The sequence below is a fragment of the Alkanindiges illinoisensis DSM 15370 genome (assembly GCF_000619845.1).
GTDB lineage: Bacteria > Pseudomonadota > Gammaproteobacteria > Pseudomonadales > Moraxellaceae > Alkanindiges > Alkanindiges illinoisensis.
Map to the genome: position 1 here is coordinate 1 of NZ_JHUX01000010.1, position 57,671 is coordinate 57,671.

The window sequence follows — 57,671 nt, forward strand, 5'->3', positions numbered from 1 at the left end:
CGATGCAGGCCTGGACTACTACAACCATAACCTCGATACCTCACGCCAGCATTACAGCAATGTGATCACCACCCGCAGCTTTGATGACCGCCTGCAAACTTTAGAGCATGTGCGTAACAGTGGCATGAAAGTGTGTAGTGGTGGCATTTTAGGCTTAGGTGAGCAGCAAAGCGACCGCATCAGCTTATTGCATGAACTGGCCACCCAGCCCATCCATCCCCAGTCAGTACCCATCAATATGCTGGTGCCGATTGCAGGCACTCCCCTTGCAGATGCCCCCAAGGTGAGTGTGATCGAATGGGTCAGAACCATTGCCACTGCCCGTATCCTGATGCCCAAGAGTTATATTCGCCTGTCTGCAGGTCGTGAAGGCCTGACCGATGCTGAGCAGGCGCTTTGTTTTCAGGCGGGTGCCAATTCGTTTTTCTCTGGTGAGCAATTGCTGACCACGCCCAATGCAGGTGAAAGCCGTGATGCAGTTTTATTTGCACAACTGGGCATTACCAAGGAAAAAGCCAGGCTGGATGTTAAAGCGGCCGCTGTTGATGCGATGAGTGCCTGAATTTTTATCAGGATAAGCATGTTGCTAGTGCAATAAAAATCCACTAGGGACTGTTTGCTATTTAATCCTATCGTTTTATATAGTTATTTTCTGTCACTTCCACATCATCCTATATCTGCTCTCCTGGTTTATGATCACCCCAGCCAAGTATATTTTCCTAAGATAAATAAATGAAATCTCTTATAGGAAAATGAATTATGGAGTTAGAAATGCATTCGGAAATTTTCTTTAAAAACTCAGTAATATCTCATTTGGAATTTGTTAATAATAGAGATATTATTAAATTTGTAAGCACTGATAATGAGCATTCATCATTAGGAGAATTAATTTGTGAGAAAATAATTTCCTTTAATTATATCTATGATTTCGAAGAGGACTATTATTTATCTAGCATTTTTATATTTGGTGTTAAAATTATAAAGTTAAATAACTTCTTTGAAGTAATTTTTGATATGCTGGAAATATTTAACATCAAATGTAAAAATTGTAATATAGTAGAAGTAACCTAAATATTAAAATAAATAATACTTAAGCTAAAAATGAGCTATCTAAAATATTGGTCAGTAAATTAGGTAGCTTATTTTTCTTGTTAGATTCTAGTTGCACATGCGGATAATGGTCCGATCAATATGGTCGATATAACTGAGTATTATAATAAATTTATTAATTCTAAGGCTTCAAGTAGACAAGAAATAGCTTTAGCATTAAATTGAGAAAGAGTCAGATTTCTGGAAAATAAAGGCCCTGCTCCTGGTCAAGCTGGTGCTAATACGAAACATGATTATATGACCCCATTTAGGGAGGCTATAAAAAATGGAAGTAAATAAAAAAGATGCTTTACTGATACTAAATGGTTCAGAACCATACGTTATTCTGGATGATATTACTGATGCTAAAATTAAATCATTTAATTGCAAATTAGGATATTGTCCATGGATAGCACAACCAGAGTTACTGGTTAGAGCAAATCTTCTGATTGGATTAACGTATATAATACCTGATCAATATATGTTGCATGTTTTAAAATGGGTTGAAGAGTTAAAGAGTGCCCATGTAAAGGTAAGTAAGATTGTATCTAAGAAATACTATAAGATTGAAGACTATTCTAATCAATATATGTTTGAAGTTTACTGGATACTTCAAGAGCCAGATGCAAAGGAAGGGTTAGCATTGACAGAAGATTTTTGGCTGCTATCACAAAATAGCGATGAAGATTCTTTAAATAATGTATTTGCTATAGGATTGAGTAATCCACATGAAGTTGCACAGGATCATGATTTGGAATGGAAAACTGAACTTATTAAATCCTAATATGAATTTAACACCTATACCTTGTTCATTTTTTCGTGAAAAATCACTTTGTCATGGCGAGATGTGCTTTGGGGATATAAACATCAATTAGTTAGTTGGCAAACTTTTATAGCAATTGCTAATGATCGATTGATGTTGGGTTCACTTAATCCCATGGAAATAGATCTTTCTATAATTACCAAGGAAGATACCTTTCGAATCAATAAATTAGTTCATGTATTAGCCAATAGAGAGGAGATTGACCCTGAAGATAATAGCGAGCAAAAATGGCTATTCATATTACTTTCTTGGTTATATGAGAATAGAAGTAATATTGTTGATCCTTTAGCAAAAGTTTAATCTATTTATGCAGACTTTGATTATCCTTCTGAGATAGAGGAATTCATCAGTTATATGCCTTTAACTGATGGATGCAATCCTAATCAACACACTAAAGAAGAAAATAAAAATAGATTATTTTCAAAGTAGAAAGAATATCTTTTGCTGACAGAAGAATGTTTCAAAGGCAAAAATTAAGAAGTCTATTAAACGTTTGTATTCTGGCTTAGTAGGTAATTCGGAACGGTAGTTTCCGGATTACTTGCTGAAATAGTGATAACTCTTTTTCTGGTTTATTAGATCCTAAAAGGTAAACACAATATGTCATTAGTAAATGAATTTAAAATTGATTTTATAAGTAGCGTGGAGTTTGAGTGGCTTGCGGTAGAAGTTTTATTTCGCGGGCAAAGATTAATGCAATTAAATCGAGAAAAAGGTATTGAAAATATTGAGATAGAATTTTTAACAGATATCTATCTTTTACCAGGAACAGTAGAAATGAAGTTTTCACTAGAAGATTTTATTTATATAATACACGAAGCAAAACAAGCATTAATATTAGCTTATGAGCAAGCTGATTATTTAAAGTAACCGGATCATAGAGAGTTTGATTCATAGGAAGGAAGTAACTCAGTCTATTCAGCAAATGATCTGGTTAACAAAATAGATTCTGATGATAGGCTCTCAACTTTAATTGCTATAGGTATTGTATCAGCTATAGACAGCATTATTGATGGAGTGCCACCTCAGTTAAAGGGAGCAAGAACTGCTGGTGGGATTGCAAAGAGTATGGAAGAAGGGCTAGTTATGTAAATGCTAAATCTTTAGTTAGAACTCATGCTATTTCTGGAAAAAACTATATTGTTGATGGACATCATAGAGCTGCCGCTGCTCGTAGCCTAAATGAAGAGATTCCTATTCGGTATAATAATATCAGTGAGATTAATAATCCTGTATATAATTCTGCTGATAAAATACTAAACAGTACTAAAGAGACTAGTTCTACACTATACAGGTCAACTAAATATGGAAGAAATTAACTTACAGGATGATTTTACTGGTTTTATTAATTTATTTATTTCGAGCAGCAAATGGGCGATTACAGAATTCTATTCTGCTCTTGGAACTAACGATTTAAGAGAAGCTTACGATAGGTTAAATTTAAAGAGAGAAGATACCATAAATGGCATCTTCTACTCCTTTCATGGAAATGGTATTTTTTTAAAATTAAAATCTATGACTATTGATATTGATTTTTTACCAAATTATAGCTTAGGCGGTTTTGATGCATCGAGGTTATCAACCTTCTATGAAGAAAACTTTACTATATCCTCAGACTACGACTATCGTATCTTTGAAAAAAAATTAAAGGAGTTAGAACAAAATGGTGTTATTAAAAAGTTTAAGGGAAAGAATTTGTATGTTTTCACGTAAATATATTCAATAATTCGCTAGTATGAAGTATGTTCTGAGGATACTTCATACTATTTTAATGTTTATACCTATTTATTTTCTACGAAAAAATAATTTGTCATGGTGGGATTTACGTTAGGTATATAGAAATTAATTATTTGGCTAGCAAACTATTATAGTAATCGCTAACGATTACCTTCGCTCTTTTTTAAAATAAACTAATCTCTTTCAGACACAAAACTAGATTTTTGATTTTCCTATATTGCTCATCGGTATAAGTGCTATGTTTTTGGTTTGAGGATAGAAATAAAAAGGGAAGGTTATTGAGAGTTTAAACTAAAACCAACACGCCTCAATAGATGATATAGCGTCCCTGAACCCATCATGCCATTCCGTCCTGGAAAAATATAAGGACTGTCTGGATACGCCTCAAACTGTTCTTGGATAATAGCCATCATTTGTGTTGAAAGCGGAACAATATGAATGCGGTTTTTTTTCATATTACGCTGGCCAGCTTTGAGCTGCTTTTTTGATGCAACAGGGATAGTCCATGTTTGATCATCCCAATTGATATAACTCTTTAAGCCGCGTCTTACCTCAATTGTGCGTAGCATGGAGTACAACAAAGCCCGCGCAGCATTCTTCGTGCTTAAGGTGCTACCGCTATCAGTGATGTTCTTGAGAATATTTGACCGCTCTTGGGCTTCCATGGGCTTGGCATGTTCATGGGCAGGAAACTCAATATAGTCACGCAAAATATAGGTTGGGTTGATGCTTGCGCGTTTGGTAATAATGGCATAGGCAAATACTTCGCCAATATAACTTTTGACCAATCTGGCTGCATATTCACCAGTACCCACATTACCCCCCTTATTTTGCCGTATTCCGCTTCTGATACGCGCTATGACTTTATCAATAACTCCAATGACGTGCTGGGAATCAATTTCATTAGTAGGCAGTCTACCAATGCAAGGATAAACATCACGTTCAAAATAAGATTGTCGGCTGCTTAGCTAGTTAGCTGATTTGTTTTCTTTCCTTTTTTCGAGCATTTCTTTTGAAATTTCTTCAAAAGTTTCATTTTTATTTTTAATGGCTTCCAGCTTTACCGTTTCCTTATTGGCTTGGGGGTCTATCCCTTTGGCTAATAATTCCCGCTGTTTTAAGGTATCCTGCCGGGCAAAGGCCAGTGAAATTTCAGGATGGTTCCCGATGGTATACATCTTGGGAACATTAAGAAATCGATAACGGAATCGCCAGATTTTAGTACCCGTTGGACGAACTTCAAGGCATAGTCCATCATGGTCAGCAACGCGATAAAGTTTATCAGTTGGCTTGAGCTGTTTTACTTTGGTATCGGTGAGTAAGATTGTGAGTAACATGAAATCTTACTCACAATCTTACTCACAAAATGTCTGGTTGTCATCATACAAGTATGGATGTTATCGGACAATCAAGTGAATATATAGTGATTAATTTCAGTAATTTAAGGAATATATCGGATGTGTATGGATGAGATTAGAGATTTGCAAGTTAAAATTGCATTTCAGGATGATTTTATTGAGTCTTTAAACCAGATGGTGGCCAGCCAGCAGCACACCATTCTGGATTTGCAAAAACAGATGCAGTTGCTGTACCAGCGGGTGGAATCTTACCAGAATGGCGAAAATGGTGTCGCGCCATTTGACCCTTTACAGGAAATTCCACCGCATTACTAAGCAATGACGGTGGATAACCAGTATGGCGTCTTATTAATGTGGATTAAACGCTTAATCTTCAAACTGCCTAAAATTTGGTGCGCGTTTTTCCTTAAATGCTGCCACTGCTTCATGCAAGGCTGCAGAGTGCGCGCGCTCAATGAATAATTCTCCTTCGGCATTAATTTGTTGCAGCACCTGAGGCGTATGGCCGCGTAACAGTTGCTTGCTCATTTTCAGACTGGCAATCGGCAACTGGGTCAGGCGGCTCGCCTTGGCAAATGCATACTCGTAGACATCGGCATCTTCGACAATATGGTTAACCAGTCCCGCTGACAATGCACTTTGGGCATTAAAGGGTTCACCCAGTAATAGCATTTCTGCTGCTTTTAAATAACCAGCTCGCTGGGGCAGTAATAAGGTAGACGCGCCTTCTGGCACCAGCCCCAGGGTTAAAAATGGCAACTGGAAGCGTGCCTTGGCATCGGTATACACGAGGTCTGCATGCAGCAGCAGGGTTGAACCAATACCAATGGCAACACCTTTAATGGCAATTACTAGCGGCTTGCTAAAGTTAGCTGCGGCGCGCAAGACAACAAACGCGGGTGCTTCGGTATTTTTTGGCGGATTGTCAATAAAATCCTGCAAGTCATTACCGGCACAAAAATCCTGTTCACCCCGTAATAGCACCACACGCACTGCACTGGACTGGTCAGCTTCATGGAGGGATTTCGCCAGTGCCAAATAAAAGTCACCAAAAAATGCGTTCTTGCGCTCAGGGCGGTTAAGGATCAGTTCCAGAATGCCATTGTCATGCAACTGGGCATTCAGGTTGGCATGCGGGTTGGTCACGCAGTTCAGCATCGTTATGGTTCCTGATAAATGTACTGCCTGATCATAAAACTGGGTGGCATAAAGTACGAGTAAAAAATATGGTTGCTGCGTTGATTATTTTTGTGGAAATGACTGTCGCACTAATCATTTCCACACCAATCATTTTTGGGTAGCTATTTTATAACACTGAACTGCAAATTGATAAGCACCGGGGAAGGTGGCAAAAGTTGCCAAGCTATGATGCTGATGGTTATCCGTGATAAGCAGACAGGAAACTTGCCTTTATATCGTGGCTTAGGCACTCTACGCTAAATAGCCAATACCACGGTACTGGGAAATTGAAGTATCAAAAACCACAATATGAGAAATCAGGCATGAGGAATAAGACATTATGAGTGCAACAGCTTACTGGATTATTGGCTTTATTGTACTGTTTATTCTGGGATCTATTATGGGCCTGCGCGTGAGCCCGCGTGAGAAAGCACTGGGTGAAATGCGTGACCGTGCACGTAAAATGGGGCTGCATCCGCGCCTGATGCCTGCACCGGCATGGATTCATCATACTGCACCTTCGGGACGTGAAGGCGGCATGGTGGCGTTTTACAGTATTTTGCTGCCGGAAGCCCGCTTGCCCCTGATGCAGGCACTGGTTAACGGGCAAAAACTGCAAGTGAAAACCGGGAACACGCAATTTGATGGACAATCCCTCGATTTAAAGGGAATATACGCGCTAGAAATGCAAGCCAACTGTGCAGGCCTGTATTGGGATGAAGAAAGCGATTTGCATGGCGAACAGCTTGAAAAAATGAAGAATACCCTTATGTCCTTTGCACAGCAGGCTTAAATTCAGCAAGCTACCCTTAATTTTTGAGAAAACCGAAGCACTATGCCAACAGCGCCACGCTCTACCACAAAAACAACTGCCAGAAGCCGTAAGGCAGCCAGCAGTACTGCCCTGCCTGATGATGATCAGGACATCAGTACGGCTAAAAAGGCACGTGCACTGGTTATTGTAGAGTCACCTGCCAAAGCCAAAACCATTAATAAATATCTGGGCAAGGATTATATTGTCAAATCCAGCGTGGGCCATGTGCGTGACCTGCCGACCAGTGGTGGCGGAAAAACCACAACGGCAGCCAAGGGCCAGACCAAAACCAAGCTGACCGCTGCAGAAAAAGAAGCCAAAGCCCAGCAGGCACTGGTCAATCGCATGGGTGTTGACCCGGAACATGGCTGGAAGGCGCACTATGAAGTGTTGCCCGGCAAGGAAAATGTAGTTAGTGAGCTGAAAAAACTGGCATCGCAAGTCGATGAAGTATATCTGGCAACGGACTTGGATAGAGAAGGGGAAGCCATTGCCTGGCACTTGCAGCAGGTGATTGGTGGCAAACCCGAGCGCTATCGCCGCGTGGTGTTTAATGAAATTACCAAAAATGCCATTCAGGATGCCTTTAAAACGCCGGGTCGCCTTGATGTGGACAAGGTTAATGCACAGCAGGCACGCCGCTTTTTAGACCGTGTGGTGGGCTTTATGGTGTCGCCACTGCTCTGGGAAAAAATTGCCCGTGGCCTGTCGGCTGGCCGGGTGCAGTCGGTTGCGGTAAAGCTGGTGGTGGAGCGCGAGCGTGAAATCCGGGCATTTATTCCCGAAGAATACTGGCAGATTTTTGCCGATACGCTGAGCCAGAAAGCCAAGCAAAGCGACGAAATCCGTCTGGAAGCGGTTAAGCAAAACGGTAAAACCCTGAAACTGCAAAACAAGGCACAAACAGATGCCGTGCTGGCCGTACTCAAAGATGCAGCCTATAAAATTACGGCGCGGGAAGACAAGCCAACCAAAGTCAACCCTAGTGCGCCGTATATCACATCCACCCTGCAACAGGCTGCCAGCACCCGGCTTGGTTTTTCTGTCAAGAAAACCATGACACTGGCGCAGCGTCTGTATGAGGGTGGTTTTATCACCTACATGCGTACCGATTCAACGTTTTTAAGTACCGATGCGGTCAACATGGTGCGTCATCATATTGAGCATGAATACGGTGACAAGTACCTGCCTGCCAAGCCAAACCGCTATGGTAACAAGGCCGGTGCACAGGAAGCACACGAAGCCATTCGTCCATCCAATGTAGGGTTAAAGGGCGACCAGCTCACCACCATGGAGCGTGATGCACAGCGCCTATACGACTTGATCTGGCGTCAGTTTGTCTCCTGCCAGATGACGCCAGCAGAATATTTGTCGTCCACCATTATGGTAGAAGCCAATGGTGTCGAGCTGAAAGCGCGTGGCCGTACCTTGGTATTTGACGGGTTTACCCGTGTGCGTGGTGCCAATAAGCAGGATGATGACGTACTGCTGCCCAGCGTTAAAGTGGGTGAGGAGCTCAAGCTGGTCAAGCTTGATCCCAGCCAGCATTTTACCAAGCCACCAGCGCGTTTTACCGAAGCTTCACTGGTGAAAGAGCTTGAGAAAAAAGGTATTGGCCGGCCATCGACCTATGCTGCCATTATTTCCACCATTCAGGATCGTGGCTACGTCAAGCTTGAAAACAAGCGCCTATATGCTGAAAAAATGGGTGATATTGTCACCGACCGCTTAAATGAAAACTTTAGCAACCTGATGGATTATGCCTTTACTGCAGATCTGGAAGGGCAACTGGATAAAGTGGCAACCGGCGAGCGTGACTGGAAAAACCTGCTGGACAGTTTTTATAGTGATTTTACCGCCAAGCTTGCGCATGCCAAGGCACAAGAAGGCATGCGGCCTAACCAGCCCGTGGAAGTCCCTGATGTGCACTGCAAGGAATGCGATCGTGCCATGCAGATTCGTACTGGCTCTACCGGGGTATTTTTAGGCTGTTCCGGCTACAACCTGCCGCCGAAGGAGCGTTGTAAAGGCACGCTAAATTTGACCCCAGTGGAATCACTGGCCGCCATTACCGATGATGACAGTGCCGAAACTGCCGACCTGATGGCCAAAAAACGCTGCCCAAAATGTGATACTGCCATGGACAGCTATTTTATTGATGGTGGGCGCAAGCTGCATGTGTGTGGTAACAATCCGGATTGCGAAGGCTATCTGGTGGAAGAGGGCAGTTTTAAAATCAAGGGCTATGATGGCCCAACCATTCCTTGCGAAAAATGTAATGGTGAAATGCAGTTAAAAACCGGGCGTTTTGGGCCGTACTTTGCCTGCAATAGCTGTGACAACACCCGCAAGGTGCTGAAAAATGGTGAGGCTGCACCGCCGCGTGAAGATCCCATTCAAATGCCGCATTTGCGCTCCACCAAGCATGATGATTTCTTTATCCTGCGTGATGGCGCAGCAGGCCTATTTCTGGCAGCCAGCAAGTTTCCCAAGGTGCGTGAAACCCGTGCGCCAACCATTGCCGAATTGCGTAGTGTCAAAGACCAGCTTGCTGCCAAGTATCAGTACCTGCTTAAAGCCCCTGACACTGACCCAGATGGCAACCCGGCGATTGTGCGCTGGAGCCGTAAAAACAGTGCGCAGTATATTTCTTCGGAAAAAGACGGCAAGCAAACCAAATGGACCATGATTTTTAAAGATGGTAAATGGGTTGAAGGCTGATTTCTTAAATGGTTTAAGATCATTGTTTGGCTACTAAATTTTTAAATGCAAATAGGTATTTATGATCTTAGTAGCTAGTTTTTAATTCAAATTAATGGCTTACTGCACAACCATTGAATCTAATAGTCGGGTAATTTGTTGATGGTAAAATTTCCAGTTCTCGGCCATTTCTTCCGCATCATCTCGTGGATAAGCAATAATTAAGTGATTTTTATATAAAATTTTCATTTGATATCCTGCAAAACCTAGTGAAGAGTCAATTTTTACTGCCATGGCAGGCGGTGTATTAACAGGTGACCGCCAAAATATAGAATCACGTACTGCTAAGCAATGTGCTGGCGTAATATCGTAGCTAGGCTTATTTGCAAGGTCTTTTAACGGCCATTTACTGCTTTCTTGATAATTAGGGTCTAAAGCTTTTTTTTGCAAAGCTTGAACATCATAGCATGTCATTTTTACATACTGCTCAAGCCCCGATATGTCCTTGCCTCTAAATAGCTCTTCACCTTCCCCGCAACAGTCCCTTTCTCGGTTAAGCACATCACCCTTTCCATCTCTAAATATTTGTACGACATATTCATCTGCATAGATTTCTTTTTGTTTTCTTGTAATCTCTGGGTTGTCAGTTTTTTTAGGATAAACATAAGGAACAGGCTGACCATTAGACCGCCTGAGTTTGAGATAAATCGTGTCTATCTTACGATTTTCCATTGGCTTTAAAGCCCAAATCACAGTTTCAAACTCATTATTTTTATCCATTGCACCAGATAAATACGCTACAGGTATTTTCAACTTTAATGGCGCTATATCCTGTTGAGCGTTGCCTTGCCAATTGACCTGTAGATGGGTTTTAGTTAAATAATATTCAGGTGCATAGCTTTTATTAAAGCTGTCGATTTGTGCTTCTATACTAAATGGGTTAGAACATGCGGTTAATAGGAAAATAGACAATAACAGAGTAAAAGCCTTTAACCATGGATTACCTTTAAATTTTCTCTTAAAATTATATATATACATTTAATAATTCTCATCTTAGATAAAATAGTAATTAACTTTAATAAATATCTTTTTTAATAACTAATGATCTTAAGTGAAGTATAATAATCAATTATTTTATGACATTATTAATTCACCCAGCCAATCTCTCTTGCGGTCTTTGGCCCAATCACAGTTTGCGCCAGATTTTTAGGAATCACTGCCTTGCTTTCATTAATGACCAGTCGTCCGCCCATCAGCTCGGCTTTGGCTTGAGGAAATAACGGCTGCTGCTGCGGATTGCCATAGCCATCGGGAAAGGCGGGCATGTTATTGGCAAAATCATATTTATCGTTAGCGCCCAAGGTATGCAGCAGTTCATGGCTTAAAATCACCAGATTCTGCTGGCTATAGCTGGCTTCACCGAACAGGTTAACCCGGCCCACACGGCCTTTTTGCAATGCCGTGGAATGGCTTAAACTGCGATGCTGCTTTGGATCAAAATACAGTAAGTACAGCTGAATTTGTGGATGGATGCTAAAGTCCTGCTCATTTCGCCAGGCAAAATAGCGTAGCTTTAAACTCCACAGCATGATTTCAATAATGCCCCCATTGACTGGCGGGGCAGGCGGCAATTGACTAATGGGTTTACCCAGCACAATATTAATTGGGCGATACAAAGGAACGCCATAACGCCTGGCTTCGCTATTTAAAAACTCACTTGCTTCTACAAAGTCAGCTGCAGTTAGGTGTTGAATATACTGCTCAACCTGCGGATTATTTTCTACATTGACGGGATAGACCGCCACATAAAAGCTGTTTTTCCAGTTCAGGTCGGCTTTATCCTGTAGCGATTGAATAATCACCACGGCCAGAATAACCAATAAAATAAAGACCCGGATTTTTTCCACATAAGCTGTCCTGTGGCTAAGCTTCAATCAAGCGGTTTAACGCAGCCAGCCTTTGCGCTTGATATAAATAAGTGGCAACAATGCCGCTGCAACCGTCAGAATCATGGAGTAAATAAAGCCATATTTCCATGACAGTTCCGGCATCACTGAAAAATTCATGCCATAAAATGTGCCTACCAAGGTGGGTGGCAGGAACACCGCAGTGATAATGGTAAAAATCTTAACGATCTGGTTTTGTTTAATGTTCAGGATGTTGGTAACTGCATTTTGCAGGTAACGCACTTTTTCATGTTCAAAATAGGCATGTTCCTTGACCCCTGTCACATCTGCCGCCAGTTCATTCACCAGCTCTTCAAGCTCAGGATGGGTGAGGCTATCGACTTCGCCACTTAAGTAACGCACTGCCCGTGCCAGTGAGAGCTGTGCTTCCAGACAGCGTGAAATCAGTTCTTCTTTTTCATTCAGGCGGCGCATGATCTTCAGCAGATCTTTTACACCCAGTTCGCGGCCATCGGCACTGTAACCTTCTGAAATCTCAAAAATGTGTTCAGAAAGACATTCTAGCGCATCGGTAATATGGTCAAGGCTATTATCAGCCATGTCATTTGCTGCCCGAAGCAGCACTCTCAGCACGGCACGTGGATTTTGATGATTACGTGGTTTCTTACGCAAGCGTGCAATGACCTGATTAAAAGGTTGAAAATCCGCATGATGGCTTAAGGTCGCAACCCAGTGCTCGCCCAAAATAAAGTTTATCCGCCCAAACTGTGGGGTGCCGCCTTCGGTCAGCCTGAGCAGATCGGTACGCAAATACAGTAAATCATCCGTTTCCATCACGCTATTGCGCTGGACAGCCACCTCTATACCAAAATGTGAGCGTAAAATCGTGGCTTCATCTATAGTAGGCGCAGTAATCTCAAGCCAAATAATCTGGCCATCATCCTGTGCGTCAGGCAAGCCCTGAATCATTTTTAATTCTTGTGCAGTTTTGATCAGGCAGTTAATCATAAAAAAACTCGTTGCTTTGGCTTTTTACGCTATCAATAGATTGATTTATAGGATGTATCTAAAAAATTATGCAGCAAAGTTCCAGTAATGGACAAATACCATGATGCCAACAATCAAAAGATAAAGCACCAGTACGGCAAGCAGGACTTCATTTTCCATGCTGATTTTATGATTGTTTTTTTTCATGTTAAACACTGGACAGGCAGGTGAAGATGACAGACAATAGTAACCATAAAAAAATAACTTAAGCCAGACCAGTTGCCCGGCTTAAGCCATCATCATGCAGGCAAGTTTAGCGAATGGCATCGCCCCAGGCCGGCACAATGGTTTGCATCAGCGGTTTCAGCAATTTCATGGAGGTGGCAATAATCTGCCCATTGTTCAGGCTGTCTGTGCCGCCTTTGGCATCTACAACCACGCCGCCGGCTTCCTTGACAATCAGCTCACCAGCCGCCAGATCCCATGGCTTTAAGCCCAGTTCAAAGTAGCCATCAAAACGCCCGGCAGCCACGTAGGCCAGATCCAGCGCGGCAGAACCACCACGACGGATTTGCGCCCCGGCTTTGGTCACGGCCAGTAGGGTATTGAAGTGCTGTTCGGCATATGATACGACTTCACCATTGCGTATGGTGGCATATGGATAGCCCACCGCCAGAAAAGTGTCTTGTAAAGTGTCTTTGGGGGTCATACGAATACGGCGCTGGGTTCCACTGACATCACGCAACAGGGCACCCTGACCACGGCTAGCCGTAAACATTTCGTCTTTAACGGGGTCATAAATGACGCCATGCTGGGTCACACCTTTGTGCTGCACGGCAATCGACACACAAAAATGCGGATAACCCTGAATAAAGTTAACGGTGCCATCTAAAGGATCAATAATCCAGCACCAGTCAGCGTCATTGCCCTGACCTTCCTGAAGGCCAAATTCTTCACCCAGAAAGCTGTGCTTGGGATAGCTTTTTTTTAGGGTAGCAATAGTAAGTTCTTCAATATAGCGATCCAAACGGGTAACCGGACCATCAATACCCTTGCTTTGAATTTGCAAGTCCAGCTTATGGCGATTTTGATGCGCTTTTAAAATTTCACTGCCAACTGTTTGAGCCGCGCGCGCAGCCATCACCACCATAGGTTCCATGATTCACCCATTTGAATTAATTAAAGACGTCAAAGAATATAGAACAAGTCTAGTAGGCTATTTTAGCAAACTTATACTGACTCGTGTGGATTATTGTATTTCGCATTAACTAAGGACTGGCATGTACAGCAGGGCCAATTTTGTAAACATAGATTAAAGCCAAAACGTTTTCTAAAAAATGATTGGGCATGAATAGTTACAGCAACTCATAAAAAGCAGGACAGCAATTGAGGCGCTAAAACGGTTAAATGAACAACACACCTTTGATAAGAAAATGGCTTATTAAGCCTATGGGATAAATCACGCAATGACTCAAAATGTGAATGAAAGCATGAATCAACATATCAATCAGACCATGCAGGCTATTGAAATTAGTCATCCGGGTGGGCCGGAAGTTTTACAGCGCACCACACGTGAGGTTCCTGTGCCCAAAGCGGATGAGGTGTTGATTGAAATTGCCGCAGCCGGGATTAACGGGCCGGATGTGATGCAGCGCAAGGGTTTATATAATCCGCCAGCCGGAGTCACTGATATTCCGGGACTGGAAATTGCAGGCAGAATCGTGGCGTTGGGCAGTAAAGTTGGACAAATCAGCAGTTATCAGGTGGGCGATTTGGTATGTGCTTTGATTGCTGGTGGTTATGCTGAATATGCCGTTGCACCCGTGCGCAATGTGATGCCAGTGCCTACTGGTCTAAGCCTGATTGAAGCAGCCAGTGTGCCCGAAACCTTTATGACCGTCTGGGCACATTTGTTTATGCGGGCTGGGTTTAGCGCAGGCAAGTCCATTTTGATTCATGGCGGGACATCAGGCATTGGTACCACCGCCACCATGCTATGCCGTGTCTTGGGTGCCACGCAGATTTTTACCACCGTGGGCAGTGCCACCCAGCAGCAAGCCAGCCTTGAACTGGGTGCAAATGTGGCTATCAATTACCGGACTGAGGATTTTGTCGAGCAGGTCAGGCAACATACGGAAGGACATGGGGTGGACTTTGTTCTGGACATTATTGCCGGAGACTATGTGCCACGTAATTATCAGGTGGCAGCCGTGAATGGCACCATTGTGCAAATTGGCGTGGCGCAGGGCAAGGTAAAGGAGCTGGATTTATTTCCAATGCTGGCCAAACGGCTGACGCATCTGGGTGCAACCCTGCGTTCTCAAACGGTAGAGCAGAAAGCGGAAATTCTCCGTCAGCTACAGGAACGGGTATGGCCGTTATTTGCCGCAGGTCAGATCAAACCCCAACTATTTAAAACCTATGCCTTGCATGATGCACACCTTGCGCATGCGCAATTGGCCGAGGGCGGTCATATTGGCAAACTGGTGCTAATAAATGAAAATTTTAAGGCATGAGTTAAGAGATAATTTTTTATTTTATGAATCAAAAACTTGTAAAAATTAAACTGGCTGGGCTTTCTAAAGCTCAGATAAAAACATGCTGAAATAAAAAAGGCACCCAGTTATGAAGTGCCTTTTTTTAGTGCTATTAGCTTAAACGCAATATGAGCAGTTACGCATAAGAAGCTATACAGTGCCTACAAGTGTTTGCATAAAGCGCTGCACATCACGGCTAATGCCATCTGCATTGAGGCCACATTCTGCCAGCATTTGCGGGTGCGTGGCCTGATGCAAGAAAGCATCGGGCAGGCCAAGGTTCAGCACAGGCTTAAGAATATGTTGTGCTTGCAGGCTTTCATTTACCGCACTGCCAGCACCACCCATGATGGCATGTTCCTCAATGGTGATAAATGCATTTACTTGAGCAGACAAACGTGCCAGCAGTTGCTGATCCAGCGGCTTGATAAAGCGCATGTTGACCACAGTTACGCCAAGCTGTGGACGGGCCAGTTGCTCAGCGGCTTGAAGTGCTGGCGCTACCATGCTGCCAAAGGCCAGTAAGGCAATCTGCTGGCTGGCGTCTGTATGGTGTTGCGCCACAATTTCAGCCTTGCCAATTTCCAGCGTGGTAAATTCGCTCGCAATATGGCTGCCCGGCCCTGTTCCGCGTGGATAGCGTACGGCAGCTGGTCCCGGATACTGATACGCCGTATGCAGCATCTGGCGGCATTCGTTTTCATCCTTGGGCGCCATCAGGATCAGGTGCGGAATGGTGCGCATGTATGCATAGTCATAAGCACCCGCATGAGTGGGGCCGTCTTCACCCACCAGCCCGGCACGATCAATGCCAAAGGTCACATCCAGATTTTGTAGCGCCACATCATGAATCAATTGATCGTAGCCGCGTTGCAAGAAGGTGGAGTAAATGGCTACCACCGGCTTTAGGCCTTCACAGGCCATGCCAGCTGCCAGCGTGACTGCATGCTGTTCGGCAATGGCCACATCAAAAAATCGCTCAGGATACTGGCTAGCAAACTGCACCATGCCGGAACCTTCACACATGGCTGGGGTAATGGCCAGCAAGCGGTCATCCAGCGCTGCCTGATCACATAAAAACTGGCCAAATACGTCGGCATATTTTTGCGGTTTTGGCTGTTGTTGCGGTGCCTTGACAGGGCTTGTGGCCTGGCTGGTAATTTTGGTAATGGCATGATAGCCAATCGGGTCTGCTTCAGCCGGGAGAAAGCCCTTGCCCTTGGTGGTATAGATATGCAGCAGGCGCGGACCTTTACGGTCTTTAAGCAAGGCCAGAATGCGAACCAGTTCTTTGAGGTTATGGCCATCAACCGGGCCAAAGTATTCAAAGCCAATCGCGCGAAATAAATTCTCGGCAGAATTATTACTGTTCACGCGCGGATTAAAGGTCCAGTTGGGATGCGGCTGAATGGACACTTCGCCATTATCGGCCAGATAAACCGATTGGCCCTGTTTCCATAAGGCACCCAGATGCTTGGCAAAACCACCCACACTGCCGGAAATGGACATATCGTTGTCATTGAGAACCACCAGTACATCAGCATTGTGCTGTACCGCATCATTCATGGCTTCAAAGGCCATGCCGGCAGTCATGGCACCATCACCCACCACGCAGGCCACCCGGCGATCATCCTTCTGATAGCGCAACGCCAGTGCCATGCCAAGGGCGGCAGAAATGGAAGTTGAGGAATGGCCTACCCCGAAGGTATCAAAAGCGGATTCTTCACGGGTTGGAAAGGCGGCCAGACCATCCTTGCTGCGAATGGTGGGCAGGGCTTCACGGCGGCCAGTGAGTACCTTATGCGCATAAGCCTGATGACCCACATCCCAGACCAGCCGGTCCTTGGGGGTATCCAGTGCGTGATGCAGGGCAATGGTGAGTTCCACTACACCCAGATTGGCACCAAAATGTCCGCCACTCTGGCCAGCGGCGTATAAAAGATAAAGACGTAACTCATCAGCCAGTTGTAGCAGTTGCGCGGTATCAAGCGTCTTTAACTGGCTTGGCTGGTCAATGCGATCCAGAAGCGGTGTAGCGGGACGAGCGGTTGGGATTGTGTCATACATCATGTGGCGATATACCTGCTAGCCTGGCATTCCTCAGCTGGGTTTAAGTGTCGATTGACTAAAATCGGCGTCTTGCGTCTAAGCTTGATGAGCAAAGCGAATAGGCCACATTAGGCGCAAATCGTATCATTTGCTGCATCGATGTCCTAGTATTGTTGTCAGAAATTAGCATTAATTGCCTGTTAATTTAGCAGATTTTGTCATTTAACCCGAGCAATATTTTGTACTGTTCCACTGAACTGGGGAAGTCAATCAACAATACGATGGCTGGTTTATCCGGCGCTTATTTTCGTTATACTAGTTCACCTCAATGTTTGTGGATGAAAATGTAGTGCCCATACAATTTGTTGCCACCTCTAAACTCCCGACGGTGCATGGTGAATTTGATATTTCGGTGTTTGAAGACCCGGAAACCGGCGAGGAGCATGTGGCACTATCCAAAGGCCTGCTGCACCACCAGATTGGGGTACAGGCTGATGCAGTGTTGGTGCGTTTACATTCTGAATGCCTAACCGGCGATGCCTTTGCCTCACTGCGCTGTGATTGCGGCCCGCAGTTAAATGCCACCTTAAAAATGATTGAGGATGAGGGCCGTGGGGCCTTGCTGTATTTGCGTCAGGAAGGGCGCGGTATTGGCCTGCCCAACAAGATTCGCGCCTATGCCTTGCAGGATCAGGGACATGATACGGTGGACGCCAACCTGCTGCTTAACCTGCCCGCCGATGCCCGCACCTATGAAATGTGCAAGGTGATGCTGGATTATCTGGGGATTAGCAAGGTTAAACTGGTTACCAATAATCCGGCCAAGGTGGAAGCCTTGCAGCAACTGGGCATTAATGTCGTGCAGCGGGTGCCGCTTCAGGTGGGTAAAAATCCGTTTAATGAAGGCTATCTGGCGACCAAGCAGCAGCGTATGCGCCATTTGTTTTAACGGTTGATGAAGCCAAAGCAGCGTACCGTTTGCCCATCTTTTATTTAATGCAACAGGTAAATAAATAAGCGTAAAAATCCCATAATTTTTTTATGGGATTGCGTTATGATAATCAGCTCGGCTCATTACTCTTTCTTATTGCCTTGGATGCTGCCATGTCCCCATGTTCAACTCAATCATCGCCATTAGCCAGTGAGTCATCTTTAGCCAGTCAACCCGACATCCAGCGGGTGCGCGAGTTTTTGCTGGATTTACAGGCGCGAATTTGTGCCGCACTGGAGCAGCAGGAAAGCGCTGGTGGTGGCAATGCCCATTTTGTACCGGATGAATGGACACGCGCAGAAGGCGGTGGTGGTCGTTCCTGTGTGTTGCAGAATGGCACAGTGATTGAAAAGGGCGGGGTGATGTTTTCCCACATTGACATTAAAAACCTGCCTGCATCGGCCACTGCACGTCATCCTCAGATTGCCGGTGCCAAGGCACAGGCACTGGGCGTGTCACTGGTGATTCATCCCAATAATCCGTATGTACCCACCTCACATGCCAATGTACGGCTGTTTGTGGCTGAAAAAGAAGGGCAGGCACCGATCTGGTGGTTTGGTGGTGGTTTTGACCTCACGCCGTTTTACCCTTCCGAGGCCGATTGTGTGGCATGGCATCAGGTAGCGCATGATTTGTGCCAGCCATTTGGTGAAGATGTTTATCCGCGCTTTAAGACCTGGTGTGATGAGTATTTTTATTTAAAGCATCGTGATGAGCAGCGCGGAGTTGGCGGTCTGTTTTTTGATGATGTGAATATAGAATCCATGGGCTGGGATTTTGAAACCTGTTTTGCCTTTATGCAGGCGGTGGGCAATGGCTATTTGCAGGCAATTATGCCGTTATTCCAGAAATATCAGGACAAGCCCTTTGGCGAGCGCGAACGTGAGTTCCAGTTGTACCGCCGGGGTCGCTATGTGGAATACAATCTGGTGTATGACCGGGGCACACTGTTTGGCCTGCAAACTGGCGGGCGGATTGAATCCATTCTGGTGAGCCTGCCTAACCTTGCAGGCTGGTCCTATCGGCAGGAGTGGGAGCCGGATTCAGCTGAAGCACGCCTAACAGAATATTTCCTGAAACCGCGTGACTGGCTTAAGCAAGGCTAATCGCTAAGGTATTATATTTAAAGCATTGCAATAATAGTCAAAATGCCAAAGCCCATAAAAAACCTCGCCAGTGACGAGGTTTTTTATCAAAAAGAATATTGTGCAAAAATACTGTTAAGTACCGGCCTGTTCAGCAGTGGTGGTCACCGCAGTTGATTCATCTACCTGTTCAGTAATGCCTGTCTGGGTATCTACCACCTTGAACTCGATGCGGCGGTTACGGAACTTGCCTTGCTCGGTGACATTGTCAGCAACCGGATTTTCCGGGCCATAACCTCTGGCACTCAGCTTGCTGGCAGTAACGCCCTGGCTAACCAGATAATCCACCACAGCATGCGCGCGCTGTTCCGACAAGCGCTTGTTATATACCGCATCACCGGTAGAATCAGTATAGCCTTCTACCATCAGCACAATATCCGGTGATTGTTTCATCAGTGTTGCTGCAATGTCCAGAATGGATTTGTTGGCATCTGGAATCACCGCAGAATCACTGGCAAAGTTAATGATTTGCAAGTTAAGGGCACGGGCAACATCCTCGGCTTGTGCCGGATTGGGCAGGTTATTTAAGGCTGTGCGTGCTGCTTCAATACTGCTGTTCACAGACTGGTCAACATCCAGTGGGGTAATGGCAGCCACACCCAGTTCCGGTGCAATCGCCTTGATCTGGTCAACCAGCTGGTTAATAGTCGCGGTATCGGGTGCATTAATAACGAGTTGATTGCCACTCCAGGTCAAACTGGCATTCGGGTAAGGCTTAACCAATTTTAAGATGGTTTCTATCTTGTCCTGTCCGGGCAGTGCACTGCTATAAGCCGGATTGACCTGACTATTACAGGCATACTGACTGCCAAACACATTACGAATGGCTGTATTAAGCATGCTATTGAGGGATGCGTCGCCAACACTGGAATTACAGGCTAGCAGGTTATTGCTGCTGCCTACAGTCAGGTTAATGCTTGCCGGATAACCGCTACTGCTGGTGTTACTGGTTGTAGGGGTTGTGGTGGTGACAGAGGGTGGGACTTCATCACGCTGGCAGGCACGCAGCAAGAGCAAGGCCAGCAATAACAGCGCGGCCAGGCCCAGCCACCAGGGCAACTGGTCCCTAAAGGTTTTGGCACCAGTTTCAACCGGCATGTGATGTGCCGTTTCAATGTCGGAGACAGGCGCGACTGCCGGAATATCGGCTTCTGGCTTAAACAGGCCAGCCAGACCCAGACTGCCCAGCACCGCAATCGACCAGGCTGGAATGCTGCTGACAATGATGGGCAGGTAGGTTTGCAGATAGTCCACCACATTGGCTGGTGCAATGTCAGCCTGTAATGCCTGTGCACTCAAGGGTGTTGCCTGATCCAGCAGCGGGGCAATGGTTTCTACGGGCAAATTATGATGTCTTGAAAACTCTTCCAGCAACTGATGAAAGGAGGCACTGGTGGCTTGCTGCGGGAACACATCAGCAAATAGCGCATTGAGATGTTCCAGTGCAAAGTCAAAGGCATGGGGCTGATAGGCAAATATTCCCAGCAGGATAGGATAAAACTGGTCCAGCAGTGCAGACTTGCTATTAAACTGATGCTGACTGGCATCAGTAATTGGATCAGGCTGAATGATTTGCGGGGTTACCCGTTCCCTCAGCAGGTCAATTGGATTAATCGCCATTTGTTATTCTCCAGTAGTAGGCGGCCAGATTACAGTTGGGTTTATGGCCAACCCTGTTCTTGTCAGGTTCTTTCTCAGGCGCTACAGCATTAGCCTGCATGCCAGCACTCACACAGGCAAGCGGACTAGGTTGCCAGCCGGCTTGCACTCATGTTTTGATCATGCAATATTTTGATAAATTTATAATTATGTGTTTTTGTTTAAATTGTGAGCTTTTCTAATCTACAGGTAAAAAGTGTAACAATAGGAGTTATTCTTGGTGAGGATAGGGGAAAGCCTATTAAAGCGTTGAATTACTTACATAGCATCCAGCAAATTTTAGAGTATTGCTGGATGCCAAGCGGCTTTACGGTATAAAGATTTTTAAAATGATTACTTGACAGCTAATTCATTAGGGTCTGATTCACATGGTGGCTTTGCTGATGGGCTTCTTCAATAATGCGCTGAATTAATACCTGTGCTGTTGGAATGTCATGGATCAGGCCTTGTGACTGTCCAATAAACTGCATGCCGGTTTTTAAATCACCCTGTTCGGTAGCAGCCTTGAGCCGTGGCGTGGCAGCACCAAAACAGGCCAGCAAGCGCACTTTGGTTGGCTCTACCACCAGACCTGCCATAATCTTCCATAGCGAAATATTTAGCTGTCGTGCAGCCAGCATTGCTTGCCATGCCGCCACAAAAAAATTCATGGGCTTGCGGGTCAGGCGCTGTGCCGTTGGTGTTTGCATATAGCGGGCAGGCAGACCATCAAAATTGGAGGAGTAAATGGTGGCATGCTGATCCTTGTCCAGCACTGCCTGTTTGGTATGCTGGTGTACCGGGCTTTCAAGGCAAGTGGCAAAGCGCGAACCCATGGCAATACCAGATGCACCCAGTGCCAAGGCCGCCAGCAAGCCACGTCCATCGGCAAAGCCACCACAGGCAATGACCGGAACTTTTAGCGCATCAACCAGCGCAGGCACCAGTACCAGTGAAGTCACATCGCCGCCATGCGCCGCAGCTTCATGTCCGGTTGCCATGATGGCATCCGCGCCCTGTGCTTCGGCAGCCAGTGCGTGCCTGGCGGTAGTGACTGTTGCAATGACCTTGCCGCCATAGGCATGGCAGCGCTCGATCAGCCAGTCGCCCTTGCCCAGTGAAAAGTTAATCACCGGCACTTGCAACTCCAGCGCCACTTCCGCATTTTCCTTGGCGCCGGGCATCAGCAAGGTACAGCCCACGCCAAATGGCTTGTCAGTCAGGCTGCGAATTTTCAGAATGGCCGCGCGGGTTTGCTCAGGGCTTAAAGGCCCCAGTGCCAGCACGCCCAAACCCCCGGCATTGCTGACAGCTGCCACCAATTCTGGTGTGGAAATCCAGCTCATGCCTGATAAAACAAGCGGATACTCAATACCCAATAATGTGGTTAAACGGGTTTGCATGCTAAATTTCCTAAAATACCAACAACCTAAATTATCAACAATTGCTACCGGCCAAAAATAAAAAGCACTACAGTCACGGTATAATTAAAACTATTATAGCCAATTTAGCCTAGAGAAAGATCATGTCACGTGTTGCCCGTTACCATGCTGACCGCACCAACCAGAAACTGTATTTTGCACGACTGGCCTGCCAGCAAGCGGAGCAAACCGATAAAGTACAGCAGGGACAGGGCGCACGCGAATCTGCCGTGTTCCATTTGCAGGGCGCAGTGCTGGCTTTTTTACAGGAACTGGCACGCTATTACCGGCTGGACGACCCACGACCAACCCTAAAAAGCATTAAGGAAAAAATGGCTGCGCGTGAGCAGGTGTCCCCAGAAATCAGTATTCTGGAGCAATTGTCGCAGCAGGGCTTTCTGGCCGAACTAAACCGTGCTTATGCCTTTTGCCAGTATGCCCCGGAACCTCCGGCACCAGCGCCGGAAGAAGAAAGCTCCTCTATGCTGATCATTAAGGTCACGCAAAGCCCGCAAGCCTGGTTACCGGATGTGCAAATCCTGCGAGAATGGCATCGTGAATTATTGCAACTCATTGAAGGTTTTCGTGATGAAATGGTAGAGTTTTAGGCAGTTTTTTATAAAAAAGCCGCTTTAGCCCTTGAAAAAAGCTGTCATTGGTCGCATTTTAATTAAAGTAAAAGATGTCAAATTTGTTTTCAGGGTTGTCATTATTTAACCTTAAACTGATTGCCTAAAGCCAATTTGATAGCGTTTCGCACCAGCGCGATAGATGATCGCGACTGTAGTATTGGTGGAGAAGACAATGGCTTCAATTGAAAAAATTAAAGAATTACTGAAATCAACCGAAACCGTGCTGGAACTAGTGCAACAGGCCAACGGTGAGCTGGTGCTGCGTCCTTCTGGTAGCGACAGTGAACCACTGGTGAGTATCAAGTTTTCTGATCAGGTTCAGGCGGTCTTGGGCGATAATGCACAGGCATTGGGTCAGCATATGATTCAGTCGGCCATTTACATGATGATGGAGCAGCAGTCTGCACGCTGGCATGCCGAAGTGTTTGATGTTGAGCCTGCCCACTATAGTTAATGCGTTGGTCTGCTAGCTTGGCGGGTTTTGTAAGCAATCCAGTATAGCTAGCGCTTGATTCAGTAGATGTTTAACCGGCTAATGTATATTTGAACCAAAAAGAGCGCAACTTTAATTGTTGCGCTCTTTTTTATGTGTATTTAAGCAAGTTTTTAATTAATGAGCAGTTTTGGGCGCGGCTTCCCGTTCATCAAAACCCATTTGTACCAGAATATGATGAGTCATATTGCTGGCCATTTCGGACTTGGCGTAATACACGCGGCCAATATTTTCCTGCTCCAGTACCCGCGCTTCCTCAATGCTTTCGGCACACAGCATGATTTCAATACCGGGATTAAGCTGGCGCGCAATTTCAGCCATACGACGCACGTACAAGATATCCATGGGGGATACCACCAGCATTCGTGCATGCATGATATGCGCCTGAATCAGTACGGCAGGCTCGGTGGCATTACCTGATACGGCAGCAATGCCTTTGTTACGCAGATTTTCAACAATTTCGCGGTTTTCCTCGGCAATCACCACGCGGATGTTTTGTTGCTGCAATGATCTGGCAATGCGGCGGCCCACTTCACCATAGCCCACCATCACCACCTGATTTTTCAGGTAAGACTGATCCACTTCATCCGGCAGCATGGCCAGCGGATCGGCACTGCGCTCCAGCAGGCGTGCCAGATGTGAGCGTTCGCGAATCCAGCGCTGTACCGGTTCAATGGCGGTAAACATGAACGAGTTTAAGGTAATGGAAATGAGTGCCCCGGCCAGAATCAGGTTTTGCGCTTCAGGCGTAATCAGCTTTAAGGATAGGCCCAGCGTCGCCAGAATAAAGGAAAACTCGCCAATTTGCGCCAGACTGGCACCCACAGTGAGTGCCGTATTGAGCGGATAGCGGAAAAACAGCACCAGTGCCATGGCAGCCAGCGTTTTACCCAGCATGATGATGGCAACCACGCCCAGAATTTGTAAGGGCTGCTCCACAATAATGCTGGGATTAAACAGCATGCCCACCGATACAAAAAACAGGATGGAAAAAATTTCACGCAGCGGCAGGGTTTCTTCTTCTGCACGATGGCTAAAGTCGGATTCCTTAACCACCATCCCCGCAAAGAAAGCGCCCAGTGCCATCGACACGCCAAACAGCACATACGAGCCATAGGCAATGGTCACGGCTGATGCCACGACGGTTAGGGTAAATAACTCACGTGAGCCAATCCGCGCCACCAGCAGCATGATTTTGGGAATCAGCCGCTTGCCAACAATCAGCATAAAGGCAATAAATGCCGATACTTTTAGCAGGGTTAATAACAATGTGAACCAGATATTCTGGTCGGTAGCTGCATGCCCATCCTGCACGGGCGCTTCACCACCCAGCAGGGTAGCGGTTGCAGGCAGCAAAACCAGTACCAGCACCATGACCAGATCTTCAACCAGCAGCCAGCCCACCGCAATCTTGCCATTTACCGAATCCAGCAGGCCCCGGTCGCCCAGTGCACGCAGCAACACTACCGTACTGGCACACGACAAACTCAAGCCAAACACCAGTGCCGCGCCAAGGCTCCAGCCCCACCACATGGTCAGGCCAATGCCCATCAGGGTTGCCACCGCAATTTGCAACATGGCACCTGGCAGAGCAATCCGGCGTACCGCCAGTAAATCTGATAGGGAAAAGTGCATGCCGACGCCAAACATCAGGAACATCACGCCCAGCTCGGCAAGCTGGTTGGCCAGCGCCAGATCGCCCACCACACCGGGCGTGTTGGGGCTAATGATAATTCCAGCGATCAGGTAGCCGATCAAAGGGGGCAGACGCAAGCGTGCCGCCAGATAGCCAAACACCAGCGCCGTGCCAAAACCTACGGCCAGTAAAATAATCAGATCAACTTCATGCGGCACCAGTTTCTCCCAAAAAAGACAGTCAGTAAAACGGCTTAAACCTATTATAGAAATAGCAATAAATCGAAGTAACAGCGCTAATAGTCAGCGCTACTTTAAGATAGTAATCAATAGATGCAAAAATTGTGGCAAGACAGCAAAAATTACCTGAAAAAAATGTAAAAAAAAACGGCTCAATATTGAACCGTTTTTTATCGCTAAAACCAGATTATTTGATTTTAGCTTCTTTGAAAATCACGTGCTGACGAATTTTCGGATCAAATTTTTTGATCTCCATTTTCTCAGGCATAGTACGTTTGTTTTTGGTGGTAGTGTAAAAGTAACCAGTACCAGCAGTAGACACGAGACGAATCTTATCGCGCATGACCAGGGCTCCTTAGATCTTTTGACCTTGAGCACGCAGGTCAGCAACAACCTTCTCAATGCCCAATTTGTCGATAATACGCATACCTTTAGTGGTCAGGCGTAGGCGTACAAAACGCTTTTCGCTTTCTAACCAGAAACGGTGGTGATGCAGGTTCGGCTCGAACCGGCGTTTGGTTTTGTTGTTGGCGTGCGAGACGTTGTTGCCAACGACTGGACGCTTGCCGGTAACTTGGCAAACCTTAGACATGGTAAACTCCATTGATCAGGCCACAATGTTAACGGCCTTTCATATCAAAAAAGTGGTTGATTAAATTCAAGGGGCGTTTTATATCAAAAAAACGCCCCAAACACAAGTCAAATGCCTATAAAAAGCGCTTTTAATTGTGCAGCCCTTGCTGACAGTCAGGTTTAACGCAGCATGGTCTTGAACAGGATTTTATGAATTGGCTTACCGAATGGCGGCAGAATCATTTTGAGCGCGTAAAAACGCGGCTTAACCATGACTGAACGCGCATGGCTCATGTTATAAAAACCTTCTTCGCCATGGTACTTGCCCATGCCTGATGCACCAACGCCACCAAACGGCAGGTCATCCTGTGCAACGTGGGTTAGCACCTGATTAATGCCAAAATGGCCGGAATGGGTACGGCGCGCCATGTATTCGGCACGGTCGGCATCATAGTCAAAATAGTACAACGCTAACGGACGCTGGCGGGCATTGATGTAGCTAATGGTTTCATCAATATCATCATATTCAATGATGGGCAGCACCGGGCCAAAAATTTCCTGCTGGCACAATTCCATGTCCGTGGTCACATTGGCAACCAGTGTAGGGGCAATCTTGCGCACGCTGCTGAGGTCTTCGTTGGCTGGATTAAACTCAAAAAATTCAGCACCGTGTTCGCGTGCATTGTCCAGATAACCCTGAATGCGATTATACTGCTTGTCATTAATGATGCTGGTGTAATCCGGGTTGTTGCGCAGGGTTGGATACATGCTGGTGGCAAAATGGCGCATATGAGCCACAAACTCACGGGTACGACCACGCGGTATAAAAACATAGTCCGGTGCTACACAGGTTTGACCTGCATTCCAGAATTTGCCTGCAGAAAGGCGTTCGGCGGCATCCTTAAGTGACATGGACGGATGCACAATGGCTGGCGATTTACCACCCAGCTCCAAAATCACCGGAACCAGATTTTCAGCAGCGGCGGCCATCACGGTTTTGCCGACAGGAATAGAACCGGTAAACACAATCTGGTCAAACGGCAGGCGGCAGAAGGCATCGGAAATAGCACCGCCGCCGTTGATCACGGTCACCAGATCATTGGGGAATACTTCAGCCAGCGCGCGTTCCAGTACCTTGCCAAAGCTTTTGGAGGAGCTGGAGATTTTTAGCATGGCATGATTACCGGCAGCCAGTGCACAAACAAGTGGGCCTACGGATAGAACCAGTGGATAATTCCACGGTGCCATGATACCAATCACACCCAGTGGCTGGTATTGTACCCACGCCTTGGCAGGTTGATGCAGGGCAGACACATGACGCTTGGAAGGTTTCATCCAGCTGGTCAGGTGCTTACTGTAATAGGTACACTGCTCAAGGCAGGTCATGATTTCGCCAATCTTGGTTTCATGGATGGAGCGATTGCCAAAATCTTCGGAAATGGCATTGGCAATTTCGTCCTGATACTTCACCAATGTGCGGCGCAGGCGGGCAATACGCTCAATGCGCTCATGCGCCGAAGGCACCGGATTTTGTGAGTAGGCAGTTTTCTGGGCTGCCAGTGCATCGTGCATGCGTTGAATTTCAGGTGGCAATGTGCTTTGTACGCTGACAGGAGATGACAAGCTATTCATAATAGGACATGAGGCCAGATTTTATTTAAGATAAGTTGATTTTTAGAGTAATTGCTCTAAAGTGTCAATAGGTTTTTGATGAACCGTCAGGTTTAAAGGTTATTCAATTGCAATCAGGATGAGCTATTTTGAAGCCATTAAAGACACGAGACCGGATTTTACAGATCAGCTTGGCGCTGTTTAACGAACGCGGTGAACGTGTAGTAACCACCAATCATATTGCTGCTGAAATGGGCATTAGCCCCGGCAATCTGTACTATCATTTCAGGAATAAAACCGAGATTATCAAGGAGCTGATGGATACCTATCAGGCCGAAACTATTGACCTGCTAAGTGTGCCGGATGACCGCCCACTCACTGTTGCTGACAAGATCCAGTATTTTCAGTCTTTAAGCCAGCAGTTGTGGAAGTACCGGTTTTTGCATCGCGATATTCATCACCTGATGGATTCCAATGATGATTTCAAGCAGATGTATCCAAACTTTGCTGGTCAGATCATGAAAAAGGGCAAGCAGATTTATCAGGGCTTTGTGGATGCCGGGCTGATGAAAATTGAGCCGTCTGAAATTGAGGCATTGATTATCAATATCTGGATTGTGCTCACCAACTGGACTAACTTTTTATATATGTCGGGTCATATCTCGCATGCAGGTGTGATGGATGAGCGCTGGATCTGGCAAGGCCTGCGCCAGATGGTGTTTCTGGAAGGCCCGTACCTGATTGGCGACAGTCGTCAGGCCTATGACACCTTACTGGCCAATATTGGCAAATCCGAGCTGTTTGAAAGCCTGTCCGCACAAGGTACGCATCAGCAAGCTGCCATTGATTGACAGATAAGCCCACACAATTGAATAAAAAGCCTTGGCATCGCAGCAACGTAATAACAGGGACAACTTGCAGGGCTAAATAAAAATATTTAAGCCCTGCCTAAAAGCAGCTAGAATGCCTGCTCTTTTTGTTTGCTTGAATTGACTAAAAACACAAGATGGGATTTTTGACATGACCACGGCCAATACCGCGCGCCTTTTGATTACCTGTGCTGACCGCTCTGGTATTGTTCAGGCAGTATCCGGGTTTTTGTATCATCAGGGTGCCAATATTACTGCGCTGGATCAATACGCCACTGAGGCACAGGGCGGCACTTACTTTATGCGGGTTGAGTTTGAAGTCAACCAGTTGGCAGCCCGCCGTGACAGTTTGAGTCAGGCTTTTGCTGATACCGTTGCTGGCCGTTATGACATGACCTGGCAGCTCACGGCGGTGAGTGACATCAAAAAAGTGGGTATTCTGGTGTCCAAGTATGACCATGCCATGCTGGAACTACTGTGGCGGCATGCACGTGGCCTGTTGCCCTGCGAAATTACCCATGTGGTGAGCAACCATGAAGACCTGCGCGATGCGGTCGAAGGCTTTGGCATTCCTTTTACGGTCATTAAGGTGACCAAGGACACCAAGGCTGAAGCTGAAGCCCAAATCCATGAAATCATGGCAGGTAATGATCTGCTGGTGCTGGCACGTTACATGCAGATTTTAAGCAGTGATTTTGTAGAAAAATGGCCGATGAAGGTGATTAATATTCACCATTCTTTTCTGCCAGCGTTTGTGGGTGCAGATCCATACCGTCAGGCTTATGACAAGGGCGTTAAGCTAATTGGTGCCACAGCGCACTATGTGACGGCAGAGCTGGATCAGGGGCCGATTATTGAGCAGGATGTTGAGCGGGTGAGCCATCGCTATAGTGTTGCTGATTTACGTGAGCTGGGTGAAGATGTGGAGCGCAATGTACTGGCGCGTGCAGTGCGCTGGCATCTTGAAGACCGTGTGATTGTGCATGGTAATAAGACAATTGTGTTTGATTAAGCATTTTTTATGGGCTAAATAGAGGTCACTTAAAATATTTTAAGGTGGCCTCATTTTTACTTTCATAAATACATAATTTTTATTGCTTAATAGTTGATAGAAAATAACGTTTTTAATAAAAATAATTGAAGGTAAAGTAGAGGTGCGAATTGTCTATTCATGCACAATTAGATATTGAATTTACATCAGCAATAATGCAATTGGATTTGATAGAACAGCTTGTTGGTATTGGATGGACGTTCAATGATTATGATAATCGGCAAACATATTTACCTGTTCATGATGATGATAATTATAACTGGATGAGTGAGACATTAGATCAAAACACTTTATTTCAGATTTTCCAGAAAAAGCACAAGTTGAAAGAAAATATTGGAATTGTAATGACTTGGAAAGATACACAAATAGGTGGAGAGTTTATATTTTTCATTAATGATGGAATGCAAATATCTCCCAGTATAAATAGACAGCTCATCGCAAATTCGAGTATCACAGATATAAGTTGGTATCTTGAAAAAACAATTTACTTGCTACATAAAAAAGGAATAAGTTTTTTATCATCTAGCTATCTTGAGCATCTTTAAAAGTTTACTTTGGATTTTAGTATTCAACCTTTGGGCATGGCATAACATGAACAAATAATTTGATGTATGGTTTTCTTATCCAGACCTTGCAATATGCACGCTGCTATGCCTAATTTATAGACAACGGATTGCATCTAAATTCAAGTAGACTGAATCATCAAGGAAAGGAAAATGTCAGAGATCAAACGCCTGCATGTGGGCAAATGCTATTGCGAAGTTACTATTTATAAGGATGTGGTATATCTGGCCGGACAAGTGCCACGTCACTGTGCCAGTGAACAGTCCAGCGATATTGTCACACAGGCACAGGATGTATTTAGCCAGATTGATGCGCTGCTGGTTGAGGCTGGCTCGGATAAGCACCGGATTTTATCCTGTCAGATTTTTCTGGCCGACATGGCCGATTATGATGGGTTTAACCAAGTGTGGCGCGAGTGGGTGTCACCACGCAATCCGCCGCCACGTGCTACCGTACAGGCCCAGCTTGCTAATGCGGACTGGAAGCTGGAAGTGGTGATTACCGCAGCCATTTATTAAATCTACTGTTTCTCTAGGGATGAGCCGATTGTTTGGTATTAGCCTGATGCAGCTCATCTATTAGGGTGTGCATCAGTTCAGTGGTATTTAGCTTGCGAATGCGTGCCACATTGCTGCCTGCCCAATAGGCGGCAAAATCATGATTGCCCTGCTTACTGGCTAGCGCATGAAGTTGCTTGGCCAGGTCATACATATAAGAATAACTGCTTAAGGCAGGGCGTTCCGGCTGGTCGACTTGCCTGTGCCATGCACTCATTAAGCCCCGTGCAGGCCGTCCGGAAATGCTGGCGGTAATATAAGTGGTCTGAAAGGCCGGATCTTGCAGGCGCTGGCGATATACCGGATCGGCAGCAGATTCCTCACAAATCACAAAGGCCGTGCCTAACTGGGCGGCACAGGCACCAAACTCAAGTACCTGCTGAATATCATAACCATCCATAAGGCCGCCCGCCGCAATGATCGGCAGATGGGTATGTGCTACCAATAACCGCACCAGATCATGGATGCCAATGGCCGGGTCGATATCGCGGTTAAAAATGCCCCGATGGCCACCAGCTTCTACTCCTTGCGCCACAATGCCATCTATACCAGCCGCTTCAATAATTTTGGCCTCGGCTAGGCTGGTCGCACTGGCCAGCAAAATAATCCCGGCCTGTTGCAGTTGTTTGATCACATCGGGAGCAGGAATGCCAAAGTGAAAGCTAACCACCGCTGGTTTTTCTTGTAGCAGCATATCCACGACAGGCTGGTTGTCAATCAAACTGGAATTCACTGGTTTTAAGGTTTCTGGTGCTTCACCACCCAATGCCTGAAAAAATGGCGCCATATAGTTAATCCAGATCTGCTCAGTGGCTGGATCGCGCTGTGGTGGCTGATGGCAAAAGAAATTGCAGTTAAATGGCTTGCTGGTGAGTGCTCTGGTTTGTTGAATTGCCAAACGGGCAGCTTCAGCTGAGGCATTGGCCAAGCCCAGTGAACCCAGTCCGCCAGCATTACTCACGGCTGCTGCAAGCTCGGGCGTGCTGGTGCCTGCCATGGGCGCTAACAAAATGGGATGCTGTATGCCCAGTTGCTGTAGAAATTGCTGTGTCTTTATGGGGTAGGAGGGTGTAGCGTGGGAATGAAAAGAGTCAGGTCGATTGTTCATGGCAATTGCTCTCTAAATAAAGGGTGCCAATTCAAAGCATTAACCTGTTTTAGCATGGGATTTAGGGGAGCATAAGCTTAATTTAATGATATTCATTATTCATGCGGTAAATAATTGATAGGATTAAATCAAGCTGGGCAATGAGCCAGAGATTTAATCTAAGCATGAATTTAGCCTAAGCATTAGTTTAACCTGGAACAGCTTAGCGCTGAAAAGTTACTGCGTAGTCTGTAATTTGGGTCGGGCGCGCTCTAAAGCAGCCAGTAATGCCGGTTTAAATTCACCAGCTTTAAACTGTACCAGATCCGAATGTGCTGCACAAAAATTCTGGGTATCCTGCCATTGATCAGCCAATTGTTGCACCCACTGACAGTAAGTCTCAGCTGCATTCGCTTCAGGTTTTAAGGCCCAGCGAGTGGCCGGACTAATAAAAATTTCTGGCAGGAATTTTTCCAGTAATCCGCCCTGTGGCGGCGCGGCAAAGGTGTCATCAACATGCAGGCTTTTGCTGGCAGGGTGATAGGCCAGTAATGAACCGGCATGTACACCGGGCTTGGCTGAAATGTAGTCAATGCCTTTTGTCAGTGAAAACTCAAGCTCGGGATAGCGCGCAGCAACGGCCTCACTTTCTACCCGATCTGGTGACCACGCTAACTGGGGCAGTTTTTGCTGATGACGCAGTGAACCATACAGGGTGGCCTGTGGAAAGTCGCGTGCCATGGCTTCGCAGTGCAGGGTATGAAACGGATGCAGGTTTAAAATCGCTTCAACCGTCTGGCCCTGATGTGTCAGTGTCATGACCTGCTCACGGACGCTGCCGCTGAGTTCGTAGCTATCCAGAAAAATGAAACGGTCTTTTGTTAGTTGTACCAGTGAACAGTGTGTTCCCACATCAATCAGACCACCAATCCTGAGCGCGCCACGTATATTCCAGAAGCCTTGTCCCAGATTAATGATGGTGTGTGCCATGGTACGTTACCTGCCTGTTCATTGAAAAAATGAGGAGAACACTATGTCTGGATATTCAGGGTTTTCCATCAACATCCGGAAGGGAGTTTCTGCCGTGTAATTACTTAATTTACCGATTAAAACAGGCTGGCTGAATAAGAGTATCAGTGACAAGTGGTGAGATTATGTAAGTAATCCCAGACAAGCTAAGTGAAAGTTAGGCACATTAGCTACGTCATGTTTCATCGAATAAATAATCAGCGCATGCCATGTCATTATTAATTTTATAAAAAAATAGCTTGTTTGCTTAATTGAATCACATCGGTTCTGATACAAAAACAGCCCATAACTTTTTGAGCGGTCTTTAAAATCAACATAACACCCCGATGTTATTGATAAATGAAAATTTGAATTTTTGAGGTAGATCAATGGATAAAAACTATTACGAAATACTGGGCCTGCAACGTGGCGCCAGCACTGACGAGATTAAAAAAAGCTATCGTAAGCTGGTGCGCAAGTATCACCCGGATGTCAGCAAAGAAGCTGATGCTGCCGACAAAATGCAGCAGATTAATCTGGCCTATGAGACCTTAACTGATGCCACCAAGCGTAGCGAATATGACCAGATGCTGGACAATCCCTATGGCTTTGCGGGGGGTGGAGGCGGTAATGCGGGTAACCAGTACCAGTATTATCGTGGACAGGAGGGCGCTGGTCAGCAGTTTAGTGAAGAAGACCTGCGTCGTGCATTTGGCGGTGGTTTTGGTACGGGTAGCGGCGGCACAGGTTTTGGCGGCTTTGAAGACCTGTTTGGCCAGTTCGGTGCCGGTTTTGGTGGAGGGCGTGCAGGTGCTCAGGGTCGCCAGCAGCAAGGCAGCTATCAAAACTATCGCGGTGAAGACCAGCATGCCAGCATTGAGGTGGATGTGCAGGTGGCGTATGAAGGCGCAACCCAGCAACTGACCCTGCAAATGCCGGTGATTAATGCCAGTGGCCAGCAGGAAATCCAGCGTAAAACCCTACAGGTCAAAATTCCCAAAGGCATGAAACCGGGCCAGCAAATCCGCTTGTCCGGGCAGGGACAAGCTGGCTTCAATGGTGGGGCGCAAGGCGATTTATATATTGAAATCCAGTATCGCAACACTGAGCAACTACGGGTAGAAGGCAGTGATGTGTATCTAACCGTACCTGTCAGCCCGTGGGAAGCAGCGCTGGGTGAAACCATTCAGGTGGCTACCCCGGCAGGGGTGGTGGATGTCAAGCTACCGGAAGGTTCACAAAGTGGACGGCAGTTGCGCCTAAAAGGTAAGGGCATTCCTGCTAAGGAACCGGGTAACCTGTATTTGATTTTGCAAGTGGTGCTGCCACCAGCCAACACTGATGCTGCCAAAGCAATTTACCGGCAAATGGCTGAAAGCATGGCCTTTAATCCACGGGCATAAGCCAAAAAAACACCAGGCTAAAAAGAGATAATTTGGGAGAACAACATGCGACAGTTAATTATCCGCGATATTATGCTGGATCAGGAGCAACTGGATGGCACTGTTATTGATGGCAATGTGTTTTTAAGCCTCAGTGATTTTGCCCGGGCCTGTGGTCAGCCGCATGATTGGGTGATTGCGCTGGTAGAACACAGCATTCTGGAAAAAAATGACAGTGCGCCAGAACACTGGCAGTTTGTGGGCGAGGAACTGGCACGCACGCGACGGGCATGGCGCTTGCAGCGTGACTTCGATGCCAGCCTTGCTGCCGTGGCGTTAATGCTGGATTTACTGGATGAAGTCAAACAGCTACGGGCGCAGGTGGCATTGCATATCCGCTAGCAGCCTATTCTTAAGCACTAAATTGAGCGATGAAGCAGCCTTTATATTCTATGTCATCGTAATTTGACCGCAAAAACGGCATAATCAATACAAACAAAGATTAGATGAATGCCGTTTTGTTAGTTCCATCCCAGCAAGGCCTTGATAAAAATTCGATAAAAACAGTCCCAGCCTACAGCATTGGCCTATTGCTGAGCCTGTATCTGGCGCAGGGTTTACCAGTTGGTTTTTTAACCCAGGCCCTGCCAGCCATTTTACGCAAGAATAATGTATCACTGGCTGCCATTGGGGGTTTTGGCCTACTGATGGCACCGTGGGCACTCAAGTTTTTATGGGCACCTGTGGTGGATCGCTATTTTTCGCCGCAGTGGGGACAAAGCCGTAGCTGGATTATTCCTACCCAGTGTTTAACGATTTTATTGCTGCTAGTGATTAGTTTTTTGGAACCTAGCGCGCTGGCCAGCCCAGTTATTTTGCTGAGTTTTTTTATTGTCCTTTTTTTAATTAACCTGATGGGTGCCACACAAGATATTGCCACTGATGGCCTTGCCGTGCGCTTGCTACACAAACAGCAGCAGCGCTGGGGCAATGCGGTGCAGGTATTGGGTTCGCGGCTGGGTTTTATTTTTGGTGGCGGTGCAGTGCTGTTACTGCTGGATCTGTGGTCGTGGCAGCTGGTATTTCTGTTGCTCACTGGTTTTGTATTGCTGAACAGTTTGCCCATTTTGTTTTTTCGGGAACCTGTTTGGCCGCAGCAGATACAGGTTGATGTATCGCCTAAAGCAGCATCTAAGCTGTCTTTATCCAGGCCGGCTTTTACGCTTAAAAAATGGCGAAAGTTCTTTGCCGTTGAATTTGCCTATTTCTGGCATAGCCCACAGATGCGGGCATGGTTGCTGGTATTACTCACCTTTAAGCTCGGTGATAGCTTGAGCGGCGCGATGGTCAAGCCCATGATGGTGGACATGGGATTTAGCCTGGGCAATATTGGCTTAATGGCCAGCATGCTGGGTTCGGTGGCATCGGTGCTGGGTGCCCTACTGGCTGCATGGTGGATGAAATACATGGCGCGCAGTACTGCATTGTGGTGGTTTAATTTACTGCAAATTTTAAGCTTCTTGTTGTATGCCATATTGGCCTGGCAGTTTGAGTATAGCCACATCGTGATAGCGTGGCAGGTTTATAGCGTGAATGCCATTGAACAGTTTGCCGGGGCCATGGCACTGGTTGCCATGCTTACCCTGATTATGGATTATTCCCGCAAACAGCAGGCAGGCAGTGATTTTACCTTTCAGGTGTCAGTGCTGGCGGTGACTGGCGGCGGTGTGCATATTGTGAGTGGAATAGTGGCTGAATACTGGGGCTATAGTATTCATTTTGGCTTTTGTGTGCTGTTGGCGGTGCTGTGTTTATGGCCTATTTTTCGGTGGAAAAGATTGGAAATTACGGACTGAAAAGTATGAAAAATACGTTAATGACTAAATTTTATTTTGGGCTGAAAATACTTCAAAAGTTTATATTCTGGTCTCTGGCTATATTTATTAGTTTTATTTTATTGCTGGGATTTATAGCATTTATAGCCGACACATTTTTCGATAATGCCGCTAAAAAGGATAGTTGTGCAGATAGCGGTGGTGCATGGAACTACAAGACAGATGAATGTATGGGAAAGCGAAAATATAAATAAAAAAACAGCGCCGGAACGCTGCTTTTACTCTCACCTTAAAACTTATTTGCCATCACGTGCAGCCACGGCGGTATCGACAAAATCGGTAAACACGCCATCGATGCCCAGATCATAAAACTTTTTATATTCGGCCTTGGGGTCGTTTTTATAATCACTGGCTAAACGGCGTGGTTCATTGCGGAAAGTAAAGGGCACCACTTCCAGCCCAACAGCATGCGCATTTTTAACCACATTGCTGGCAGGTAATAATACACGGTCACGCTCATCCAGCTTGCCGTCATTGTTCAGGTCATCGGCCTTGCCATCATTGTTGGCATCTACCGTTTTGGAGCTAATCAGGTAAGGCTTCCACGGCCCAATGATATCAGCATAGGTTTTAATTTCTGCCAGACCCGCTGGCGTTAGCATATCACCATAGGTTTTGTCGGTTTTGCCAGCCACTGTCCAGTCGTACGGACGCAGTGATGGCGCTTCAAACTGCATGTTACCGTTGTTGTCAATGTCGTAGCCATCGATGAGCTGCACTAATCGAACGTCAGTTTTACCGTTAAGATATTTAAGGTTGCTCACTTCAAACGACTGGATAATGGCTGGCGAGTCTTTTTTACTGTAGCCGTATTTGCTTAAAATGCGCAGCAGTTCATCTTCAATTTTATACTGGCCAAAAATACTGGCATGAAAGGTAGAGTGCTTGATTTCAGGGATAATGCCGACGGTCTTGCCCAGACGCTTGTTTTCGGTCTGTACCGTATTAATCATTTCCTCAAAGGTTGGAATTTCAAACTGGCCGTCAAATTCGGTGCTGCGATCCTGCGGTAATGGCTGGATGGCGCGCAGGGTTTTGAGTTCCGCCAGGGTAAAATCTGATACAAACCAGTCGTCTTTGACTTCCACGCCGTCAATCATTTTGCTGGTTTTGCGGCTGGCAAATTCAGGATGAGATGCCACATTGGTGGTGCCGCCAATATTGGGTTCATGGCGGCAAACCAGTATGCCATCTTTGGTCATGACCAGATCCGGCTCAACAAAATCTGCGCCCAGTTCAATCCCTTTTTTATAGCCTTCTAGCGTGTGATCCGGCAAATAACCCGCCGCGCCGCGATGGCCGTACACCAGTGCTTTTTTAGGCGTTGGGCTAATTACGCCCGTGTTATCGCTATTATCGTTGTCATCATTACAGCCTGCCAGTGCAGTTGCCAAAATAGAGCCAATCACTGCGCCAATCATTTTTTGCTTGTTCAACATAATGTTAGTTCCAGATTTTGTCTTTTATGACGCCTTTTACTACAGATATGGTGAGTAAAAGGGTTGGCGCTAGTCTGCATGAGGCTTATGACAAGTCCATGAATCTGGTCTATAGCTTTATAGGCGGGTAAAGATTGAGAGTAGCGCAAAGAGGAGGCCTTGCAGATGACTTGCCTGTATAAAAGCATTTATTTCAGTGAGACAAGCGCCTAGAATAGCCCTCTTTCTGCCTGCCTGTAGTTCCCCAACATCACTGTGGTGAGAGACATGCACGCATTGCCCAATCCTGATGCTGGCCTGTTGCCCGGCCATTTGCAGTAAATTTCCCATGAATTCGTCCACCCCCGAAAGCTCCCCACAAAGCCAGGCACAAAATCAGCCAACCAATCATCTCAAGCGCAGTATGCAAACCCGTCATCTGGTGATGCTGTCGCTGGGTGGTGCGATTGGAACAGGCCTGTTTTTAAATTCAGGCGGTGTGATTGCGCAGACTGGCCCGGTGGGGGCGATGCTGGCATATTTTATTGGCGGGATCATTGCCTATCTGGTGATGCTGTGCCTGGGTGAGCTGGCGGTGCATGTGCCGGACAGTGGCGCGTTTAGTACCTATGCCACGCGGTTTATCAATCCTGCTACGGGTTATATGATTGCATGGCTGTACTGGCTTACCTGGACAGCCACATTGGGCACCGAATTCACGGCGGCTGGCATTTTGATGCAGCACTGGTTTCCGCAGGTGTCGGTGTGGATCTGGTGTGCGGTATTTGCAGCGGTTATTTTTTTATCCAATGTGTTTTCTACCCGGGTTTTTGCTGAAACCGAATTTTTTCTGGCCTTTATCAAGGTTGCCACGGTTTTAATTTTTATTATTCTGGGTGGCTGTGCCATTTTTGGTGTAATGCCCGGTTTTCAGCCTGCGCCATTGCTGCATAACCTGACTGCACAGGGCTGGTTTCCCAATGGTTTAATGCCTATTTTGGTGACCATGCTGGCAGTTAATTTTGCTTTTTCCGGTATGGAGCTAATTGGGGTGGCTGCTGGAGAAACAGATAATCCCGGCAAAACCATTCCCAAGGCCATTAATGCGGCGCTATTACGCTTATTGATCTTTTTTGTGGGCACCATTTTTATTATTGCCGCGCTGGTTCCCTTTGAGCAGCTTGGTCTAACGGAAAGCCCGTTTGTGCTGGTGTTTGAGCGCATGGGCATTCCGTATGCCGCTGATATCATGAATTTTGTGATCATTACCGCACTGCTGTCGACGGCCAATTCCGGTTTGTATGCCGCCTCACGCATGATGTGGTCACTGTCCCAGCAAAATATGCTGCCCAAAACCTTTAGCAAGCTGACCCGGCGCGGTATTCCACTCAATGCCTTAATGTTTAGCATGATTGGTGGCTTGGCATCCTTGCTGACCAGTGTTTTTGCTGCGGAAACTATTTACACGCATTTGCTATCAATTGCTGCGTTTACCATGGTGGTGGTATGGATGAGCGTGGCGGTGAGTCATTACCGGTTTCGCAAGCAATTTCTGGCTCAAGGTGGCCAGCTCAGTGCTTTAACCTATCGTGCGCCATTTTTCCCGGTTGTGCCGATTGCGGCCTTTGTGCTGTGTTTTATTACCTGTCTGGGCATGGCGTTTGATCCCAGTTTGCTGGGTGGTTTAATTGGCTGCTTGCTGTTTATTGCGGGGTGTTATGCCAGTTATTACAAATGGTATGCGCCAGCTCAGCAGTAATAAAATCTGGGGCATCACTGGGTTTGAATCAATAAAATCAGGCTGGAATATGCAGGATTAGTTCCAGCACCAGTTTACTGCCAATAAAGCCCACCAGCAGCAGGCCAAATCCCCATAGGGTAAAGCTAATGGCACGCTGGCCGCGCCACCCCAGTCGCCAGTGACCAATCAACAGCGTACCAAACACCAGCCACGACAAAATACTAAACACGGTCTTGTGTGCCAGATGCTGGGCAAAAAAACTGTCAATGGTAAAAATCCCAAAACTCAAAGCCAGTGTAAGCAGGCCAAAACCCAGCGCAATCATGTCAAACAGCAGTTTTTCCATAGTTTGCAGCGGTGGCAGCAGGGCAACCCAGATGCGTTTATCGGTTTTTTGCTTGAGTTCACGGTTTTGCGCCCACAGCAAAATGGCTTGAATACTGGCCATCCACAGCACGCAATAGGCCGCCAGTGACAGGAAAATATGCACATCCAGCCACAGCCCGCCCTGACTTAATGACACAAATGGCCCATGCCAGATCACGCTAATCAGCAAACCAACACAAGCCACCGGGGTTGCCAGCAGGTTTAGCCCTAAGATGGGCCGATAAGTACTAAACAAAAGGCTAAACGCCAGCATCAGCCAGCAGGTAAGCGAAATCAGGTTAAAAATATTGTAATTTATCCCTGCCGGGGTAATCAGCGCTGGAAACAACACCGAGGCATGCAAAATCAGGCCAATACTCAGCAATACCAGCGTCACCAGCTTGCGGGGTGGCATTTTTTGTAATAAATGAATCAACAAATACCAGAATGTACTGGCATACGCAGCCGTGGCAAGCAGTGCTATAATCACAGGCAGGCTAGTCATGCCATTCAACCCTAATTCTGATGGTTTGGATTTTCATTATTAACGATTCGACCCTGTTTAACCGTCTGTTGCTAGGGCTTGTTGATATTTCATCCATGATTGCGACAGTGGACGTTTTTAGGCGATACAAGGCATGAATAATGAAATTTAGTCATTCTAAATAATTTATTCATAACGCAGTAGCGCTCAAAAACGGTCCTGTCCTGAAAGGTTGTTGCTAAAATTTGATCATATTTTGCTACGAACCAGAATAGCAGTTATGCCATGATCTGCATTTCATGCATTCTGATTAAATTTTAGCAGACAACGCAACGCATTGGTGAATTGTCAAAAAGCCTTCATATCCTATAGCATCTGGAGCGGTAATTTTCTATTCTAGGCAATATTTTTTGCAAAGTTACAAGCGGAATTCGCAATGTTTGATACTTTAACCGATCGTTTGACGCAAAGCCTGCGCAATGTCACAGGCACCGGGCAGCTTAACGAAGATAACATCAAGGATACCTTGCGGGAAGTACGCATGGCACTGCTGGAAGCAGACGTGGCATTGCCGGTAACCCGTGAGTTTATTGAAAAAGTAAAAGCCGAAGCACTGGGGCAGGAAGTCTTAAAGCAATTATCGCCCGGTCAGGCTTTCGTCAAGATTGTTTACGACCAGCTCACAGAAATGATGGGCGAGGCCAATCAGAGCCTGAACCTGTCTGCCAAGCCTCCGGTGGTGATTTTGCTGGCGGGTTTGCAGGGTGCGGGTAAAACCACCACGGCAGGCAAGCTGGCCAAGTTTTTAAAAGATCGCCAAAAGAAAAAAGTGGTGACTGTTTCTGCCGACGTATACCGTCCCGCCGCCATTGAACAGTTACGCAGTGTGTCCAATGATGTGGGCGTGGATTTTATTCCCTCATCTGCCGATGAAAACCCAATTGACATTGCCATGCGTGCCATTGAGCAGGCCAAAATCAAGTTTGCCGATGTGCTGATTGTGGATACTGCCGGCCGCTTGCATATTGATGAATCCATGATGGATGAGATCAAGGCGCTGCATGCCGCCATTGGCCCTACTGAAACCCTGTTTGTTGTCGATTCCATGACCGGACAGGATGCCGCCAATACCGCCAAGGCGTTTAATGATGCCTTGCCATTAACTGGTGTGATCCTCACTAAAACTGACGGTGATGCGCGCGGTGGTGCAGCGCTGTCGGTGCGTGCTATTACCGGCAAGCCCATCAAGTTTTTAGGGATGGGCGAAAAGCTGGATGCACTGGAACCATTCCACCCTGAACGGATTGCCCAGCGCATTCTGGGCATGGGTGACGTGCTGTCCTTGGTGGAAGAAGTTGAACGCAAGATTGACCGCGAAAAAGCGGAAAAGATGGCGAAGAAACTGCAAAAAGGCGGTGCGTTTAACCTTGAAGACATGCTCACCCAGTTTGAACAAATGAAAAATATGGGCGGCATGGCAGGCTTTCTGGATAAGCTACCGGGCATGAGCGGTAGCGGCATTCAGCAGGCGCTGGAACAGGCCAAGCCGGAAAAGGAAGTGGGCAAGATGGAAGCGATTATCCGCTCCATGACCATTAAAGAACGCCGTAACCCGGATATTATCAACCCCAGCCGCAAGCGCCGTATTGCTGCCGGTTGTGGCATGGAAATTCAGGACATTAACCGTTTGCTCAAGCAGCACAGTCAGATGGCCAAGATGATGCGCAAGTTTTCCAGCCCTGGCGGCATTGCCAAGATGATGCGTGGCATGAAAGAGCTGCAAGGTGGCGGCGGTGGCGGTTTAGGCCCGCTGTTTGGCGGTGGTAGCGAGGGCGCAGACGGTGGGCAGGGTAGAATGCCCGGCAATATGCCATTGCCACCAGGTTTTGGTAAAAAGCGCTAATTGCTAAATAGTAGAAGTAAAAACGGCCTTGAGGGGTCGTTTTTTATTAGCTGTTCAATTTTAATTTTTCTAGCGCTCTTTGCAATCCTGAAATATTTTTTCGAGTAAGGCTTTATCTTGAATTTTATCGACTAACCAGGTTGGATCATCATCCCAGATTGCACCACGAGAAAGGACATTTTCACGGATTTTATCTTCACTTGTTCCTAAGTCATCATCGCCAAATTGAGTTTTACGATTAAGGCTGGCAAATTCGAAATCAGTATCTTTAAAAATTGCAGCTTTTAAATTAGCTCCTTTTAGTTGTGAACCTGATAAATTAGCTAATTGTAAATCTGCTCCCCAAAGATCAGCTGACTGCAAGTTAGCATTATGCAAAGAAGCACTTTGCAAATTTGAATGACTTAAATTTGCGTTACTAGCTTCGGCAAAATTTAAAATTGCTTTTTGTAAGCTGGCGGATTTTAATAAAGCATATTTTATGTTTCCACGAGTTAAGTCGGCACCACTAAAAATACAATTACAAAAATTTGTAAAAGATAAATTAGCTCCAATTAATGTATAACCTGATAAATTTATTCGGAAGAGAGAAGAGTTAGTATTTAAAGCTGTTAAATTTATATTTATTAACTGTTCTTCAAACAGCTTTAAATGCATTCCTCTTGTTCCAATTAAAGCTTTATTTAATGAGGAAACTACAGGGGTACGAGAAAGTATATGCAAGTAATTCCTAAAATAGAAATCTTCTTCTAGCTGTGCTTGATATCTAACAATTATAGATTCCCATATTGCATGAATTAGCAAAAAAGCGGGTTGCATAAATTGTTCGCCATACTTACCAAACATAAAGGCTTCTAGTTGGGCAATCGCGCTAGCTTGTAAAGCTTCTGCACCTTGACGACGACTAATACTATTGCTGCCTTCTGGGGCAATAAAGTCTTCTTGGCTGCTTGTTATTTCTTCGGTATGTTCCTGAACGTCTTTAGCTGTTTTATTTGTGGTTTTAGTACTGGTGGTTTGCTTGATTTCAGGCAAGTGAAAACCACTAGCCCATTCACTGAGTTTTTGAAAGTCTTTTAGATTGGTATCCTTACGGGCATTTTCAATTTGGATGCGATTATTTTTATCACGAAATAGCCAAACCATAAAAATAATTGGAGCGGCAACAATAGTTCCAATGAGTGCAACTGGGATAGTAAAAAAGCCTCGAGATATATCACTCAGGTTTTTAAGATTATCGGCAGATAAGTATTCAAACCAGTCAAGATAAAAAAGAAAAAGTATAGAAATAGTCGTAGCACAAAGAATCCAGAAACTTCTGAAAATTGTTTGGCTCCATGTATCCAGATTAACGCCCACATTGCGCTTTTTCCAGCGCTTAAAATCTACTTGTTGATACTCAATACTGGTTTTGACGAAAGCATCAATACGCTGTTTTAAGTTGGTTATCTTTGCAAATTCTTCATCCTCCCAGAGAGGGCCTTTATAATCTTTTTCCTTGTGTTTTAACTGGTAATAATCATATACAGCATTTCTTTCAGAAGTTTTTAAAAAGGAATGAAAATCTTGCCCTATTTCTTTTAATTGACCAAATGTGTAAAACGTAAATACTAAGAAGAAAGAGATCAACGCAGTAAAAGCTAAAGCTAAATAAATATAAAGATGTGAATGTATATCTATGGATAGAATTCCATAAAAAGAAGCAATACAAGCTATAAAGCTTATAATAGCTATTCGATAACGCTTAGTAGGACTGTACCAAAATTGTGGAATCCATTTTCTCATTGAATTTTTATCTCAATCCATTGCCATTGATCTTTATTCAAATGAAACTGCAAAGTAAACTCTAAGTTCTAATGCAAATCATCCAGCGTATAGTCATAACTCACCCTTAAAAGCTTATTCTTAAAAAGTCACCATCGGCAAACACATTATGGCCAAAACCACATTCACCTTGTGTAGTTTTCAACGTCACGCTGTCCGCTTTAAAACGCATTTCCACGGTGCAGCCTTCATCAGCCGCCAGCCCTTCGGTTTCACTTTCTTTCCATATGGCTTTGCCATTGTTAATCGGACTCAGCGTGATAAATTCGCCCATATTTGGGCCGTAATACATACTCATCATGCCCATATACAAGCCGGAAAATGAAATCTGATATTGCGTGCCTTTTTGCTTCACGCCAACGATATTCCATGCGCCATTGCCCGCATATTGCCAGTATTCTCCCACCGGACTTTTGCTTTGACTAGAGGTGTCCAGTTTGGCCAGCTCGGCTTTAATCAGGTTGAGGTTGTACTGTGATTTTTTATCATCCGGGTTAATCATCAGCCATGCGCGGGCTTTGAGATAATCCTTTTGCTTGATATAGGTGAGTGCCACATTATTGTCCGCCGTAGCCACTGCACTGTCAGAAATGGAAAAACCGGGCTGATTGCCCTGAAACATGACCCGGCAGGCATGGCTCCATGCGGCCTGATCTTCAAATGACGTGCGTGCCTTGGCATAATGGCCTGCGTTATAGGCTTTTTGCCCGGCCCGCGCATAGCTCGTTATTTTTTTGCAGTCGGCAATTTGTTGCTGCTCTTGCGTTGCATCTGCTGCTTGCACTGTGATTGTTAAAGAAGTTATACCCAACACAACACTGAGTAAGCCAAGTAGTTGAACCGGCTGTGTTTTAATTATGGTTTTGGTTGCCGCTCGGGTCATCATTTTTATGCTCATCTAGAGTAGTTTTAAAATTGTCTGAATTAGTTTGTGTAATTTTAAAAGATGTCGCCCATAGCTTTAAATAATGATTAATGCTGTTATACAGGCTTGGCAAAAAAACGCATCAGGCCTTTTAACAGCAAATCCGGTTCCAAAATCAGCTCGGTTTTTTGTTGTAAAAAGCTGGCAAACACGCTTGCATCACCACCAGTAAGCACAATTTTTCGCTCGGGGTTGTGCGCAATGATTTTTTCAATGGCACCTAGCAAGCCAAGCAAAATACCATGATGTACGGCATCGCTGGTATTGCGTCCCGGATACAGGTCACTAAACGCCTGTTCGGGAATCTTGATGCCTTTGGTGCCTTGGGTAAGTGAATCACGCTGCAAATACAGGCTGGGTAAAATATAACCGCCCAAGTGCTGGTTATTATCCAGCAAGTCAATAGTCAGGGCCGTGCCACAGCCGACAATGCAGTACTGATTCTTCTGTCCGTCCTGCGTATTGCCAGCGAGAGCGAGCACCTGTAGCCAGCGGTCAATCCCCAGTTGTTTTGGATTGTCATAGCCGGTAATCAAACCCTGATGCTGCGCCTGTACGCTGGCAAAACGTACCGGTATGTTCAGGCGCGACAAAATCTGCTGCACGCGCTGATTAGAGCTTTCATCCAGCACTGAGGAGATGCCAATTTCATGCGGGCTAAACTGGGCAAAGCGATCCACCAGCCCTAGAAGCAAATCCGCTGGCGATTGCAGGTGTAGCTCGGCACCGTTGGCCTGCATTTCCCCGTGTGAGGTGAGCCAGTATTTAAGCCGGGTGTTACCAATATCAAGCCAGAGCTGACGCATTGAATCCATTTCCTTTTTAAACAAGCTATAGAAATGAGTAGGGCAGAGTTTAAGCAGGGCAGGGGCTTACACTGCCCGAACTTGCCCACTATAAATAATTTTTGTACCGTTTAGGGTGTTTAGCAGCAGCGCACCATCCGGCTGGATACCGATAATCGTGCCGTGCACATCGGTTTGCGCCGGACTATGCACCACCACCTGTTGTTGCAGCAGCGCATCAAAGGCAGCAAAGCGGGTGGGCAGCTCCAGACTGCCGTGGTCAAACTGCTGGCAGGCGTGAATCAGTGCCAGCGTGGTTTGCACAGCCAGTTCGGCCACATCCAGCGCCTGTCCGGTAATGGCGGTTAAGTCAGTCACCGGCTGGTCAGTCACTTGCTGCTGCATGGGTTGCAGGTTCAAGCCCACGCCAATCACCACCTGATTGTCATGCAGCGGTTCAATCAGGATACCGCCCCATTTAGCGCCATTGAAGTACAGGTCATTGGGCCATTTGATTTGCAGGCCAGCATGGTGCGCCAGAATTGGCATATTGACCAGCGCCAAAGCCACTTCCAGCGCCAATCGGCCACTCACCGGATGCTGAAGCGTCCAGCGCAGCGACAAATACAGGTTGCCTTCGGGGGATTGCCAGATACGCCCGGCTTGCCCACGCCCGGCCTGTTGCTGGTTACTAATTACCAGAGCACTGCTGCCACTCATGGCTTTGGCCACGTCATTGGTGGAGGTGGTGGATGGCAACCAGAGTACATGGTCAATCGTGCTTACACCATGCAGCTTGAGGCCATAGCGCAGGCTATTGATACGCGGGTCCTGTTCATCGGGCGTTGCAGGTATTGAATGGGCAGATATAGTCATGGGCGTACTCATGCGGCTTATTGGGCTGTATATTGAGCGTTTTGCTACAAATCTGAGGGTTTAGCGTACACTCTAAATTAAACTGTGGCGGAAATAATTAAATAAAACCAATGATAAAACGCATGAGTTATAGGGTGAATGACCCCAGTGTTACTGTCAAGTCACCGCATTTCGCTCAAAAATATAGCGTTTTTATCGGTTTAGGCCTGCCTATTCTTTAAAAATAATGTAAAAATGTCCGACAATGTGACAGAGTACACGTGTAAACTCTGTTATATAAGCATCTAGGGGTAATGGCTATAACCTGACCATTTTTAAATTGATAACAACATAACAGGTATCATAATGGCATTTCAGGCGTCAATCAGTTTATCTGAACAAATTGCAAAGCACATTAGTGAACAAATTATTACCGGGGAACTGGTCGAAGGGGAGCGCATTCAGGAGTTACGCATTGCCAAAGAGCTGGATGTAAGCCGTGGCTCGGTGCGTGAAGCCCTGCTGATTTTACAGCGAACCTATCTTATTGAAATTTATCCACGCCGCGGTGCTGTGGTGTCGGAAATGTCGGCGCAGCAGGTTCAAAGCCTGTTTGACACCAGCATGATGATTCTGGGTGCACTGGTGCAGCGAACCAGTGAGCGCTGGCGTCAGCATGACAGCGAACAAATGAACACACTGATGCAGCAGCTGGATGAACAGGTACGGCTGGGCGATATTGAAAAATTTTATGACCATGTATTTTTGTTCCTGCATACCTGCAACGAAATTGTGGACAACCCCTACCTGACGGATATTTTTGAAAACCTGCTGCCATCGTTGCGCCGCAGTTATTTTTTAACCTTAAATACCTCACGGCGGGAGTTGCAGGAAGCCTTTGTGCTGTTTCGTCCCGTCATTGATGCCATCCTGATTCGTAAAGGCGAGCAGGCAGCTTTGTTTATGGAAGACTTTTGCCGCCACCTGCGCAATCTGGTGCTGGATTCACTGGCCCGCATGAAGCAGATTGAACTGGCTTGGGCACAGCGTTCACGCCGCTAACACGAGCTTAGGGTCTTAAAGTGATGATCAGTCAGGGTTAATCACCCAAAAGATGCAGTAAATAGAGTAATGCGATTTTAAGATATGCGGTTAATTAGTTTAAAGCTGGTGGGATTCAAGTCATTTGTGGACAGCACCACGCTGGTGTTTCCCGACAACCGGACAGCAGTAGTTGGCCCCAATGGCTGTGGCAAATCCAATGTGATTGATGCCATTCGCTGGGTGATGGGTGAATCCTCGGCGCGGCAGTTGCGTGGTGGTGCCATGACCGACGTAATTTTTGCCGGAACCGCACAGCGCAAACCTGTCGGGCAGGCCAGTGTCGAACTGCGCTTTGAAAATACACTGGGCAAGCTGGGTGGAGAATACAATGCCTACAGTGAGCTGTCGGTGCGGCGTCAGGTCAATCGTGATGGTCGCTCGGATTATTTTTTAAATGGCACTCGTTGCCGCCGCCGTGATATTACCGATATTTTTCTGGGCACAGGCCTTGGCCCGCGTTCCTATGCGATTATTGAACAGGGCATGATTAATCGCTTGGTGGATGCCAAGCCCGAGGAAATGCGCGTATTTATTGAGGAAGCTGCTGGTGTGTCGCGCTATCAGGCACGTCGCCGCGAAACCCTGCAGCATCTGGAGCATACCCGCCAGAATCTAAGCCGTCTGGAAGATATTAATGATGAGCTGCAAAGCCAGATGCGCAGCCTCAAGCGACAAAGCCAAGCCGCCATTAAATACCACGAGCTGGAACAACAGCAGCTGGACCTGAAAATCAAGGTATGGTCAGCGCATTATCGGCAAGCCGAGCAAAACCAGCAGCGTTATACCGAACAGCTCACCCAACTGGGTGAACAATACCGCGAGTTGCGCAGCCATCGCAATCAGGCCGAAGCCGACTGGGAAAGCGGCAGCCAGCAATTATCCGGGTTACTGGCGCGAGCCGAACCAATTCAGCAGGCGTGGCAGCAGGCTGAGCGTGAAGTGAGCCAGCTTGCCGCAAAAGTGCAGCAATATCAGCTAGATCAGCAGCAGCGCGAAACCCAGATCCAGCAGTGGCAGGACAACCTGAAAACCCTCACCAGCCAGATCGCACAGGATCAGGAACGACTCACCGCACTGGTGCAGCAACTGGAATCGGGTCAGCAACAATTTCTGGATACAGAAACACAGTTTCAGCAAAAACTGGCACATTTGCAGCACATAGAACAGCAGTACCAGCAGGTAGAGGCCGACTGGCAAACTAGCCAGCAGCAAGCCCAGCAATTCACCCAGCAACAGCAACGCCTGCAACAGCAAATTGACAGCACCGCACGCGCCCAGTTACGGCTGGAACAACAAATCCAGCAGGCCAGTGCCCAACTGGAACAACTCAAAAGCAGTGCGCAACAGGCTGAGCTGGATCATGTACTGGTTGAACTGGATGATGCGCAACTGGGAAAAACCCGGCTGGAGCAGCAACAGCAGCAGGTACAAGCAGCACTAAGCCAATATCAGCAGCAACTGGATCAAGTCCGGCAGGCGCTCAAACAACAACAGGCCGAATTTCAGCAGTATTCCACCGAGTTGCATGCTATTCAAAAGCTACAGGCCACTCAAAAGCTACAGGCCAATAAAGCTGGCCAGTCCAAAAATGAAAAGAATGTAAAAGCTGGAAAAAGCTATCATCAAGAAAATCACCATAAAGAAACTCAGACTGAAAATTTCAGCCCTGTTGCTACGGTACAACTGTTGCAGCAATTACAGCTTCAGCCGCAAGCGCAGCCGCATTTGCCATTAATTGAAAAATTTCTGGCCGACTGGCTGAATGCCGATTTGCAGGACAGTTTTGCTAACACCTCTACCGCACCACGGGCTTATCTGGCTAATGCCGACCAGCTGGAAAATGCATCAGGATTGCATTGCCTGCAACATGAGCAAGTAACGCCACTGGCCAGCTGGGTCAAGCCATGCTTAAGCTGCTGGCAGGCTGTTGGTATAGTGCCGGATTATTCAATAGCATTGCATTTACAATCGCAGCTCAATAGCCATCAAAGCCTGCTGAGTCTGGATGGTTTCTGGCTGGGACAAAACTGGCACATCAACCTGAATATTGATGAACAGGCCGCCCGCCAGCAAGGGATATTGCAGCAGCAGTTACGCCAGCAGGAACTTCAGCAAATCCTGCACCAGTTACAGCAACACATTGAGCCATTAGAGCGTCAGCAGCAGGAACTTTTACAACAGATCACCTTGCAGCAGGACAGTCTAAAACCAGTTGAGCAAAAGCTGGCACAGGCCAATCAGGCACAGCGCCAGCTTGAACTGCAACGGGCCCGGCTGGAAAGCAGCTTACAGGCGGGTCAGCAGCAAGTGGTACAACTACTGCGCCAGCTGGAAGAGTTGCAGCACAGCCAGCAGGATGATCAGGAGCAGGTGACCGAGTGGCAAATGGAACTGGCCAGTTTAAATCTGCGCTTAAACCAGTTGAATCCGCGCCTGCAAGCCCAGCAGGATAGCCGTAACCAATTGCAGCAGGCGGTGCAGGATGCGCGTATTGCCCATCAGGTAACCCAGCAACACCACCAGCAGTTACAAGCGACACAGCACAGCTTAACGGTACAGTTGCAGGCAACCCGGCAATCCTTGCAGCGTGCCGAGCCGCAACAGCAGCAAATTCAGGGACAACTGGTGCAACTGGAACAAGCGTTGATACAAGCGCAAGCTTTACACCCCACTCAACTGCAACAACTGGAACAGGCACAGGAAAAAGCCGCACAGGCACATGTCAGCTGGAGCACGTGGCAGCAACAACTGGAATTTCGCCAGCAGGAACAGCAGCGCCTAAGCCAGTTGCGCCAGCAGGGTCAAAGCGGGGAAGACCAGTTGCGTGACAGCCTTGAGCAAACCCGGCTGCATTGGCAGGACTGCAAAAACAGGATGGAACAGGCACTGGAGCAGCTTGCGGCATTGCAGATATCGGCTGAACCCCATCCTGAAAATGAATCCATGACTCATAAAACCATCCAGCCGGAACAAGTAGAGATTAGTCAGCTGGCCGACTGGCAGCAGCAACTGGAAAAAGTACAGCAGCAAATCCAGAAGCTGGGCCAGCTTAATCTGGCAGCGCCCGAAGCCTTGCAGGATGTCACCCAGCGCCATGAAGAACTGGCTCACCAGATGCATGACCTGCAACAGGCAGTCGAGCAACTGGAACAGGCCATGAAAAGCATTGATCAGGAAACTCGTACCCTGTTTATGAGCACCTTTGATCAAGTGAATGCCGAGTTGAAAATCCTGTTTCCCAAAGTATTTGGTGGCGGTGAAGCTTCGTTAAGCCTTGAGGACGACTGGCAATCCGGGGTAAAACTGATGGCGCGGCCACCGGGCAAACGCAACAGCAGTCTGGCCCTATTGTCCGGTGGTGAAAAAGCCCTGACAGCACTGGCACTGGTATTTGCCATTTTCAGGTTAAACCCTGCGCCGTTTTGCGTGCTGGATGAAGTGGACGCCCCGCTGGACGATGCCAACGTGCAGCGTTTTTGTCATTTGGTAAAAGAGCTATCACAACAGGTGCAATTCATTTACATTACTCATAATAAACTTGCTATGACCATGGCAACGGATTTGTTGGGTGTAACCATGCCGGAACCCGGCGCGTCGCGTCTGGTGGCAGTAAATATTGAGCAAGCTGCAACATATAGTGCAACTTCGGAGTAGTACTCATGGATTTTTTAACCATTGTTGGTTATATCTTGGCTGCCCTGGCAATTGCCCTGGGCCTGTATTTAATGCTTAGAAAAAATACAACCAGTGAAAATACAACAACGGCAACCGAACAAGCGGCAACAGAACAAGCAATGCTGGATGACGCTGACAGCAACATCATCAGTGAGCATGATAACGGACGTATTCCGGTCGTTCCTCGCCATGTGCGTGACCAGATCAGGCAAGCCCCATCGCTTACCACAACTACTACTGCAAGCAGCGCAGTCCAGTCCAGCACAAATCACCCTCAAGTAAATAGCAAAACGATTGCTAAAGATGATTTTGACGAAAATAATTTTGACAAAAACGACTTTGATGACACTGATTTTAATGAAAGCGATTTCGATAAAAACGATTTTAATCAAAGCAATTTTAATACAGACAGTGACTTGCTGGCTGATGCTCCGGCCATCAAGGCAGATCGTACAGCAGATTCACTGGATGACACATTAAATGATGACCATGTAGATCAGGGTCGAAATAATGAAGCAACCAGCAACCCAATAACCACGCAACAGACGCAGGCTCAGGTTCAGGCGCTGGCAGAAAGCAGCAAGCCTGATCAGGACCCGGTTGAAGATACCTTTGATCAGGCGCTGGCCCAGCTTGAAGCTGCCACCTCAGCCGATGATTCCAGCTTTGATGATGATATTGAGCATACAACCCCATCTTCCAAAAAAAGCACTGAACCACTGGAAGGGGCTAAAGACACCTTGGCCACTGCTGATGTAGAAGAATGGCAGGGTGAAAGCGCGCTGCTGGATGCACACCTTGAAGATCAGGAACGCCGTGACGACGAAAGTGCATTGGCACAGGCTGAGCATATTGTGGCACTGTATGTGATGCCCAATGCATCGCGTGCGCTGTCTGGCGAAAGAACCATTCAGCTATTACGCCAGTTTGGCCTGCGTTATGGTGAAATGTCACTGTTCCACCGCTTTGCCGATTCTGATGGCACTGGCCCGCTGATGTTTAGCGTGCTGCGTTATACCAGCGAAGGCCCATCCGGCTTTGATCTGGAAACCCTGCCAAGCGAACAGGTGGAAGGTCTGGCATTTTTCCTGGCGTTGCCGAGCAAGCATGCGGTGGCAGGTTATGACACCATGGTGAGCATTTCCACCCTGCTGGCGCGTGAAATTCATGGACAGGTTTATGATGAGCACATGAACCAGCTTAGTCCGCAGCTGCGTGAGCATTATCGGCATTTTGTACTGGAATACCGCACGCCGGCCTAAGCGGATTGGGAGAGCCAGACTGGTTTACTCAGGCTGATTTTCTAATCATAGACCTTGCCATTGTTGCGCTGCAATGATGGCATTTTTGTTTTACCATTTCCGATTTAAACGTTAGCCCTTTTGACGACTGGTTTTTTATATGATGCAGCCACTAACCGATTCCCAGCACCTGACTCAATCTATGAATCAGTCCACGATTCGGCGCATGCGAGAACTGATTAGCATACTGGCCAAGCATAACCATGCCTATTATGTGATGGATGCGCCCAGTATCAGTGATGCAGAGTATGACCAGCTGTTTCACCAGTTGAAGGCACTGGAGCAGCAGCATCCTGAGCTGATTCAGCCAGATTCTCCCACGCAAAAAGTGGGTGGTGAGGCCTTGGCCAAGTTTCAAAGTGTGCAGCACAGCGTGCCTATGCTGTCACTGGGTAATGTGTTTAATGAAGAAGACTTGCAAGCCTTTGACCAGCGGGTACGTGAGCGCCTGCCCAACCAGCCTTATGAATATGAGGTTGAACTCAAGTTTGACGGTCTGGCGGTATCGTTGTGGTATGAACAGGGCCGTTTTGTGCGTGGTGTGACTCGCGGTGATGGGGAAACGGGTGAGGATATTACCCATACGGTGAGTACCATTCGTAATTTGCCCAAGGTGTTGCAGGTGGAACCGGGGCAAGATGCACCTGAGTTTCTGGAAGTGCGCGGCGAAGTGGTGATGCCCAAGAGTGGCTTTTTAAAACTCAACCGGGATGCTGAGGCACGCGGTGAAAAAACCTTTGCCAATCCGCGTAATGCCGCCGCTGGGAGCCTGCGCCAGTTAAATCCTGAGATTGCTGCTGCCCGGCCACTGGCGTTTTTTGCTTATGGGATTGCCCAGTGTACCCCGCATCATGGTTTTGCCACCCAGTCTGACAGCATGCAATGGCTGACTAGGCTTGGTTTTGAAATTGGCGAGCAGCATTTTATTGCAGCCAGCGTGCAGGAAGTGCAGCAGGCCTATGAACAAATCCAGCAGCAGCGTGCCGATTTGTCGGTTGAAATTGATGGCATGGTGATTAAGGTGAATGCATTAAGCCAGCAAAAACAGCTCGGATTTTTAAGCCGTGAACCACGTTGGGCCACAGCCTACAAGTTTCCGGCACAGGCTGCGCTGACCACCGTTGAAAACATTGAATGGCAAATTGGCCGTATTGGCACGCTCACGCCTGTAGCTCGCTTAAAGCCGGTGTATGTCGGCGGGGTAACCGTTAGCAATGTGACCCTGCACAATATTGGTGAAATTCATCGATTGGATGTGCGTATTGGTGACACCGTGAGCGTGTATCGCACTGGCGATGTGATTCCCAAGGTGGAGCGGGTCTGGCCAGAGTTTCGTCCGGTTGATGCTGCTCCGGTAGAACTGCCGGCCTGCTGTCCAGTGTGTGATTCTCCGGTGGTGATGCCGGAAGGTGAGGCACTGGCGCGTTGCAGTGGCGGCCTGTATTGCCCGGCGCAGCGCATGGAAGCCATTCGTCACTTCGTTTCACGCAAGGCCATGGACATTGAAGGCTTGGGCGAGCGCTGGGTAGAATCGCTACTGGAAAAAGGCCTGATTAACAATGTGGCTGATATTTACCAGTTGCATGCGCATCAGGACGTGTTGCTCGGTTTAGACAAAATGGGCGAAAAATCCCTGCAAAACCTGCTGGCTGCCATCGAAGCCAGTAAGGAAACTACCCTGAGCCGTTTTATTTATGCCTTGGGAATTCGCGGGGTGGGGGAAACCACGGCACGCATGCTGGCAGACACCTTCCAGACGCTGGATAACCTGAAATTTGCCGATCTGGATGCACTGAAAAAAGCGCCTGAAGTTGGTGAAATTACCGCTGAGTGGATTTATGATTTTTTCCGTGCTGAGCACAACATGGAAGTGATCGACCGGTTGCTGGCGGCTGGCGTGCACTGGCCATTGCCTGCGCCCAGAACCCGTCAGCCCTTAACCGGTGAAAGCTGGGTACTCACCGGCACCCTGACCCAGTTTACCCGCGAACAAGCCACCCAGCATTTGCAGGCACTTGGCGCACGGGTCAGTGGCAGTATTTCAACTAAAACCCGCGCACTGGTGGCTGGCGAAAAAGCGGGTAGTAAACTGGACAAGGCGCAAAAGCTCGGTGTACGCATTTTAACGGAAACCGAATTTGTTGAGCTGATGCAAAGTTATGGGCAGGATATTTAAATAAAATTCTTCAAAATTAGCTCAATATTTATTTACAAAGTAGATACATTGAGGTTGGTTATAGTAGTTAAATTCATGGTTAAAACACTATGGATAAATCTAGTAGAAACACTGGTATTAAAGGATTTCACGGTTACAAAAATGGCCGGATAAATTGTAAATTACAGATGTATTAATCTTGTAATTGGATATAATCTCGCCAATTAGTAAGCCCTTGCTGAACTGTAGAACGAACTAGTGAATCTGTTTGTTTTGTCTACGCATCAGCAGGGGTTTTTCTATTGGCTAGGCGTGTAGGAGCACTACCGATTAGCCGGGCAACTGGTCTTTTTTTAATGGTGGTGACACGCAACTATGTTACTGTTTAGAACTGCTGACGTTGACAATACAACTCTCTTAAGTGCGCAACGGGTTTCAACCCGCCTGAATTTCTTTGCGCTGGGTTTTGGCACAGCGGCGTGGGCGCCACTGGTTCCTTTTGCCCAGCAACGACTGCATCTCAATCATGCTGATTTTGGCCTGCTGTTATTGTGTGCCGGGATTGGTTCCATGGTGGCCATGCCTGCCACTGGGGCACTGGTTCAGCGTGTTGGCTGCCGCGTGCTGATTGGCTTTGCCCTGCTGTTATTGCTGGCTGTATTGCCGGGGCTAACCATCTGGAATACGTTGCTGATGATGGCGATTTCGCTGTTCCTGTTTGGCGTTGCCGCAGGCAGTTTTGGCGTTGCCCTTAATCTTCAGGCGGTTATTGTTGAAAAAAATAGCCTGCGTTCATTAATGTCCAGCTTTCATGGCATGTGTAGCCTGGGTGGTCTGGCCGGGGTAATGACCGTTACCTGTTTACTGGCGGCAGGCGTATCGCCATTGGTCAGTGCTGTTGCCATTAGCATGCTGCTATTAGTCATTAGCATCTTGGCAGTGCCCACCTGTCTGGCAGAAATTGAAAAGGAAGAAGCTACAGAAGATTCTGCGCCCGAACAGCAAAAAACTGGCTGGAAATTGCCCAACCGGGTCATCCTGATGATTGGCATCATGTGCTTTATTGCCTTTTTGTCTGAAGGCGCAGCCATGGACTGGAGCGGCATTTACCTGACTTCCAAATATCAGGTGAGCACTGCTTACGCAGGTCTGGCATATACCTTTTTTGCCATTACCATGACACTGGGCCGTTTTTCTGGCCGCTATTTGTTGAAATCATTAGGCGAGAAAAACATTGTGTCCTATAGTGCCGCTTGTGCCGCGCTGGGTCTAGTGGTCGTGGTGACCGCACCGCACTGGTTTGTGGTGCTGCTGGGTTATGCACTGGTGGGTTTTGGCTGTTCCAACATTGTTCCGGTGATGTTTTCCCGGGTTGGCCGCCAGTCACTCATGCCCAAGGCTGCTGCATTATCCTGTGTTTCAACCATTGCCTATACCGGGTCACTGACTGGCCCGGCGTTAATTGGCATTGTCGGGCAGGCCACCAGCTTGACCATTGTATTTACCATCGTTGCTGCCATGCTGCTGGTAATTGCGTTTTTTAACAAGTTTACCCGGGTTGATCCAGTTTCAAACCACACATAATTTAGCCCTCAAAAATTAAAACGGGGCAAACTAGCTTGTTAAAACAGTAGCTGGTTTGCCCCGTATTTTTTTAAGCATGTCAAAGCCATGTTGGCGATATTATAGAAGTAACAGAAGCTAAGGCTGCTTTGCTTTCTTATAATAGACTTCTTTCATAACCCCCTATGTTCCTCCTGAGAAGCACTGCTTCGCAAGAGGGGGAATTTAAAGGGGTGAAAACTAGTTATGAAAGAAGTCTAACAACTTTCCTATAACAACTGATACGCGGTATTGACTGCCCGCATGGGCTGTTTAAAATTTTCCAGTTGATGGTTTTTGCGCAAGTCACTCAAAAACTGGTTGCGCCAGTCATTAATATCAAAGGTGGTTAAACCCTGCATCAATTGCTGGTAGCGTTCCAGCCGTTCCTGTAGGGGCATTTCTACCGCAATTTTTAAGGCATTAACCATATCCTGTGTATCGGTGGGGTCAACAATGAGCGCCTGCTGCATTTGTTCGGCTGCACCCGCATATTTGGACAAAATCAGCACGCCGGGATTTTCCGGATCCTGGGCGGCAATATATTCCTTGGCCACCAGATTCATGCCATCGCGCAGGGAACTAATCCAGCAAATATCGGTCAGGCGATATAGACCCATCAGGGTTTCATGCGGCACCACTTCATTGGTGCAGTCAATCGGCAGCCAGTCATGCTGGGCAAAGGTGTCATTAATTTTTTCTACGGTTTGATTGACCTGCCGGAACAGGCGCTGGTAGGCCAGAATATCCATGCGGCAAGGGCAGGCAATTTGCAGCTCGGTGATACGCCGGTGATATTGCGGATACTGCTGCAAAAACTCGGCAAAGGCATCAAAACGTTCCAGAATTCCCTTAGAATAATCAATGCGATCCACGCCAATAATGGTTTTCTGGTGCTTTAGCGCTTTTAAATCAAACACATCCTGCCGGTCATTGGCATGTTTTTTTGCCACTTGCTGAATCTGAGCAGGGTTAATACCAATCGGGTAGCATTTAATGGTAGTAATGCGTTGCTGGTAACTCACCAGTGAATGCTGGATTTTTTGCGCCTTCAGCAAGGTGGTGCAGGCCTGCATACACAGGGTCTGGTCATAATCGGTTTGCAGGCCCACCAGATCGTAATGGCATAAGTCCTGAACCAGACGCTCAGCTGTTGGAATGCATTTCCAGATGGAAAGTGGTGCAAATGGAATATGCAGGAAAAAGCCAATCTTGTTATTCATGCCCAGTTCACGGCAATAGCGCGCCACGCTAAAGAAATGGTAGTCATGTATCCAGATCACATCATCTGGCTGGGCAATGGCTTTAAGCTGCTGGGCAAATAGCGCATTTACCTGCTGATAGGTATCAAACTCGGCCTGATTATATTCAATCAGATCCTGCCGTTCATGCATGGCTGGCCACAAGGTGTTGTTGGCAAACCCGCAATAATACTGGTCATACTGTTGCTGGGTGAGTGGGCAGGTCAGGTATTCAATTTTGCCATCTATAATTTTTCCAAACTGCGGCTTTGCTGCTGTATGGTCTGTTTGAATATTGTCGCTAACAATTTCACCATTCC

General features: G+C 46.8%; 53 protein-coding genes and 1 pseudogene (1 of these 54 running past the window's edge). 30 read left to right on the plus strand and 24 right to left on the minus strand.

Going from position 1 to position 57,671, the window contains the following annotated elements; translation table 11 throughout:
• From Q337_RS0113405 to Q337_RS0113430, 7 genes and pseudogenes are all read left to right on the plus strand, one after another.
• Positions 1-562: biotin synthase BioB (locus Q337_RS0113405; RefSeq protein ID WP_026472019.1), on the plus strand; the 562-nt coding region annotated here is incomplete at its 5' end.
• Positions 563-616: 54 nt separating this feature from the next.
• The gene (locus tag Q337_RS19395) at positions 617-736 is read left to right on the plus strand and encodes a DUF3732 domain-containing protein (protein ID WP_407636785.1); all 120 of its coding nucleotides are present in this window, start codon (positions 617-619) and stop codon (positions 734-736) included.
• A 23-nt stretch (positions 737-759) separates the two neighbouring features.
• Positions 760-1,071 carry a hypothetical protein gene (locus Q337_RS0113410; RefSeq protein ID WP_026472020.1) on the plus strand — a complete coding sequence of 104 codons (312 nt, stop codon included), beginning with the start codon at positions 760-762 and terminating at the stop codon, positions 1,069-1,071.
• Positions 1,072-1,375: 304 nt separating this feature from the next.
• Positions 1,376-1,873, plus strand: coding sequence for a hypothetical protein (locus Q337_RS0113415; RefSeq protein ID WP_026472021.1), 498 nt, complete (start codon positions 1,376-1,378; stop codon positions 1,871-1,873).
• A gap of 48 nt (positions 1,874-1,921) precedes the next feature.
• A pseudogene (locus Q337_RS17820) lies at positions 1,922-2,341 on the plus strand (DUF2247 family protein).
• A 171-nt stretch (positions 2,342-2,512) separates the two neighbouring features.
• Complete coding sequence (locus Q337_RS0113425) at positions 2,513-2,782, plus strand: hypothetical protein (protein WP_026472022.1); 270 nt, start codon at positions 2,513-2,515, stop codon at positions 2,780-2,782.
• Positions 2,783-3,217: 435 nt separating this feature from the next.
• Positions 3,218-3,625 (plus strand): DUF6896 domain-containing protein, encoded by a 408-nt coding sequence (locus Q337_RS0113430; protein WP_026472023.1) that lies wholly within the window; start codon positions 3,218-3,220, stop codon positions 3,623-3,625.
• 299 nt (positions 3,626-3,924) lie between these two features.
• Here the strand turns inward: Q337_RS0113430 and Q337_RS18455 are convergent, their stop codons facing one another.
• Both Q337_RS18455 and Q337_RS18680 read right to left on the minus strand, forming a co-directional pair.
• Positions 3,925-4,464 carry a tyrosine-type recombinase/integrase gene (locus Q337_RS18455; RefSeq protein WP_051526889.1) on the minus strand — a complete coding sequence of 180 codons (540 nt, stop codon included), beginning with the start codon at positions 4,462-4,464 and terminating at the stop codon, positions 3,925-3,927.
• A gap of 153 nt (positions 4,465-4,617) precedes the next feature.
• Positions 4,618-4,986: an Arm DNA-binding domain-containing protein gene (locus Q337_RS18680; RefSeq protein ID WP_084494853.1), complete on the minus strand. Its 369-nt coding sequence runs from the start codon at positions 4,984-4,986 to the stop codon at positions 4,618-4,620.
• A gap of 126 nt (positions 4,987-5,112) precedes the next feature.
• On the opposite strand from Q337_RS18680, the gene Q337_RS0113440 reads away from it, so the two are divergent.
• On the plus strand, positions 5,113-5,322 hold the full coding sequence (locus tag Q337_RS0113440; RefSeq protein ID WP_228133139.1) for a SlyX family protein: 210 nt from the start codon (positions 5,113-5,115) through the stop codon (positions 5,320-5,322).
• 51 nt (positions 5,323-5,373) lie between these two features.
• On the opposite strand, the gene Q337_RS0113445 is transcribed toward Q337_RS0113440, so the two are convergent.
• A complete protein-coding gene (locus Q337_RS0113445) occupies positions 5,374-6,165 on the minus strand; it encodes an enoyl-CoA hydratase-related protein (RefSeq protein WP_034280439.1) in 792 nt (263 codons plus the stop codon).
• 361 nt (positions 6,166-6,526) lie between these two features.
• On the opposite strand from Q337_RS0113445, the gene Q337_RS0113450 reads away from it, so the two are divergent.
• The gene (locus Q337_RS0113450; RefSeq protein WP_026472026.1) at positions 6,527-6,979 is read left to right on the plus strand and encodes an ammonium transporter; all 453 of its coding nucleotides are present in this window, start codon (positions 6,527-6,529) and stop codon (positions 6,977-6,979) included.
• Positions 6,980-7,021: 42 nt separating this feature from the next.
• Entirely contained in the window at positions 7,022-9,721 is a 2,700-nt protein-coding gene (gene topA / locus Q337_RS0113455; protein WP_026472027.1) for a type I DNA topoisomerase, read from the plus strand.
• A 99-nt stretch (positions 9,722-9,820) separates the two neighbouring features.
• Here topA and Q337_RS0113460 read toward each other — a convergent pair whose 3' ends face one another.
• The 4 genes from Q337_RS0113460 to Q337_RS0113480 all read right to left on the minus strand — a co-directional run bounded on the left by Q337_RS0113460 (position 9,821) and on the right by Q337_RS0113480 (position 13,753).
• Positions 9,821-10,738 carry a hypothetical protein gene (locus Q337_RS0113460; RefSeq protein ID WP_026472028.1) on the minus strand — a complete coding sequence of 306 codons (918 nt, stop codon included), beginning with the start codon at positions 10,736-10,738 and terminating at the stop codon, positions 9,821-9,823.
• A 107-nt stretch (positions 10,739-10,845) separates the two neighbouring features.
• Positions 10,846-11,607 carry a hypothetical protein gene (locus Q337_RS0113465; protein WP_034280440.1) on the minus strand — a complete coding sequence of 254 codons (762 nt, stop codon included), beginning with the start codon at positions 11,605-11,607 and terminating at the stop codon, positions 10,846-10,848.
• 36 nt (positions 11,608-11,643) lie between these two features.
• A complete protein-coding gene (locus Q337_RS17830) occupies positions 11,644-12,615 on the minus strand; it encodes a CorA family divalent cation transporter (protein ID WP_034280442.1) in 972 nt (323 codons plus the stop codon).
• Between the two features lie 292 nt (positions 12,616-12,907).
• The gene (locus tag Q337_RS0113480; RefSeq protein WP_026472031.1) at positions 12,908-13,753 is read right to left on the minus strand and encodes an inositol monophosphatase family protein; all 846 of its coding nucleotides are present in this window, start codon (positions 13,751-13,753) and stop codon (positions 12,908-12,910) included.
• 355 nt (positions 13,754-14,108) lie between these two features.
• Between Q337_RS0113480 and Q337_RS0113485 the strand changes: the two genes are divergently transcribed.
• The gene (locus Q337_RS0113485; RefSeq protein WP_026472032.1) at positions 14,109-15,110 is read left to right on the plus strand and encodes an NAD(P)H-quinone oxidoreductase; all 1,002 of its coding nucleotides are present in this window, start codon (positions 14,109-14,111) and stop codon (positions 15,108-15,110) included.
• A gap of 171 nt (positions 15,111-15,281) precedes the next feature.
• Here the strand turns inward: Q337_RS0113485 and dxs are convergent, their stop codons facing one another.
• Entirely contained in the window at positions 15,282-17,201 is a 1,920-nt protein-coding gene (gene dxs, locus Q337_RS0113490; RefSeq protein ID WP_026472033.1) for a 1-deoxy-D-xylulose-5-phosphate synthase, read from the minus strand.
• 328 nt (positions 17,202-17,529) lie between these two features.
• Between dxs and ribA the strand changes: the two genes are divergently transcribed.
• Together ribA and hemF are read left to right on the plus strand one after the other, a co-directional pair.
• Positions 17,530-18,129: a GTP cyclohydrolase II gene (ribA, locus tag Q337_RS0113495; protein ID WP_026472034.1), complete on the plus strand. Its 600-nt coding sequence runs from the start codon at positions 17,530-17,532 to the stop codon at positions 18,127-18,129.
• A 155-nt stretch (positions 18,130-18,284) separates the two neighbouring features.
• A complete protein-coding gene (gene hemF / locus Q337_RS0113500; RefSeq protein ID WP_084494861.1) occupies positions 18,285-19,277 on the plus strand; it encodes an oxygen-dependent coproporphyrinogen oxidase in 993 nt (330 codons plus the stop codon).
• A 114-nt stretch (positions 19,278-19,391) separates the two neighbouring features.
• Here the strand turns inward: hemF and Q337_RS17835 are convergent, their stop codons facing one another.
• From Q337_RS17835 to Q337_RS17840, 3 genes are all read right to left on the minus strand, one after another.
• Positions 19,392-20,936: an OmpA family protein gene (locus Q337_RS17835; protein WP_051526891.1), complete on the minus strand. Its 1,545-nt coding sequence runs from the start codon at positions 20,934-20,936 to the stop codon at positions 19,392-19,394.
• Complete coding sequence (locus tag Q337_RS18875; protein ID WP_156935812.1) at positions 20,926-21,084, minus strand: hypothetical protein; 159 nt, start codon at positions 21,082-21,084, stop codon at positions 20,926-20,928. The genes Q337_RS17835 and Q337_RS18875 overlap by 11 nt, the downstream gene beginning before the upstream one ends.
• A gap of 235 nt (positions 21,085-21,319) precedes the next feature.
• Positions 21,320-22,357, minus strand: a complete 1,038-nt coding sequence (locus Q337_RS17840) for an NAD(P)H-dependent flavin oxidoreductase (protein ID WP_034280444.1) — start codon at positions 22,355-22,357, stop codon at positions 21,320-21,322.
• Between the two features lie 122 nt (positions 22,358-22,479).
• On the opposite strand from Q337_RS17840, the gene Q337_RS0113515 reads away from it, so the two are divergent.
• Together Q337_RS0113515 and Q337_RS0113520 are read left to right on the plus strand one after the other, a co-directional pair.
• On the plus strand, positions 22,480-22,983 hold the full coding sequence (locus tag Q337_RS0113515) for a DUF6586 family protein (RefSeq protein ID WP_026472036.1): 504 nt from the start codon (positions 22,480-22,482) through the stop codon (positions 22,981-22,983).
• 196 nt (positions 22,984-23,179) lie between these two features.
• Entirely contained in the window at positions 23,180-23,461 is a 282-nt protein-coding gene (locus tag Q337_RS0113520; RefSeq protein ID WP_034280446.1) for a hypothetical protein, read from the plus strand.
• Between the two features lie 156 nt (positions 23,462-23,617).
• Here Q337_RS0113520 and Q337_RS0113525 read toward each other — a convergent pair whose 3' ends face one another.
• The 4 genes from Q337_RS0113525 to Q337_RS0113540 form a co-directional block, all read right to left on the minus strand.
• Complete coding sequence (locus Q337_RS0113525) at positions 23,618-25,354, minus strand: cation:proton antiporter (protein WP_026472038.1); 1,737 nt, start codon at positions 25,352-25,354, stop codon at positions 23,618-23,620.
• Between the two features lie 208 nt (positions 25,355-25,562).
• Complete coding sequence (rpmG, locus tag Q337_RS0113530) at positions 25,563-25,718, minus strand: 50S ribosomal protein L33 (RefSeq protein ID WP_003654787.1); 156 nt, start codon at positions 25,716-25,718, stop codon at positions 25,563-25,565.
• Between the two features lie 12 nt (positions 25,719-25,730).
• Positions 25,731-25,967: a 50S ribosomal protein L28 gene (gene rpmB / locus Q337_RS0113535; protein WP_000048256.1), complete on the minus strand. Its 237-nt coding sequence runs from the start codon at positions 25,965-25,967 to the stop codon at positions 25,731-25,733.
• Between the two features lie 161 nt (positions 25,968-26,128).
• Complete coding sequence (locus Q337_RS0113540; RefSeq protein ID WP_026472039.1) at positions 26,129-27,580, minus strand: coniferyl aldehyde dehydrogenase; 1,452 nt, start codon at positions 27,578-27,580, stop codon at positions 26,129-26,131.
• A 125-nt stretch (positions 27,581-27,705) separates the two neighbouring features.
• Between Q337_RS0113540 and Q337_RS0113545 the strand changes: the two genes are divergently transcribed.
• The 4 genes from Q337_RS0113545 (at position 27,706) to Q337_RS0113560 (ending at position 30,561) form a co-directional block, all read left to right on the plus strand.
• Positions 27,706-28,410: a TetR/AcrR family transcriptional regulator gene (locus tag Q337_RS0113545; RefSeq protein WP_026472040.1), complete on the plus strand. Its 705-nt coding sequence runs from the start codon at positions 27,706-27,708 to the stop codon at positions 28,408-28,410.
• 169 nt (positions 28,411-28,579) lie between these two features.
• On the plus strand, positions 28,580-29,440 hold the full coding sequence (gene purU / locus Q337_RS0113550; protein ID WP_026472041.1) for a formyltetrahydrofolate deformylase: 861 nt from the start codon (positions 28,580-28,582) through the stop codon (positions 29,438-29,440).
• A 149-nt stretch (positions 29,441-29,589) separates the two neighbouring features.
• Positions 29,590-30,024 carry a hypothetical protein gene (locus Q337_RS0113555; protein ID WP_156935813.1) on the plus strand — a complete coding sequence of 145 codons (435 nt, stop codon included), beginning with the start codon at positions 29,590-29,592 and terminating at the stop codon, positions 30,022-30,024.
• 171 nt (positions 30,025-30,195) lie between these two features.
• Positions 30,196-30,561: a RidA family protein gene (locus Q337_RS0113560; RefSeq protein WP_026472043.1), complete on the plus strand. Its 366-nt coding sequence runs from the start codon at positions 30,196-30,198 to the stop codon at positions 30,559-30,561.
• A gap of 13 nt (positions 30,562-30,574) precedes the next feature.
• Here the strand turns inward: Q337_RS0113560 and Q337_RS0113565 are convergent, their stop codons facing one another.
• A complete protein-coding gene (locus tag Q337_RS0113565) occupies positions 30,575-31,708 on the minus strand; it encodes an NAD(P)H-dependent flavin oxidoreductase (RefSeq protein WP_084494854.1) in 1,134 nt (377 codons plus the stop codon).
• A gap of 216 nt (positions 31,709-31,924) precedes the next feature.
• Positions 31,925-32,677 (minus strand): hypothetical protein, encoded by a 753-nt coding sequence (locus tag Q337_RS0113570; RefSeq protein ID WP_026472045.1) that lies wholly within the window; start codon positions 32,675-32,677, stop codon positions 31,925-31,927.
• A gap of 407 nt (positions 32,678-33,084) precedes the next feature.
• On the opposite strand from Q337_RS0113570, the gene Q337_RS0113575 reads away from it, so the two are divergent.
• From Q337_RS0113575 to Q337_RS0113590, 4 genes are all read left to right on the plus strand, one after another.
• On the plus strand, positions 33,085-34,098 hold the full coding sequence (locus Q337_RS0113575; protein ID WP_026472046.1) for a DnaJ C-terminal domain-containing protein: 1,014 nt from the start codon (positions 33,085-33,087) through the stop codon (positions 34,096-34,098).
• Between the two features lie 45 nt (positions 34,099-34,143).
• On the plus strand, positions 34,144-34,479 hold the full coding sequence (locus Q337_RS0113580; RefSeq protein ID WP_026472047.1) for a chaperone modulator CbpM: 336 nt from the start codon (positions 34,144-34,146) through the stop codon (positions 34,477-34,479).
• Between the two features lie 179 nt (positions 34,480-34,658).
• Positions 34,659-35,933, plus strand: a complete 1,275-nt coding sequence (locus Q337_RS0113585; protein ID WP_034280460.1) for an MFS transporter — start codon at positions 34,659-34,661, stop codon at positions 35,931-35,933.
• Between the two features lie 5 nt (positions 35,934-35,938).
• Complete coding sequence (locus tag Q337_RS0113590) at positions 35,939-36,166, plus strand: hypothetical protein (RefSeq protein WP_228133140.1); 228 nt, start codon at positions 35,939-35,941, stop codon at positions 36,164-36,166.
• A gap of 42 nt (positions 36,167-36,208) precedes the next feature.
• On the opposite strand, the gene Q337_RS0113595 is transcribed toward Q337_RS0113590, so the two are convergent.
• Positions 36,209-37,411: a glycerophosphodiester phosphodiesterase gene (locus Q337_RS0113595; protein ID WP_034280451.1), complete on the minus strand. Its 1,203-nt coding sequence runs from the start codon at positions 37,409-37,411 to the stop codon at positions 36,209-36,211.
• Between the two features lie 328 nt (positions 37,412-37,739).
• On the opposite strand from Q337_RS0113595, the gene Q337_RS0113605 reads away from it, so the two are divergent.
• On the plus strand, positions 37,740-39,149 hold the full coding sequence (locus Q337_RS0113605) for an amino acid permease (RefSeq protein WP_026472052.1): 1,410 nt from the start codon (positions 37,740-37,742) through the stop codon (positions 39,147-39,149).
• Between the two features lie 37 nt (positions 39,150-39,186).
• Here the strand turns inward: Q337_RS0113605 and Q337_RS0113610 are convergent, their stop codons facing one another.
• Positions 39,187-40,002, minus strand: a complete 816-nt coding sequence (locus Q337_RS0113610) for a cytochrome C assembly family protein (protein ID WP_026472053.1) — start codon at positions 40,000-40,002, stop codon at positions 39,187-39,189.
• 415 nt (positions 40,003-40,417) lie between these two features.
• On the opposite strand from Q337_RS0113610, the gene ffh reads away from it, so the two are divergent.
• Positions 40,418-41,884, plus strand: a complete 1,467-nt coding sequence (gene ffh, locus Q337_RS17845; RefSeq protein WP_084494856.1) for a signal recognition particle protein — start codon at positions 40,418-40,420, stop codon at positions 41,882-41,884.
• A gap of 69 nt (positions 41,885-41,953) precedes the next feature.
• On the opposite strand, the gene Q337_RS18465 is transcribed toward ffh, so the two are convergent.
• The 4 genes from Q337_RS18465 to Q337_RS0113635 form a co-directional block, all read right to left on the minus strand.
• Positions 41,954-43,669 (minus strand): pentapeptide repeat-containing protein, encoded by a 1,716-nt coding sequence (locus tag Q337_RS18465; protein WP_051526893.1) that lies wholly within the window; start codon positions 43,667-43,669, stop codon positions 41,954-41,956.
• Between the two features lie 106 nt (positions 43,670-43,775).
• A complete protein-coding gene (locus Q337_RS17855) occupies positions 43,776-44,594 on the minus strand; it encodes a tetratricopeptide repeat protein (protein ID WP_156935814.1) in 819 nt (272 codons plus the stop codon).
• A gap of 95 nt (positions 44,595-44,689) precedes the next feature.
• On the minus strand, positions 44,690-45,439 hold the full coding sequence (locus Q337_RS0113630) for a type III pantothenate kinase (RefSeq protein WP_026472054.1): 750 nt from the start codon (positions 45,437-45,439) through the stop codon (positions 44,690-44,692).
• Positions 45,440-45,505: 66 nt separating this feature from the next.
• Positions 45,506-46,294 (minus strand): biotin--[acetyl-CoA-carboxylase] ligase, encoded by a 789-nt coding sequence (locus tag Q337_RS0113635; protein ID WP_169733768.1) that lies wholly within the window; start codon positions 46,292-46,294, stop codon positions 45,506-45,508.
• A gap of 345 nt (positions 46,295-46,639) precedes the next feature.
• Here Q337_RS0113635 and Q337_RS0113640 point away from each other — a divergent pair, with 345 nt between their 5' ends.
• The 5 genes from Q337_RS0113640 to Q337_RS0113665 all read left to right on the plus strand — a co-directional run bounded on the left by Q337_RS0113640 (position 46,640) and on the right by Q337_RS0113665 (position 56,092).
• The gene (locus tag Q337_RS0113640; protein ID WP_026472056.1) at positions 46,640-47,335 is read left to right on the plus strand and encodes a GntR family transcriptional regulator; all 696 of its coding nucleotides are present in this window, start codon (positions 46,640-46,642) and stop codon (positions 47,333-47,335) included.
• 84 nt (positions 47,336-47,419) lie between these two features.
• Positions 47,420-51,031, plus strand: a complete 3,612-nt coding sequence (gene smc / locus Q337_RS0113645) for a chromosome segregation protein SMC (protein ID WP_026472057.1) — start codon at positions 47,420-47,422, stop codon at positions 51,029-51,031.
• A gap of 5 nt (positions 51,032-51,036) precedes the next feature.
• Complete coding sequence (locus Q337_RS17860) at positions 51,037-52,314, plus strand: cell division protein ZipA C-terminal FtsZ-binding domain-containing protein (protein ID WP_051526896.1); 1,278 nt, start codon at positions 51,037-51,039, stop codon at positions 52,312-52,314.
• A 181-nt stretch (positions 52,315-52,495) separates the two neighbouring features.
• Positions 52,496-54,529, plus strand: coding sequence for an NAD-dependent DNA ligase LigA (ligA, locus tag Q337_RS17865; protein ID WP_034280475.1), 2,034 nt, complete (start codon positions 52,496-52,498; stop codon positions 54,527-54,529).
• A gap of 354 nt (positions 54,530-54,883) precedes the next feature.
• Positions 54,884-56,092: an MFS transporter gene (locus Q337_RS0113665; RefSeq protein ID WP_026472058.1), complete on the plus strand. Its 1,209-nt coding sequence runs from the start codon at positions 54,884-54,886 to the stop codon at positions 56,090-56,092.
• Positions 56,093-56,340: 248 nt separating this feature from the next.
• Here Q337_RS0113665 and Q337_RS0113670 read toward each other — a convergent pair whose 3' ends face one another.
• A protein-coding gene (locus Q337_RS0113670) for a trehalose-6-phosphate synthase (protein WP_026472059.1) crosses the window boundary here: on the minus strand, positions 56,341-57,671 show its 3' portion. 124 nt of this gene lie beyond the right edge of the window; 1,331 of the gene's 1,455 nt are visible here — the last part of the coding sequence; its start codon lies off the right edge, out of view; it ends in the stop codon at positions 56,341-56,343.

Bases quoted from the DNA above. Each gene is read 5' to 3' on its own strand.
- Q337_RS0113480 (WP_026472031.1), bottom strand. From the start codon at position 13,753: ATGGAACCTATGGTGGTGATGGCTGCGCGCGCGGCTCAAACAGTTGGC.
- Q337_RS17840 (WP_034280444.1), bottom strand. From the start codon at position 22,357: ATGCAAACCCGTTTAACCACATTATTGGGTATTGAGTATCCGCTTGTT.
- Q337_RS17860 (WP_051526896.1), top strand. From the start codon at position 51,037: ATGGATTTTTTAACCATTGTTGGTTATATCTTGGCTGCCCTGGCAATT.
- Q337_RS0113415 (WP_026472021.1), top strand. From the start codon at position 1,376: ATGGAAGTAAATAAAAAAGATGCTTTACTGATACTAAATGGTTCAGAA.
- Q337_RS0113425 (WP_026472022.1), top strand. From the start codon at position 2,513: ATGTCATTAGTAAATGAATTTAAAATTGATTTTATAAGTAGCGTGGAG.
- ffh (WP_084494856.1), top strand. From the start codon at position 40,418: ATGTTTGATACTTTAACCGATCGTTTGACGCAAAGCCTGCGCAATGTC.
- Q337_RS0113445 (WP_034280439.1), bottom strand. From the start codon at position 6,165: ATGCTGAACTGCGTGACCAACCCGCATGCCAACCTGAATGCCCAGTTG.
- Q337_RS0113440 (WP_228133139.1), top strand. From the start codon at position 5,113: ATGGATGAGATTAGAGATTTGCAAGTTAAAATTGCATTTCAGGATGAT.
- ligA (WP_034280475.1), top strand. From the start codon at position 52,496: ATGAATCAGTCCACGATTCGGCGCATGCGAGAACTGATTAGCATACTG.
- hemF (WP_084494861.1), top strand. From the start codon at position 18,285: ATGTCCCCATGTTCAACTCAATCATCGCCATTAGCCAGTGAGTCATCT.
- Q337_RS0113610 (WP_026472053.1), bottom strand. From the start codon at position 40,002: ATGACTAGCCTGCCTGTGATTATAGCACTGCTTGCCACGGCTGCGTAT.
- Q337_RS0113580 (WP_026472047.1), top strand. From the start codon at position 34,144: ATGCGACAGTTAATTATCCGCGATATTATGCTGGATCAGGAGCAACTG.
- Q337_RS0113520 (WP_034280446.1), top strand. From the start codon at position 23,180: ATGGCTTCAATTGAAAAAATTAAAGAATTACTGAAATCAACCGAAACC.
- Q337_RS0113410 (WP_026472020.1), top strand. From the start codon at position 760: ATGGAGTTAGAAATGCATTCGGAAATTTTCTTTAAAAACTCAGTAATA.
- Q337_RS0113565 (WP_084494854.1), bottom strand. From the start codon at position 31,708: ATGAACAATCGACCTGACTCTTTTCATTCCCACGCTACACCCTCCTAC.
- purU (WP_026472041.1), top strand. From the start codon at position 28,580: ATGACCACGGCCAATACCGCGCGCCTTTTGATTACCTGTGCTGACCGC.
- Q337_RS18680 (WP_084494853.1), bottom strand. From the start codon at position 4,986: ATGTTACTCACAATCTTACTCACCGATACCAAAGTAAAACAGCTCAAG.
- Q337_RS0113460 (WP_026472028.1), bottom strand. From the start codon at position 10,738: ATGTATATATATAATTTTAAGAGAAAATTTAAAGGTAATCCATGGTTA.
- Q337_RS0113540 (WP_026472039.1), bottom strand. From the start codon at position 27,580: ATGAATAGCTTGTCATCTCCTGTCAGCGTACAAAGCACATTGCCACCT.
- Q337_RS0113640 (WP_026472056.1), top strand. From the start codon at position 46,640: ATGGCATTTCAGGCGTCAATCAGTTTATCTGAACAAATTGCAAAGCAC.
- Q337_RS0113575 (WP_026472046.1), top strand. From the start codon at position 33,085: ATGGATAAAAACTATTACGAAATACTGGGCCTGCAACGTGGCGCCAGC.
- dxs (WP_026472033.1), bottom strand. From the start codon at position 17,201: ATGATGTATGACACAATCCCAACCGCTCGTCCCGCTACACCGCTTCTG.
- Q337_RS0113430 (WP_026472023.1), top strand. From the start codon at position 3,218: ATGGAAGAAATTAACTTACAGGATGATTTTACTGGTTTTATTAATTTA.
- rpmB (WP_000048256.1), bottom strand. From the start codon at position 25,967: ATGTCTAAGGTTTGCCAAGTTACCGGCAAGCGTCCAGTCGTTGGCAAC.
- Q337_RS0113635 (WP_169733768.1), bottom strand. From the start codon at position 46,294: ATGACTATATCTGCCCATTCAATACCTGCAACGCCCGATGAACAGGAC.
- rpmG (WP_003654787.1), bottom strand. From the start codon at position 25,718: ATGCGCGATAAGATTCGTCTCGTGTCTACTGCTGGTACTGGTTACTTT.
- Q337_RS0113515 (WP_026472036.1), top strand. From the start codon at position 22,480: ATGTCACGTGTTGCCCGTTACCATGCTGACCGCACCAACCAGAAACTG.
- Q337_RS0113590 (WP_228133140.1), top strand. From the start codon at position 35,939: ATGAAAAATACGTTAATGACTAAATTTTATTTTGGGCTGAAAATACTT.
- Q337_RS0113560 (WP_026472043.1), top strand. From the start codon at position 30,196: ATGTCAGAGATCAAACGCCTGCATGTGGGCAAATGCTATTGCGAAGTT.
- smc (WP_026472057.1), top strand. From the start codon at position 47,420: ATGCGGTTAATTAGTTTAAAGCTGGTGGGATTCAAGTCATTTGTGGAC.
- Q337_RS0113450 (WP_026472026.1), top strand. From the start codon at position 6,527: ATGAGTGCAACAGCTTACTGGATTATTGGCTTTATTGTACTGTTTATT.
- Q337_RS0113595 (WP_034280451.1), bottom strand. From the start codon at position 37,411: ATGTTGAACAAGCAAAAAATGATTGGCGCAGTGATTGGCTCTATTTTG.
- topA (WP_026472027.1), top strand. From the start codon at position 7,022: ATGCCAACAGCGCCACGCTCTACCACAAAAACAACTGCCAGAAGCCGT.
- Q337_RS0113665 (WP_026472058.1), top strand. From the start codon at position 54,884: ATGTTACTGTTTAGAACTGCTGACGTTGACAATACAACTCTCTTAAGT.
- Q337_RS17855 (WP_156935814.1), bottom strand. From the start codon at position 44,594: ATGATGACCCGAGCGGCAACCAAAACCATAATTAAAACACAGCCGGTT.
- Q337_RS18465 (WP_051526893.1), bottom strand. From the start codon at position 43,669: ATGAGAAAATGGATTCCACAATTTTGGTACAGTCCTACTAAGCGTTAT.
- Q337_RS0113570 (WP_026472045.1), bottom strand. From the start codon at position 32,677: ATGGCACACACCATCATTAATCTGGGACAAGGCTTCTGGAATATACGT.
- Q337_RS17835 (WP_051526891.1), bottom strand. From the start codon at position 20,936: ATGGCGATTAATCCAATTGACCTGCTGAGGGAACGGGTAACCCCGCAA.
- Q337_RS17830 (WP_034280442.1), bottom strand. From the start codon at position 12,615: ATGATTAACTGCCTGATCAAAACTGCACAAGAATTAAAAATGATTCAG.
- Q337_RS0113485 (WP_026472032.1), top strand. From the start codon at position 14,109: ATGCAGGCTATTGAAATTAGTCATCCGGGTGGGCCGGAAGTTTTACAG.
- Q337_RS0113630 (WP_026472054.1), bottom strand. From the start codon at position 45,439: ATGCGTCAGCTCTGGCTTGATATTGGTAACACCCGGCTTAAATACTGG.
- Q337_RS0113605 (WP_026472052.1), top strand. From the start codon at position 37,740: ATGAATTCGTCCACCCCCGAAAGCTCCCCACAAAGCCAGGCACAAAAT.